Origin of the sequence: Sulfitobacter sp. G21635-S1 (genome assembly GCF_027213915.1) — a bacterium.
Classification (GTDB): domain Bacteria; phylum Pseudomonadota; class Alphaproteobacteria; order Rhodobacterales; family Rhodobacteraceae; genus Sulfitobacter.
In genome coordinates this window covers 1-55,903 of the sequence record NZ_JAPWGV010000001.1, presented here as the reverse complement: position 1 = coordinate 55,903, position 55,903 = coordinate 1, and the positions used below count along the sequence as shown (strand labels likewise).

Here is a 55,903-nt window from a genome sequence, read left to right as displayed (position 1 = left end):
ACTCTTCCACCAGAACCCCGTTCTCGTTGGCGGCTTCATGATGGAAATGCTGCTGACCTCGGTCCTGATCTTCGCCCTCGGCGGCGCCGTCGCGACCCGCGTCTTTGCGCAGTTCCAGCGCCTGCCCGGCGTGCTCCTCGTGCCCTCGATCCTGATCCTGATGTGCGTGGGCGTCTACGTCATCAATGGCCGGCCGGTCGATCTCTGGGTGATGCTCGTCGCCGGTCTCGCGGGATATATCCTGGAGAAAGTGAACGTGCCGCTGGCGCCAATCATCCTCGGCATGATCCTCGGCCCCATGGCCGAACAAAGCGTCCGCCGCGCCCTGCTGATAAGCCGGGGTGACGCGACCGAACTTCTGACCCGCCCGATCTCCGCGGCACTCGCCATCGCGACCCTGCTCGTGATCGTCTGGCCCATCTTAAGGGCCATGCGCCGCCGGCGGAACACAACGAAGGCTTAAGTCCGCCAACGCCTCCTTCTGCGGTCGCTGATCCTGAGCCGAGTGATACCGGAATTGGTGTTGTCGCGTGGAGAATACCTGCGCAAATGCTCAGGTACTCGCGCGCCGATAGAACGCCAAGGAACCGGCGAGCATCAACAGCGCGCCGCCGCAAATCCGGTCAAGCCAGACCGCGCCGGATTTCCGAAGCATCCTGACCGCCCGCGAGCCGAGCAGGGCGTAGCCGAACATGACCATGAAATCCACGCTCGCAAAGACCAGGGCGAGCAGTGCATATTGCTGAGTCTGCGGGGCTGCGGGGTCGATGAACTGCGGCAGGAAAGCTGAAAAGAACAGATAGCCCTTCGGATTTGTCACCGCCACGAGGAAGCTTTTCAGGAAGATCGACCGCGCCGATCCCGAACCGCCACCGCTCGCGGATCGAAGCGATTCATCAAGGGTTCCCTTGGAACGCAGGAGCATGACGCCAAGAAAGGCGAGATAGCCGACGCCGATCCATTTGACGACACTGAACCAGAATTCCGATGCGGCCAGCAGCGCGCCCAGCCCAAGGGCAACGGCACCGATCAGGACAAAATCGGAGAGTACCGCACCGATCATACCGACAGATGCGCGCCGTGTTCCGAACTTCGAACCGTTCGTCAAAGCAAGCAAAACAGTCGGCCCGGGTGTTGCAATCCCAATGAAGGCTACAAGCGCGAATGCAAGAGTTGTGGTTTCCGTCATATCATCCTCCGCGGTGGTCCAGACAATCAAAACTGCACCCCCTTGCAAAAAAGTCAGCAGCCGATCCCGTTGTCAACAGCGGCAGGTCGTGATCGACAATGCCGGTACTGGTGGATTGCGGATTGCAGCGACAGGCAAGACACCGCTGGCCTTGCTGCGACACGCCGGGCTGACCGAACTTGTAACCAGCCGGGGGTTCGAAGGGACGCGAAATTCGCAATACAACAAACCCGGCAGATTTGCCGACTACCTGCTCATCAATCGCGCGGCTGACGTGATCCGCTTTGAAGTGATCCATGAGCCGGAAGTATCCGACAATTGCCCGATCATTCTTGAGATCTGACGCTTTCCGGCCAGTCCGGGCAAGGGTGCCGCGCGTGGCGAAGTGGCACCCGGCCCCGATCATGGGTCACAGGTGGGATGGAATAACCAGGCAGAGAACAGCGACCGAAAAAGCGCGAAGGGTTCAGCGCCGCTAATCCTCAGACCTCCGCCACCGCGTGACAGGAGACTTTTGCATGTCCTGCGGCATGCAGCAATTCGGGCATCACCTTGCTGCACTTTTCCATCGCGATGGGGCAGCGTGGATGAAATGCGCATCCGCTTGGCGGATTCAACGGGCTGGGCGGTTCGCCTGCCTGCGCCTCCACCCGACGCTTGGGGTTCTGGATGTCGGGGATCGTCGCAAGCAGCAGCTTTGAATAGGGGTGCTGCGGTGCCGTGAAAAGCTGCTCGACCGGTGCCTGTTCGACAATGCGGCCAAGATACATGACCGCAATATGGTCGGACATGTGGCGTACCACGCTCAGGTCGTGACTGATGAAGAGATAGGTCAGCCCCAGTTCATCCTGCAGCCGTCGCATCAGGTTCAGAATTTGCGCCTGCACCGACACGTCCAGCGCCGAAGTGGGTTCGTCGCAGACCAGCAATTCCGGTTCCGACGCAAGAGCCCGCGCGATGGAAATGCGCTGCCGCTGGCCGCCGGAAAACTCATGCGGGAATTTCTGCGCATCATCGGCACCCAGCCCCACCGTTTCCAGCAGCTCGCGCACCCGCGCCATGGTTTCCTTCTCGGTATCCCGCAATTTCATCTCGCGAATTGGTTCGGCGATGATATCGCCGACGCGCCAGCGCGGGTTCACGCTGGAATGCGGGTCCTGAAAGATCATCTGGACCCGGATCGGACGTCCCGTCGCCCCGGTGCCAAAGGAAATGTCACCGCGCGTGGTCTTGTAGAGCCCGGTGACCAGTCGGGCGACCGTGGATTTACCGCATCCCGATTCTCCGACGATGCTGAAGCAGGTGCCCTTCTCGACCGTGAAGGAAACCTCCGACACCGCCTCGACGAACAGTTTCGGACGCCGTTCGATCACGCGGTTCAGCCAGGGGGCGGAAACGTCAAAGACCTTGCTGACGCCATCGACGGTCAGCGCGGGAACATGAGCAGTCATTGTGTGCCTCCCTGTTGCAGCCAGCATGCAGAACGCGTCACGCCCACCGAGACCAGCGGCGGCGTCGCAGCACTGCATTTCGGACCGGCATGGGGGCAACGCGGATGAAAGGCGCAGCCAGTCGGACGCGCATTCAGGCGTGGCATCGACCCGTCGATCTGCGCCAGAGTCTCAACCCGGTCATGCAGGCTGGGGATCGCTGCCATCAGCCCCTTGGTATAGGGGTGTTGCGGATTGTGGATCACTTCCGCAACAGGGCCGCTTTCGACCACCCGACCGGAATACATCACACAGACCCGGTCGGCGGTTTCGGCGATCACGCCCATGTCATGGGTCACCAGCATGATCCCCACGCCTGTCTCGTCGCATAATTTGCGCAGCAGCGCGGTAATCTGCGCTTGGATGGACACGTCGAGAGCGGTTGTCGGCTCGTCCGCAATGATCAGACGCGGGCCAGCTGCAAGCGCCAATGCGATCACGACCCTCTGGCGCATCCCGCCGGAGAACTGATGCGGATACTGGCGCAGGCGTTCCCTGGGTGCCGGAATACCGACGCTTTGCAAAAGCGCCAGGGCGCGGTCATTTGCCGCCTCCTTTGACATGCCGCTGTGCAGCCGGATGGTTTCAACCAGCTGTTTGCCCACCGTGAACAGCGGGTTGAGCGCGGTCAGCGGGTCCTGAAAAATCGCCCCCATTTCGCGGCCGCGCACCTTGGTCAGTTCCTTTTCCGACAGGGTATCCACGCGCCTGCCACCGACGTGAATCGCGCCGCCGGATATGCGGCCCGGACTTTCCAGCAACCCGAGAACCGCCAATCCGGTGATGGATTTGCCCGCGCCGGATTCACCCACGACACCCAGGATCTCGCCCGGTGCGATCTGCATGGAAACATCGTCGATGGCCAAAAGCGTGCCGCGCCGGGACGGGAATTCAACACTTAACCCCGACACATCCAGCGCAGGGGTTGCCGCCTCGGGCACTTTGCTTGCCGCAATGGGTTGCGCCATCATTTCAGTCTCCGATCATAAGGGGAAAGGTGGGCGGAAAGATCTCTTCGACAGGCGGGTGGCCCAGGGTCCTTTCGGGATATTTCGCGATCAGCCCGTCGAATTGTTCCTGCACCTGCCGGCGCGCCGCCTTAATGTCGATCCCGGCCACGTCGCCATCCCGCATGGAAAGACGGCCATCCACGATCGTGGCGCGGGTGACCCGGCCCGTCGCCCCTAGGATCAGGGTCTGAACCGGATCAATGCGCGGGGCCATATAGCTGTCGGCCATGTCGAAAACCGCGACATCCGCCTTGGCTCCGGCGCGCAGCACGCCAATGTCGTCGCGCTTCAGGCCCTTCGCCCCACCCAAGGTCGCCGCATCGAACATCTGGCCCGAGCGGACAGACTCCAGCCCGTCGTTCAGGCGGCAGGCCATCATGCCCACGGCCATGTTCAGCACCATATCGGGCGGCGCGGTATCGGTGCCCATGGCCACGTTGATGCCCATCTGACGCAATTTGGCAAAGGACCGCAGCGCGCCACCGTGCCGGGCCGACACCAGCGGGCAATGCACCACCGTCACGCCATTGTCGCAATAGCGGTCGAGGTCCTCTGCGGTGGCGACGGTCGCATGCGGCGCCAGCAGCCGCGGCGTCAGGCAGCCCAGCCCGTCCAGCCATTCCGGCGCGGTCCTGCCGTGCAGCGCCTGCACCGTCTGCAATTCCATCTGCCCCTGCGCCATGTGCAGGCGCACCGGACAATCCAGGTCATCCGCCGCCGCCATGGTACGTTTCAACAGTTCTTCGGTGCAGGTCTCAACCCGGTCCGGCGCCAGCATTGGCGAAACCAGGTCCCTGCCCTGCATCGCTTCGGCAAAGGCAATTGCGTCCTGCAACCCCTGCAACCCGCGCGCCTCGTCAAAGACAGCGCTCAACCGGCCCTGCTGATCCACCGCCATGCCACCTGACCGATAGGCCGGGCCAAGCCAGACCCGAAGGCCCATCTGTTCTGCCGCATCTGCGGCGGCAGTGAATTCGTCGACCGTTTCGCCCCATGCGCGATAGAACAGCGAGGCAATCGGCGCGGCAGAGGTAATCCCGTTCAGCAGCAATTGCCCGAAGGCAAACCGTTTCTGCGCAACCAATGTGTCGGGTGTGTACATTTCATAGGGGCCACGATCCATGTAGGACAGCGGCCAGACACGGCCCTTGCGCTCACTGGGCCAGTTGTCATGTGCCAGCAGCGTCGTATCCAGATCGCTCAATGCGTCGAGATCGACAAACCCCGGAGCGATCAGCGCCGCCCCCATGTCGAACCGCGCCTGCAGCTCGCCCCCGAACCGGCCGCCTGCATGCAGCACCCGGTCGCCCTCGATCACGACCTCGCCGCCCTGCACCAGCCGCCGCCCCGCCGGGGTGTCCACAACCACCCAATCGGCAGTCAGGCTCCACCGGCCTTCAGGCCGCTTGCCAAGGGGAAGGTCGCCGAACCGCATCACGGCGCAGCCATCAGCGTGGCACCGTCGCGGGCGGTGACCTTGCCCGCCTTCACCACCAGCTTGCGCGGAGCGTGGCGGACGATGGCATGGGCCACAGCAACCCCTTCGACGATGACCAGATCACCCGGCGCGCCAACTTTCAACGCGCGCCGTTCCATCCCCATCGCCTCGGCCCCGCCACCCGCGCAGACGTCAAGCGCCATGTACATCTCGGCGTCCGAGCGCAGGTTGCTGCGCAGGCCAACGAACTTGGCCCGTTCCAGCATGTCGCCATTGCCATAAGGCCCCCAGGTATCCTGAATTCCGTCATTGCCCGCGCCAAAGCGAATGCCATATTCCGCCATCTGCCGGACCAGCGGTGCCGGGCTGGACGCCGGCGCCGTTGTCATGATGCTCGCTTCCAGCGCCCCAAGGCGTTCCAGCAGCGGATTGACCCGCGCAGGGTCCGCCATCCCGAGACAGAAGGCATGGCTGACGGTCAGCATCCCCTTCATCCCCAGCGCCTCGGCCCGGTCGAGGATCTGTTCCATCGAAAACGCACCCAACTCGCCACGCTCATGCAGGTGAATGTCGATGCCCTTGCCGTGCTTTTCCGCCAGCCCGAAGATCGTATCCAGATGCCCCTTGGGGTCGTGATCGACGCCGCAAGGGTCAAGCCCGCCCATCAGGTCGGCACCCATCGTCATTGCCTCGTCCAGCAGTTCCGCGGTGCCGGGTGCAATCATCAGGCCCGACTGCGGGAAGGCGACAGTCTGAATCTCCACCACATCTGCCAGTTTTTCGGCCGTCTCCATCACCCCTTCCAGCGCCCGCAGACCGCCGGTCGTGTCGATATCCACATGGCTGCGGATCAACGTCGCACCAAAGCTCGCTGTCTGGAGCGCGTGGCGCATCGACTGCACATGCGGATCCAGGTCAAGGCGCTGCTTCATCTGGCGCTCGTTGTCGATCATCGCCATCAGGTTCCCGCCGCCGACATCGTTGTGATACCAGGGATAGCCAAGCAGCGACTTGTCGAGATGGGTATGCGCCTCGGTCAGGCCGGGCAGCGCAATGCGCCCGCCCGCGTCCTCGACTGCGGCTCCGGCACCGTCCAGATCGGCACCGATCCCGGCGATGCGCCCGTCCCGGATCAGGATTTCGGTAGGTTGTCCGTCCAGCACACGGACGTTTTTGATCAGCAGATCGCTCATGGTCTTGTTCCTTCAACGTAATTTCGGGTTCAGCGCATCGCGCAGCCAGTCGCCCAGCATGTTGACAGCAACCACAAGGATGCAAAGCTGGATCGACGGGAAGAGCACAATCCACCAGGAGCCGGAGAACAGGTACTGATTGCCAACCCGGATCAGCGTGCCCAGCGACGGCTGGTTCGGCGGCATGCCGACGCCGAGGAACGACAGCGTTGCCTCGATCAGGATGGCGAGGCCAAAGTTCAGCGTGGCGGCAACGAATATCGGTGTCAGGGTGTTGGGCAGGATGTGCTTCAGCATCAGTCGCCGCGCGGGTGTGCCGACCAGCCGCGAGGCCATGACATATTCCTTGCGGCGCTCCACCATGGTCTGCGCCCGCACCACGCGGGCATATTGCACCCAGGAATACATCGCGATGGCCATCACCAGAACCGCAGCCACGCCAGCCTCGCGCCAGGCCGGTGACAGGAACTGCTGCGCCACGGAACTGACAAGGATTGCCACCAGCACGATCGGAATTGACAGCAACACGTCGCCGATCCGCATCAGCACATTGTCAATCCAGCCGCCGTAATACCCCGCCATCAATCCCAGGCCGATGCCAACCACCAGCGATACCGCCACCGAGGCGATGCCGATGATGATGGAAATGCGCGTGCCGTAAAGAATGCCGGACAGGATGTCGCGCCCTTGCACATCCGTTCCCAACAAATACGGCATTTGCCCGCCCTCCATCCAGATCGGAGGCAGCTCGGCGTTCCACAGCTCAAGTGCCGCCAGATCATAGGGGTTCTGCGGCGACAGCAGCGGTGCCAGAAACGCGGTCAGGATCACCAGTGCCAGCACAATGGCGGCACCAACGGCGGATTTATGCGACTTGAACGACCACCATAGATCGCTGTCAAAGAACCGTTCGGCGCGCGAGGGCACCTTGGTATCGGTCTGATCGGTCATGCGTCGGCTCCTTTCAGGCGCGGGTCGATCACGGCATAGGTCATGTCGACGATGGCATTCAGCGCGACAAAGATCAGGGCGACGATGCAGAGGTACGCCGCCATGATCGGCACATCGACGAAAGTGACAGCCTGGATGAACAGCAGGCCCATGCCCGGCCACTGGAAGACCGTCTCGGTTACCAGCGCAAAGGCGATCAGCCCACCGATCTGCATGGCTGTCATCGTGACAACCGGCATCAGGCAGTTGCGCAGCGCGTGGCGAAAGTGGATCGACCGGGCGGGTATGCCGCGCGACCGCGCGAACTTGATGAAATCGGATCGCAACACTTCCAGCATCTCGGCGCGCACAAGCCGCATCACCAGGGTGATCTGGAACAGCGAAAGCGACAATGCGGGCAAGATGATGGACATGCGCCCCGACGGCGTTAGCAGGCCGGTGGTCCACCAGCCCAGATCAACCGTTTCGCCCCGGCCAAATGCCGGAAACCAGCCCAGCCAGACCGAAAACACCAGGATCAGCCCGATCCCCACCACGAAGCTGGGCAGCGACACGCCGATGATCGAGGTGAACTGCATCGCTTCGGCGTACCAGGTCTGTCGCCTGATCGCCGTAATCACGCCCATCGGCACGCCGACAACCAGCGAAATCAAGGTCGCCACCAGCACCAGTTCGAAGGTGGCCGGAAAGCGTTCGCCGATCATGGCCAGAACGTCCTGCTGATTGCGAAAGGAGATGCCGAAATCGCCCTGCGCCGCGCGCCCGACGAACTTGGCATATTGCACGAGGAACGGGTCATCCAGCCCAAGCCTTTCGCGCAGATCGTCGCGTTGCGCCTGGGTCGCCTGTTCGTTCAGCATCTGGTCGACCGGATCACCGACGGCGGTGAAAATGACAAAGGCCAGAAACGTGACGGACAGCATGACAAAGACGGCATTGGCGAGGCGTTTGATGATGAATGCCAGCATTGTGATGGTCTCCGGTTCAGGTGCAAAAACGGGGCGACGACGATGCGCCGCCCCAGTCAGGGAGATTACTTGGTGACGTACCACATCCGTGGTTTGTTGTCGGGGAACTGCGGGAAATCGCTGAAGCCCTTTGACACCGCCCAGGCCATCGGCTGCTGGTGCATCGGCATCATGATGATCTCGTCCTTGGCGATTTTCAGCGCATCGGTTTCCATCTGGAGCCGGGTGTCACGGTCCAGTTCCACCGCTGCGGATTGGGTCAGCTTGTCCAGTTCGGGATAGGACCAGTCGCCCCAGTTGAACACGCCCGAGTTGCCGTCCTTTGAATGCAGCATCTGAACGAGGATCGAATAGGTATCCAGCATCGGCAATGTCGCCCAGCCGATGGTATAGACATCTGCCTTGCCGTTCGCGCGCTTCGGCGTCTGCTTGGCGGTCGGCCCGATATCAAGCTTGGGCGTGAGCCCGATGCGAGACCACATCGAGGCAATCGCCTGGCAGAACTGCTCTTCGTTCACATAGCTTTCATTGGTGCAGACAAAGTCGAACTCGAACCCCTCGGCAAAACCCGCCTCGGCCAGCAGCGCCCTGGCCTTTTCGGGGTCATAGGCGACGGGGACGTCCAGCGCCTCGGAATAGCCGGGGATAGAGGGTGCAACCAGCGTACCGGCATTGCGTGACTTGCCTCGCATGACCTTGTCACGGATCAGCTCCATGTCCACGGCCATCTGCATCGCCTGGCGCACCCGCAGATCGTTCATCGGGTTTGTGCCGCCGGTCACCAGCGCGTCGCGCCGGTTGAAGCCCAGCATCACGGTGCGCAGGTCGGTGCGCTCAAGCACCGTCAGATTGTCCGCCTGCTCAAGGCGTGGCAGATCCTGCACCGGGGCGCTGTCGACAAAATCGACTTCGCCTGACAACAGCGCCGCAACCCGGGTCGCCGCGGAAGAGATCGGCTGGAACTCGATCCGTGTCAGGTTATGCGCGGGATCGTCCCACCAATTCCCGTTGACGGTCAGCACGGTCTGGGCCTCCGGAGTGCGGGATTCCAGCTGGAACGGGCCGGTGCCATTGGTGTTGAAAGTGGCATAACCTTCGACGCCCGCGCTCACATCGGTGGGCTTTTCGGCGTTGTTGGCAACCAGCCAGCCTTTGTCAAAGATGTGGATGTTTGTCAGGTCGTTCAGCAACAGCGGATAGGCGCCGGTCAACTCGATGTCGATGGTGTGGTCATCGACCACCGTGGCGCTCTTGTAGGCCGGCAGGTTCCCCTTGAGCGGCGATGTCTCGTCACTCACCCGCTCCAACGAGGCCAGAACATCTTCGGCGGTGAAATCGGCACCGTCGTGGAATTTGACACCCTGGCGCAGGGTAAAGCGCCAGGTGGTGGGTGAAACGATTTCCCATTCGGTTGCCAGTGCCGGTTCGATCTCCAGATCCCGGTTATAGCGCACCAGGCCTTCGTAAATGTGGTTCAGGAAGTTGATCGTATAGCTGTCGCCGTAGGAATACGGATCAAGCGAGACGATATCGCGGGGTGCGCCCCAGCGGATCGTTTCGGCGCTGGCAGCACCGGCCAGCAAGGCTGCGGCGGCCCCGCAGATGGCCGCGCGCCGGATGGTTTGAAGTCGTTTCATCGTGTTTCTCCCAGTTTTTTGCATACGGTCACTTGATAAATTGTATACATTTTATGTCGGAACTTTCTGAAGTGACGTCGAATTTCCCTTGGAAAGCTGGGAGATTCTCCGCCATGCAGCCATTTATTTCCTGAAAGCTAGCGAGAAAATTCCGTTATGACTACAAAAAAGTTAGTTATTGTATTCAATCATTGTATCCAATAGGATGAATGCACTAACCGCTGACTTCCGAAAGCGATATGGTATAGGTCCGACATGTATAAATCCGCGACACGCAGCTTTCCGGTCTATGATTCGCTCCGGCAGGCAATCATCGAACAGGCGCTCAAGCCCGGCGTGAAACTGCCCGAGGATTCGATTGGCGAAACCTTCGGCGTCAGCCGCACAACCGTGCGCAATGCGCTGGTCCGGCTCGATGCCGAGGGGCTGGTCGATCTGCAGCCCAATCGGGGCGCCTCGGTCGCGGTGCCTACCATCGAAGAAGCACACGACATTTTCGAAATGCGGCAATGCCTTGAACGCGAAGTGATGCAGCGGCTCTGCGCGATGGACCCAAAGCCCATCGTCAAGGCGCTCAGGGCGCATCTGGCCGAGGAAAACAAATATCTCCACGTGGACACCACACGGTCGATCCGGCTGGCAGGTGAATTCCACATCCTGCTGGCAGAGCTGACCGGCTCCAAGATCCTCGCGAACTACGTCAACGAGATCGTATCGCGCTGTTCGCTGATAATGGCGCGTTTCGCCCAGGCGCATTCAGCGAAATGCGGGCTGGATGAACACACAGAGATCATCGCCGCCATAGCGGACAGGGATGCCGAACGTGCCATAGCCCGGATGCACCGGCACCTGCACGGCGTACAGGACCGCGCCCTGCTCAAACCCGATGACGCGGAAAAGAACAACGTGAGCGATATCCTCGCCCGCTATGTCACCCCGAACGACTGAGCTGCCGCGCGCCTCTTGCCGTTTTCAACATTCGAGATGCCCATGAACCGCACTGCCCCAGTCTCCGACCGTTTCGATTTTGCCGAACTCGGTGCCCGCGACCGCTACAAGCTGCTGATCGGATCGGTGGTGCCGCGCCCCATCGCATGGGTGACGACGGTGGATGAACAGGGCCGCCCCAACGCCGCACCCTTCAGCTTTTTCAACTGCCTGTCGTCGGATCCGGCGATCCTCGCGCTTGGCGTGGAAAACCACTCCGACATGCGGTTCAAGGATACCGGTCACAACATCCGCGTCACTGAGGAATTCACCGTCAATATCGTCGGCTTCGACAACCTGGATGCAATGAATGTGACCGCCGTGCCCTTCGGCGCAGGCGTGAACGAGCTGGAGATGGCGGGGCTGACAATGATCCCGGGCGAATTCGTCTCCTCTCCGCAGATCGCCGAAGCGCCGGTGCGGTTCGAATGCAAACGCCATGTGACGCTCAACATCGGCAAATCGCGGGAAATCATTCTGGGCGAAGTGCTGGCGATGCACGCAAGGCCCGGTCTCGTGAATGACCGTTTTCACGTCGATGCAGCGGCCCTCGACGCTTTGGGGCGCATGGGCGGTCATGGCTATTGCCGTTCCAATGCGACCTTCGATCTTCCGACCATGTCCGAGACGGAATGGAACAGCCGTCAGCACCAGAAAACCGCTGGCAGGTAAGCGCGAAGCTGCGACAGAAAAGCTGATCCCGGGCGGACGTGCTGTTCAAATGCAGGACGCCATCGGGCTGGCTTCCGCCGAATACGCAACTTCGGCCCTGAACGGATACCCACGGGACACGAAACTCTCCTAGGGAACCGCGGAACCAGACCTGCGCACCACAGCTGGGCGCGGCAAAGGCAATAGGCAGGGCCACTGTCACGCATCACCCTTCAAGGGACTTTCCCGCTCCTTTTCAGGCCGGGCATCCCGGGTTTCCCTTTCTCCGCCTCCTGTGTTGCATAGTGGCAGGATGTGCGGTTGAGTTTATACAGGTCGCAGGTGCTCATCCCCCTGACAGAACTTTCAAAAGCCACAACAGCGCGTCCGATGAGCCCCTGACCGCAAAAGATGAACGGACAGATAGTTTGCCAGACTGGGAACCAGACATTCGTACGTTGAGGTGTTTCATTACCGTCGCTGAAGAGCGGAACATCACGCGCGCCGCCCGACGCCTCAACATTGCGCAACCGGCGCTCAGCCGGAAGATCGCCAATCTCGAACACGATCTGAATCTCGCGCTTTTCGAACGTTCGGTCAGGGGGGTCGAGGTGACACCGGCAGGGAAAATCCTGCTGGATCGTGCCTATACGCTCTTCGGGCAGCTCGCCCAGACCTATCACGACGTCACCGCCAGTTCCGAACGGCCGGTCGGCACGGTCGTCATCGGCATGCCCCCGACCCCGGGCGAATTCATCGCGCCGCCCTTGCTGCGCCGCGTCACAGCGCGTTTTCCGGACATTGAACTGCGATTCAAGGAAGGCTTCAGCCGCGATCTGGAGGATTGGCTGCTCACCGGTCAGATCAGTCTGGCTGTCATGCACAACCCGCCGGACCGCGCGGATATCACCGCCCAGGAATTGCTGATCGAAAAGCTTCACCTGATCGGGCAGACGGGATCGCTCGACAAACCCTTTTATACGCTTGCAGAAGCCGCATCATTGCCGCTGATCATGCCATCTCGTTCCAACTATCTGCGATTGCTGGCCGATCAACACGCGGAAAAGATCGGTCGCAAGCTGAACGTCACCCAAAGGGTCGATGGCGTCTGGCATCTGAAAGCACTGGTCCGGGATGGGCATGGCTTCACGCTTCTGACGTTCGGCGGTGTTCTTACCGAATTCCACCTGGGGACGTTGATTGCCGTTCCGATTGTCGAACCGGAAGTTCAATGGCGGCTTTGCACCGCGATCAAGTCAGACCAGCGGCAGAATATGGCGATCAAGGCAGTTGAAACCGTCATCGCCGAAATCGTCGGGGAACTGGTGGAACGCAATATCTGGCACTAGCCATACCCTGACAGCATGAAAGTCATGTTTATCTAGCATTTTTCGCATGCCTTCCGTTCTGGCAGTCATTTACCTGCACAGCGATTGGAGGAATCGCTGAAATGGGAGGAGACTGCATGAGAACCCTGATTTCCGCGACAATTGTGGCGACTGCTCTGGCCAGCGCCGCATGTGCCGACACTTTCAAGTGGATCACCTACAAGCCGCAAGGCGCGGGTGATGCACAGGCGATCACAACACAATGGTTTGCCGATCAGTTCGCAGAGCGGACCGGCGGCAAGCATCAAATCGACATCTTCTGGGGCGGTTCCGTTGCAAAGGCCCGCGAGATCCCCGAGGCGCTGGCCGCAGGCGTGGGCGACTTCGGCGATGTGATCACGCCCTATTTTCCGGACCTTCTGCCGCTGAACAACGCCGTCGGCTTCTACATCCCGCAGCCGATGAAGACCCAGGGCGTGGGTGAAGCGATGGCGTCCTGGCACAAGGACTATCCACAATTCGGTCAGGAGCTTGCACAGCAAAATCTTCACGCTGTCGGCTTTCGGCCCCTTGAGAACTACGGCCTGCTCTGCACCAAACCGGTCCGTTCGATTGACGATATGGCCGGTCTGCGGATCCGCTCTTACGGCTTTGCCTACCCCGCGCTGATCGAGGCGATGGGGGCGACGCCGGTGTCGATCTCGACCTCCGATTCCTATGAGGCCCTGCAGCGTTCCGTGATCGACTGCACGCCCATCGGACCCGCCCTGGCGCGCGGCTGGAAATATGACGAGGTGGCCAAATATTACATCGAAGTGCCCTTCGGTGCCTCGTTCGGCCATATCATCGCGATGAACCTCGACAGCTACAACGCGCTGGACGCGGAAACCCGCGCCGTGGTCGATCAGCTCGGGCATGATTACCTGATGGAATACAGCCGCATGCTCGATGAGGACGATGCGCGGGTGCGCGAACTCTGGCAGGGCGATCTGGGCGTGGAAGTGATCGACTTCCCGGCGGGCGAGCTTGAAGCGCTGGTTGCCGACGACAAGGTCCAGGCGGTGCGCAACGAATGGATCGAAAAGGCCAGGGCCCTGGACCTTCCGGTCGATGACATCGTCGCCAAGCTGACATTCTGAACGTCGCATATTGGCGCGGGCCGCGCCCGCGCCAATGTCGCAGGAGAATTCCGATGCAATATACAATGAAACTGCGCGCCGGTTTCGGCCGTGTGCTGAACCTCTGTGGACTGCTGGCCGGCATCACGCTTATGGCGGTGATGGTTCTGGTCGTTGCGAATGCGCTGCTGCGGTACCTGTTCAATACGCCTGTTGCGGGCACGCTGGAACTGACCGAGGGCGCGCTTCCGATCATCGTGTTCCTGTCGCTTGCCATGACGCAATACGAGGGCGGGCACATCAAGGTCGTGCTGCTGACCCGAACCCTGCCACAAGGCCTGCGCCGCGCCGCCGTCGTTCTGGCAATGCTGGCCGGGGCCGGATTGTTTGCCTGGGCAACCTATGCGGGCTGGAAGCTGGCTGCGAAATCCTTTGCCATCGGCGAAATCGAGCGTGGTTCGATCCGTTACCCGCTCTGGCCGGTCAAGGGCGCAATCGCCTTTGGCATGGCGCTTCTCACCATCCAATTCTTGATTGACGCGGTTCTGGCCGCGCTTGGCGGGGCGCTGCCCGATGCCGAACCGGAGGAAATCGAATGAGCAATCTGGCAATCGGCCTTATCGGGACGCTGGGCCTTTTTGCCGGCATTCTGCTCGGCATCAATGTGATGGTGGTCCTCGGCCTTGTCGGGGCGCTTGGCCTCGCCGCGCTGGTCGGGTTCCACGCCGCCACGGCGTTGCTCTCGACGGTATTCTTCGACACCACACACTCGTTCCATTTCTCGGTGATCCCGCTGTTCCTGCTGATGGGCTTTTTCGCCATGCGGGCGGGGCTGGGCGAAGACCTGTTCGAAGCCGCGTCGAAATGGCTGGGCGGGCTGCGCGGCGGGCTGGCAATTTCGACAACGCTGGGCGCCGCCGCTTTCGGTGCGGCCTCGGGCTCCTCGGTCGGCACCGCGACCGTCTTTACCAAACTTGCACTGCCGCAGATGCTGAATCGCGGATATGACAAAAGCCTTGCCTCGGCGTCGATTGCCATTGCCGGCACGCTTGCGGTGATGATCCCGCCCTCCGCGCTGGTTGTCGTTTACGGCATCCTCACCGACAGTTCCATCGGCGCGCTGCTGATTGCGGGTTTCATCCCGGGCATTCTCTTTGCCCTGATCCTTTGCGTGGCGATCTGGGTGCGGGTGCGGATGAACCCCGAACTTGCCCCGATGGAAACCACGACCTATTCGCTGCGCGAAAAAGTCCTGTCGCTGCGCATGGCAGGCCCGCTGGTGCTGATCATCGCGGCCATCGTCTCGGGCCTTTACCTTGGCATCTTCACACCGACCGAAGCGGGCGGGATCGGCGCGATGCTGACGCTGGTTCTGGCGCTCATCCGGCATCGCGGGTTCAAGGGCATCGCCCTGAAGGACACGCTGATGGAGACAATGCGGACAACCGCGATGATCTTTGCCATCCTGATGTGTGCGCTGGTCTTTTCAAAGTTCCTCGCGCTCTCGGGTGTCACCAACAGTGTCGGCGGCTTCCTGACCGAGCTTGAGGTCAATCGCTGGATCATCGTCGCGCTGGTCGCGCTGATCTATCTCGCCCTGGGCATGCTGATGGATGCGCCGGCGCTGCTGGCGATCACATTGCCGATCACCCATCCGGTCATGATGAACCTGGGTTTCGATCCGGTCTGGTTCGGCATCTTCGTGGTGCTGCTGGTGGAAATCGGCGCGGTCACGCCACCGGTGGGCATCAACTGCTTCGTGGTGCAATCTGCCTCGAATGGCCGGGTCCAGCTTGAAGACGTGTTCCGCGGCCTGCTGCCCTTCGTGATCGCCGGCCTGGTGATGCTGGTGCTGCTCTGCGCCTTTCCGCAAATCGCGCTCTTCCTGCCGGAGCGTATGCAATGACGGAGCTGCGCAGCTTCTGGGAGGACCCGGCGGTTGCCGTCGTTCTGCGCAGCACCGAAACCTCGCCCTTCGGACGCAAGGTCCGCATGGCGCTGATCGCCCTCGGGCTGGACGCGCGGATCCGGCTGGAGCCTGCCGACACGCTGGCCGAAACCGATGGTCTGCGCCTGCAGAATCCACTGGGTAAAATGCCCTGTCTCCTGATCGGAGAGGAGGCTTTTTTCGACAGCCATGTCATCCTTGAGATGCTCGATGCGCTCACAGGCGGCGGTCGGCTGATGCCCCGTGAGGGGCCCGAACGGTTTCGCGTTCTGACCCGGGCGCGGCTGGCGGACGGGATCACCGACGCGGCACTTCTGGTCACCTATGAAGGCCGCTTTCGCGGGCCGGATCAGGCCTCCGAACGCTGGCTGGCCCATCAGAAGGGCAAGATGACCCGCGCCCTTGCCGCTTTTGAAAACGATCTGCCGGATCCGGCCCGTGCGGAGCTGGTCCAGATCACCCTTGCCGCCGCGCTTGGCTACCTGAACTGGCGGCGGCCCCTCGCCTGGCAGGATGCCCACCCAAAACTCGACAAATGGTTGCAGGAGTTCGCCCGCAACCACCCGTGCTGGACAAGAACCGAAAGGAAACAGGAATGAGCCTCTGGCCCGACCAACGTCTGCCCGCACCAGACCCCGCAACCTACAACGCCCGGCAGCAGGAAATTCACGATGCCATCGCCAGCGGCCCGCGCGGCGGGGTCCGCGGTCCGCTGGCCGTTTGGCTGCACCGCCCCGAACTGGCAGCCAGGGCGCAGGATCTCGGTCGCTACTGCCGTTACGACACGGTGCTCGACCCCAGGCTTTCCGAACTCGCGATCCTTGTGACGGGTCGGGTGTTCGGCTCGGAGTATGAATGGCAGATCCACAAGGGGCATGCGCTGCAAGCCGGCCTTTCCCCCCGGATCATCGAGGATATCCGGCAAAACCGCCGCCCCGATTTCGACGATCCGGCAGAGGCCGTGGTCTATGACGTCTCGCGGGCCGCGCATGAAACACGCAATGTCGATGACGCGCTCTATGCCCGCGCGACAGAGGTTCTGGGCACGCAGGCGCTCGTCGATCTCGTGGGGATGCTTGGCTATTACACGCTGATTTCGCTGACCATCAACATCTTCAAAGTGCCCCCGATGGGGGACAACCCGGCCCCGGAGCTTTCCAATGAATGAACGTCCCCTGACCTGGAAACGCTATCCACGCACGACCCGCGCAGAATTGCCCGGGGGCGCGACGGATTGCCATTGCCACGTCTTCGGCCCCCGCGACCATTTCCCCTATTGCGAGGTCAACAGCTACAAACCTGCCGACGCGCCGAAGGAAGCCCTGTTCGCGCTGCACGACCAGATGGGGATCGACCGCTGCGTGATTGTGCAATCTGCGGTGCACGGGAATGACAACACGGTGGTCGTGGATGCCATGCAGGCCCGCCCCGGCCGCTATCTGGGCATCGCGCTGGCACCTCCGGATGTCAGCGACGCGGCATTGGACAAGCTGGCAGACCAGGGCTTTCGCGGCATGCGGTTCAACTACATGGCGCATCTCGCGCCGGGCGCCAGCCCCGAGGAGCTGCGCGCACTTGCGCCGCGTCTTGCCGATCGTGGCATGCATCTTCAGGTGCATATGGGCCCCGGCCTGATCGAAACCCTGTCGCCGCTGCTGGCCGATCTGCCCGTGACTGTCGTCGTCGATCACTTCGGCCGGGTGGATGCCGCGCTCGGTGTCAACCAGCCGCCGTTCCAGGCGTTGCTGCGCCTGCTCGATCACGACAACCTTTGGTGCAAGGTATCGGGCTGCGAACGCGCCTCGCGTCAGGATCCGCCCTATGCGGATGCGGTGGCGTTTGCCCGCACCATCGTCGAACGCTTTGGCGACAGGGTGGTCTGGGGCACGGACTGGCCGCACCCCAATTACCGCAGCGACCCGCCGGATGACGGAGACCTGTTCGACCTGCTGCCGCAGATCGCACCCAATGCCCGCGCGCTTCAGGCGCTGCTGGTCGATAACCCGACAAAACTTTACCGCTTTGAGGAGAGCTGACATGACCGGACGTCTGGAAGGCAAAATCGCAATCGTGACCGGGGCCGGCTGTGTCGGGCCGGGCTGGGGCAACGGCCGCGCCACCTGCGTGCGCTTTGCCGAAGAAGGTGCCAGGATATTTGCCGTCGATCTGCGCGCCGACACGATGGAAGAAACGCTTGAGCGGGTGCGCGCCGCCGGGGGCGAGTTTGAACCCTACCTCTGCGATGTAACCGACAGCGCGGCGGTCGAGGCGATGGTTGCCGCCTGCATCGAAAGGTTCGGCACCGTCGACATCCTCGTCAACAACGTCGGCGGCTCGGCCAAGGGTGGCGCGACCGATCTGGACGAGGCCGGCTGGGACCGTCAGATGGATTTCAATCTCAAGAGCGTCTACCTGACCTGCCGCGCGGTGCTGCCGCATATGGCAGAGAAAGGCGCCGGGTCCATCGTCAACACCTCCTCGACCTCGGGCACCCGCTTTACCGGCTCGCCGCAGATCGCCTATGCCTCGGCCAAGGCCGCGATCATCCATTTCTCCAAGGTGACAGCGGTGGAATTCGCGCCCAAGGGCGTGCGGGTCAACACCGTGGTACCCGGTCAGCTGCACACACCGATGGTCGAGACACGGCTGGCGGGGCAGCGCACGGGGGGCAACGTCGACGCATTGCTGCAATCGCGCGTCCGGCGGATTCCGCTGGGCTGGATGGGTGATGGCCGCGACACCGCGAATGCCGCGCTTTTCCTCTGCTCGGAAGAGGCACGCTTCGTCACCGGCACCGAGATCGTGGTCGACGGCGGCATGAGCGCACGCTGCGACTGACAAGGGGCCTGTCGCAAACTCCGTCCCCAACTGTCAGATCAAACGCTGTTCTGGTTGCGCGTGCTGGCAGATGACAGGAGCAAACCGTGTCAATTTCATTTTAGGGCGCGCATTTTCCGAAAGACGTGAACTTGCAACGCGGTTTTCTTCTACTTGCGCAACGGAGTTTCATATCGGGATCTGGAGGAAATCCTAGCCGAAGGCCTGGGCGGTCGGCAAGAGCGGCGCCGGGATCGGCAGCGCATTGGCCGCCCGCAGTATGGAAAGCCACAATGATTTGCTGACTGAGAGGCCCAGCGTGTGCTTCATCGCGTTCGAGCGTCCTCCACGGCAAAGAACAGGGACCCTCGGAGCCTATAAGTAATTAGCATAACGGCCTGCCACGGCTTGGCAGTACCAATATGAAATCACGCAGAAACTGGCCCAACCGGGAGGGAGACCGGAACGGACCCGCTCGAAGAAAGCGTGTAAAAGGGAGGAATTTCCATGCGAGTTTTCGTATCTATTGCTGCTGCCCTCGGGATGTCCGTGCTGGCCACGTCAGTGGTCGCAGGTGAATGGCCCGAACGCCCCGTCACTTTGATTGTTCCCTATGGCGCCGGTGGGGCGACCGACAGGATCGCGCGTCTTGCGGCTGACCGCCTGTCGACGGAATACGGACAGCCCGTCATTGTCGAAAACAAACCTGGCGCAGGCGGGTCCCTTGGGACCATGCTTGCAGCAAACGCGGAGAATGACGGATACACGCTGCTTTTCGCCAACAATTCCACACATGTCATCCAGCCGCTGATCAACCCCAACCTGCAATACGACCCCGTCGCGGATTTCGAGCCGGTCGCCAGCCTGACCGATGCGTCGGTCTTCGTCGGCACCTCGAAGGGCCTCGGGTTCGAAAACCTCGGCGATCTGGTCGACCATCTACGCGAGACGGGAGGCACCACCTACGGTTCTACCGGGATCGGGTCGATGGCCCAGTTCACCACACTTCTGTTTCTGGATGCGGTCAAAGGTCAGGGCAAGCATATCCCCTACAACGACACGAACGAGGCGATGGCGGCGGTCATGTCGGGTGAGATCGAAATGCTGATGGCGCCCAATATCCTGCAACAATACGGTCAGGATACGCTCGATGTTCTTGCCGTCCTGTCAGCAGAGCGCCATCCCAAGGCCCCCGATGTCCCGACCGCGGCGGAAGCCGGTTTCGACGTGGAAGTTGTGGGCTGGTTCGGCGTTTTCGCGCCCGATGGGACGCCCGATGACATCGTGCAAAAGCTCTCTGCCTCGATGGAGCAGGTCGTTGCAGATGCGCAATTCCGCGAAACCGCCCTGCTGACCGGGCTGTTCCCCAAATACCGGGACAATGCGACACTCAGGCAGACCATCCAGGACCATTCCAAGCTGTTCCGCAACATCGGGGAAAGCGCCGGTATCGAACTGCAGTGAACCGTCACGGGCTGCCCGCCACAAGGCGGCCCGATTTCGTTTCATACCTCTTCACCGGAGACTGTCGTGGCTCAATTCTTTACCCGAACCCGCTTTCTGTACAGGCTGACATCGCGCGGCAGCCTGAGCGGCCTGACCCTGATCGCCATGTCCGCTGTCGTCATCCTCGAAGCGTCCCGTATGCCCTTTGGCAGCACCAGCCAGATGGGGCCGGGCTATTTCCCCACCGCCCTCGGCGTCATCCTGGCCGTCTTCGGCCTCGTCCTCCTGGTCGAGGGCTGGCGGACACCCGAAGCCCGCGTGACATCAGGCCCGCTCGGCCCTCCTGCCCTTCTGCTGACGGCTATCGTCGCCTTCGCGGTCCTCTATGAAATCGTCGGCGGTTTCATTGCTATCATAGTCGTGACCCTGATCGCAGCCATGGCAGAGCCTGAGCGGAAAATGGTCGAATGGGTGCTGTTGCCCCTGGCGATCTGTTTCGGGATATGGCTGATCTTTGGCCTGGCTCTTGATTTGCAGTTCAAGTTCCTGCCGCCGGGATTGATGCGATGATCGACAACCTGATCCTCGGCGCGCAGGTTGCCCTTTCAACGCAGACCTTCCTGTTTTGCCTGCTGGGCGTTTCGGTCGGTATGTTCATCGGTGTTCTGCCGGGCATCGGCCCGATGGCGGCGATTTCGATGCTGTTGCCGCTGACCTATTATGTCTCCCCGACAGATGCGATCGTCATGCTCGCGGGCATTTACTACGGGGCGCAATATGGCGGTTCCGTGGCCTCGATTCTGCTGCGGATGCCGGGGACAGCATCCTCGGCCGTTGTCTGTCTGGACGGCTACGAGATGACCCGCAACGGCCGTGCCGGCGTAGCCCTGTTCATTTCCGCTGTGGCCTCCTTCATCGGTGGCAGCATCGGCATCCTGATCATGACCGGGTTCGCGCCACAGATTTCCCAGATCGCGCTGCGCTTCGGCTCGCCGGAATTCTTCATGCTGATGGCCCTGGGGTTGATCGCGGCGGCAACATTGTCAGAAGGATCCGCGATCCGCAGCCTCGCCATGGTGGTTGTCGGGATCGTCATCGGGATTGTCGGGCTTGACCTGACCTCGGGCACCATGCGTTTCACCTACGGCCAGATGGAGCTGATGGATGGCGTGAGCCTTGTCGCCTCGGCCATGGGTCTGTTCGGCCTGTCGGAAGTGCTGTCCAATATCGGCCGCAAGGAAAACCGCATCGCAACGGCCAAAGTGTCATTCCGCTCGATGATCCCGACACGGACGGAATTCCGGGACGCGTTTCCGGCGATCCTGCGCGGCTCTGCCATCGGCAGCTTCTTCGGTGCCCTGCCCGGCACCGGATCGACCATCGCGTCGTTCTTTTCCTACGCGGTCGAGAACAAATCCGCCCGCAACCGGAAAAACATGGGCAAGGGCGCGGTCGAGGGCGTCGCCGGGCCGGAAGCGGCCAACAACTCGGCCGCGCAGACCGCCTTTATCCCGACCCTGACCCTGGGCGTGCCCGGCGATGCGGTCATGGCGCTTTTGCTGGGCGCAATGATTGTCCATGGCGTCGCACCCGGTCCGCGCATGATCACCACCGAGCCCGAGATGTTCTGGGGTCTTGTCATGAGCTTCTGGCTTGGCAACTTCATCCTGCTGATCTTCAACATCCCGCTGATCGGCTTGTGGGTGTCGATGCTGCGCATACCCTACCGTCTGCTCTATCCGATGATCATCGTTCTCATCCTCATCGGAACCTATTCCATACGGAACTCGGTTTTCGACGTATATCAATTGCTGGCCTTCGGCGTGGTCGGCTGGGTGATGCGTCTGCTGGCCCTGCCCGCACCGCCGCTGGTGCTGGGCCTGGTGCTGGGGCCGATGGTGGAGGAAAACTTCCGGCGTTCCCTTTCCCTGTCGGACGGCAGTTTCGCCATCTTTGTCGAGCGTCCGATCAGCCTGACACTGTTGCTGCTGATTATCGGAGTGGTGCTGCTGCAATCGGGCATGGCATTGATCCAGGCACGGCAAGCTTTGAAACGGGACCGTTCATGAACCGCCGTCAGTCTCGAACTGTGGCTTTGAAAGGATCTTCCATGCGGGGCAAACAGCCTTTCAAACGCCATCATTTCCCTTCTGTCATCATCCTGTGTGCGGTCTGAAGACACCGCGCGGCACCCCATGCTGCGCATACCAGACCTCCTCGGGCTGAACATCCACCACGCGCTCAGCCCCTGCGAAGGCGACAGCACGGGCCGGGGACCAATCGACGCTCGCCCTGCCGGTCAGAAAGATCGCCTCGCCACTGGCAAAATCCGGGATCAACAGCCCTGCGCGGCCCGAAACCTCGATGTTGCCCAGCGTGTTGTAGTAGCGGTTGCCGGCATAATCCGGAAAAGAAAGCGAGCCGTCTGCATTCTGGCGCAGGACGCCGGGCGCCCCGCCCCGATGGGACACATCCGCCCCGTCTGTTGCATGGGTCGCGATGAAGAATGTATCCGCTTGCGAGATGATCCGTTGCGCGCGTGCGTCGCCAATGGCAACAGGCTTGCCTTCGGCAAGCGGCACTGGCGCGGCGGGCGGGCGGATGTCGCGCGTCCGGATGTGTTGCGGACAATTGCCGTAGCATTGTTCGACCGCGATCGACAGAATATCCTCTGTCGCTGAGACGACAGTGCCATTCACGCGGTTGCGCCGTCGTGTCGCGAAGTCCAGCCCAAGCACCGCCGCCTTGCTGCCGGACCGCAGATCAAGGCCGAGCAGTTCGGCAAGCACCGGGCGGCCGCGGGCCGTCAGCCGGTCGCGCGTCACCTGTGCTCCCGCTGGCAGCGGGCAGACCGTGGCCCACGGCCTTCCCCGCATGTCCTGCAGACCGACAAACAGCACAGGCAGGCTTTCGAAAAAGGGCTGAAGCAGCAGGGGTATCTCCGGCCGGATCGCGCGGGCGGCGCGTTGGCGCCAACCCGCCGGAACACCAGCGCGATCCTGCACCGCGCGCTCGCCAGCGTGAAAAACGGAACCGGTCATGGCTCAAAGACCAAGATCGGACAGGCCCGGGTGATCGTCAGGCCGGCGGCCCAGCGGCCAATGAAATTTACGCTCATCCTCACGGATCGGTTGCTCGTTGATGCTGGCATGACGCTGCGCCATCAGGCCATCCGCCGCGAACGCCCAGTTCTCGTTGCCATAGGCCCGGAACCATTGCCCGCTGTCGTCGCGGTATTCATAGGCGTAGCGCACGGCGATGCGGTTGCCCGCGAAAGCCCAGAGTTCCTTGATCAGGCGATACTCCAGTTCGCGCGCCCATTTACGGGTCAGGAAAGCCTCGATCTCGGCGCGGCCCACCGGGAATTCGACGCGGTTGCGCCAGCGGCTGCCCTGCGTATAGGCCAGCGCCACCCTGGCCGGATCGCGGGAATTCCAGCCATCCTCGGCCAGGCGGATCTTTTCACTGGCGCTGTCTTCGGTGAATGGGGGAAGCGGGGGACGGGTCATCGGTGCATCCTTTGCGGTCAGCGGCGGGTATCAAGGGCGGGCGGCCGGGAAGCCGGGACAGGGCCCGGCCGCCACGCCAGGTCATGCGGCGAGAACGCCAGCATCGACCACGGGGAAGTCGATCTCGGTCTGGGCCAGTTCGTTGAGATAGTTGGTCCAGATATTCAGCGCGACATGCTGCACGATCTCGATGATCTGGCCGTCGTCGTAACCGGCATCGCGAACCTCGCGAAGATCTTCTGTCGCAACGCGACCCCGCGCATTGAGCACCTTGACGGCGAATTGCACGGCAGCGTCCGCCTTGGCGTCGGTAGACCGCCCGGCCCGGTTTGCCGCGATCTCGGCGTCATCCAGCTTGGCAAGGTTCTTGCCGAGATAGCTATGGGCCGAAAGGCAATAGTTGCAGCCATTCGCTTGTGCCACGGCCAGGGCCACGCGTTCGCGGGTGGCGGCCGGCAAGCGACCCTTGGCAAGCGCCCCGGACAGGCCGAGATAGCCCTGCAACGCGGTGGGGCTGACACTGGCGAGACGGAACAGGTTGGGGACGGAACCCAGCTGCTTCTCGACGGCTTGCAACAGCGGCTGCGATGCCTCGGGCGCTGCTGCTATGGTGGCGGGAAATGTGATACGGGACATGTGAAAGCTCCTCTGCTTGCTGTGTGAGGCAGACTTAGGGGCTTCCAAAAATTGGCGGTAGACCACATTAATGGAATGATGATTCCCAATTTATGAAAACAACATGACCGACCGTCTGGAGACCATGTCCATATTTGTGCGCGTCGTGGACGAAGGCAGCCTGACTGCCGGTGCCCGGGCGTTGGCGATGCCCATCGCCACGGTCAGCCGCCGGATTTCCGAACTGGAGGACAAGCTCAGCGCCGAATTATTGCTGCGCTCTCCCCGGGGGCTGACGCTCACCGATACCGGGCAGACCTACCTCGCGGCCTGCCGCCGGATCATCGAAGAGGTTGCCGAAGCCGAGCGCAACGCCGGAGGTGAATTCACGGCACCGCGCGGAACGCTGACGATGACCGCCCCCATCGTCTTTGGCCGCTTGCATGTATTGCCTGCGGTCACCGCCTTTCTGCGCGCCTATCCGGAGGTCGACATACGGATGGAACTGACGGACCGGCCGGTGAACCTCCACGAAGAACACCTCGATCTGGCGGTGCGCATTGGCCCGCTGTCCGACAGCATGTTCATTGCGCGCAAGGTTGGCGAGGTGCGCCGCGTCGTCTGCGCCAGCCCCTCCTATCTCGAAACTCACCAAATGCCCGAGAGCCCCGGCGATCTCGCGAAGCTGGAAGCCATTACCTTCGAGAGCCTGATGTCGCCGCCGAACTGGCAGTTCGGATCGGAGCGGCCACAGAAGGTCGGGCCGATGCGGTCGCGCCTGATCGTCAACACCGCCGAGGCGGCGATCGACGCGGCCATTGACGGGCTGGGGTTCACGCGTGTTCTGTCCTACCAGGTTGCCGCTGCGATCAGGGCGGGGCAACTCGTGCCGCTCTTGCAGCGTTTTGAGCCTGCCCCCTGGCCCGTTCATCTGGTCTATGAGCCCCGCGCCCTGATCCCGCAGAAGCTCCGTGCGTTCCTCGATTTTGCCGCGCCGAGAATTGCAACCAGTATGGCCTGATCCACCCCACCCTGCCCATTAAGCTTCAGCCAGTAACGCCTGTACCGGCGTTCGCCGCCACGCGTCAGGGCACCCATCCCGACAGGTTCTTGCAGTTCCCTTGTCGCGGTCGCGCGTGATGTGCCGGTGATCGCGGCCCATAAGGTCGCTATTGCCGATCCGGCCTTCTGAAGCGCAATGTTCATCCGGTTCAGATCAACCGTTTTCGCGCCGCTTTAGACGATAGCGCTGGCGTTCAGGGCGCGAGCAAATCCGCGATGCGGATCGGGAAATGGCGCACGCGTTTGCCGGTTGCATGCCAGATTGCGTTGCCAATGGCCCCGACCGTCCCGACGATGCCAATCTCGCCCACACCCTTGATCCCAAGGGCGTTCACGTAAGGATCGTCTTCGTGCACCGTGATCACCTCAAGCCCGCTCACATCCGCGTTCACCGGCACATGGTAGCCCGCGAAATCCGCGTTCACGATGCGCCCGCTGCGCGGATCGTGCCGGGCGGCCTCATGCAGGGCAAATGACGTGCCCCAGATCATGCCCCCCATAAGCTGGCTTTCGGTCAGCCGCGGGTTGATGATCCGCCCGGCGGCAAAGGCCCCCACCAGCCGGGTCACCCGAACCTGGCACAGATCCGGATCCACCTTCACCTCGGCAAAGACAGCACCATGGGAGTTCATCGCATGGCGACCGGCGGCCTCTGGCGCGCGCCCGCCGTGGCCGGTTCCGGTCATCTCTGTCTGTCCGGCACGTATCAGGATGTCAGCAAAGCGTTCCCGGCGACTCTCGTCCTCCTCCAACAGTAACCACCCGTCCCGCGCCACAAGGCTTGAATTACCTGCGCCATAAAGCGGCGACTGCGGATCCGCAGTGGCAAGTTCGCCAAGCTGGCGCAGGACATCCCCACCCGCGGCATGCAGCGCACCGCCTGCCGTGGCGGTATGCCCTGACCCACCCGCGACGCCGCCGTCAGGCAACGCTGAATGTCCGGCGCGGAACTCGACCTGATCCAGCGTCAGGCCAAGGCTGTCGGCAGCAATCTGGGCCAACACGGTCCAGGCCCCCTGCCCCATATCAACGGCAGAGGTCTCGAACAGGGCCGTGCCGTCGGGCCGCAGCGTCGCCCGCGCTTCGGCAGCAAACATCGGGCAGGGAAACAGCGCCGTTCCCATGCCCCAGCCGGTCAACAGGCCATCGGCGTCCCGCATTTGCCGGGGTTCCATCGGCCGCCCCTCCCAGCCAAACCGCGCCGCGCCTTCTGCGTAACACTCCCGCAACGCCTTGGAGGAATAGGGAAGCCCGGTGCCGGGTTGGGTTTCGGCATAGTTGCGCAGGCGGAATTCAAGCGGGTCCATCCCCGCCGCTTCCGCCATCTCGTCCATCGCGCATTCCAGGGCAGCGGACCCGGAAGCCTCGCCCGGTGCGCGCATGGGTCCGGGCGTGCCGACATCAAGCCGCACCAGCCGGTGGCTGGCCCGCAATGCACCGGCTGCATAAAGGCCCTGCGAAGCATTCGCCGCCGGTTCCACGAAATCATCAAAGGTCGAGGTTTCCGCCAGCCCGTCATGGTCGATCACCGTAAGTGCCGCAGTTTCGTCCACACCCATCCGAAGCCGCTGGCGTGTCGCACCGCGGTGACCGACAGGCCCGAACATCTGCTGTCTGGTGAACATCAGCTTGACCGGCCGCTGCGTCATCCGCGCAGCGAGGATCGCCAGCACCTGCGGTCCGGTCGGGATCGCCTTTGATCCGAACCCGCCGCCGATATAGGGGCTGCGCAGTGTCACATTCTCGGGCGGGATTCCAAAGAAATAGGCAAAGCCCGCACAGGAGAGATTCAGCGCCTGACTGGGCGTATCCAGCGTCAGATGGTCCCCGTCCCACTGCGCCACAATCGCATGGGTTTCCATCGCATTGTGATACTGCGCCGCTGTCTCATAGCTGACGTCGATGCTGCGTGTTGCAGCGACATGCCCCGCCTCGACATCGCCGTGGCTTGCCCCGCCCGGCAGGCCAAAGCCGGCCGGCTCAAAGCTGGTGGCCGGGTTGTCATCCAGCGCCACACGCACCGGATCGACCTCGTACTGCGGTGCCAGCAGGCGCGCGCCCTCGGTGGCGGCTTCCAATGTCTCGCCCAGCACCAGTGCAATCGGCTGTCCGGCATAGCGCACTGTGTCGTCCTGCAAAACTTCGGTGCGGAAGGAGAACATCGTCGGCTTGGCCGAAGGGTCGCCCTGCAACTCGGGCCGGTTCTGCGGCGTGATGACATGGGTCACACCGGGGTGCGCCTCTGCCGCGGCAACGTCAAGCTGGCTGACCCGGCCACGCGCGATCTTTGCCGGGGCGTAGACCGCATAAAGCAACCCCTCGGGCGTGTTGTCGGCTGCAAAGGTCGCGACACCGGTGACCTTGGCAAGACCATCCCGCCGCGTGGCAGGCTGACCCGAGTTGGAGCCGAAACGGATTTGCGGTGAAAGCGTGTCAGACATGGGCGAGGTCTCCGTTCTGTTGGCCAAAGGCGGATGCGGGCAGCGCCGGCATCTGTGCCGGTGTTCCGGCCGCAGCCATGGCAAGTGCGCGCGCAGCGGTGCGGCGGGCAAGGTCGATCTTCCATTCCAGATGCGCCGGGGCCTCTGCCCCCGCCAGGGCCGCCTCGGCGGCGCGCGCAAACAGCGCCGCATCCGGGGCCTGCCCGACCAGCAGCGCCTCGGCCTCGGCAACCCGCCAGGGCCTGGCCGCAACCGCCCCAAGCGCCAGTCGTCCCGCCACGATGATGCCATCCTCCATCCGCAGCGCAGCGGCGGCTGCCGTGGTGGCAAAGGCAAAGGACGTGCGGTCGCGCACCTTCAGATACCGCGCATGTCCGGCAAAGCCTGCCGCCTCGGCGGACAGGTGCAGGGCGACGATCAACTCGCCCTCCTCCAGCGCCGTCTCACGCGCCGGATGGTCGCCCGGAAGCAGGTGGAACTCTGCAAAGGGGATCAGGCGCGTTCCATTCACGCCGCGCACCTCGACCTGCGCTTCCAGCGCCGCAAGCGGCACGCAGAAGTCCGACGGGTTTGTCGCCACACAAGCCGGGCTGGCTCCCAGCAGCGCGCGTGCCTCTTCATCACTGGCGACGGCATCACAGCCCGCACCGGGGGTGCGCCGGTTGCAGGCGGCCGTTTCCTCCTGGAAATAGGCACAACGGGTGCGCTGCATCAGGTTGCCCGCGACTGTCGCCATATTGCGAAGCTGCCCCGAGGCCCCCGAAAGCAGCGCCTCGGCCACCATCGGAAAGTGTTGCGCGAAACCCGCGTGGCGGGCCAGGGCCGCATTGCTGACCATTGCCCCGATCCGCACCGATCCATCCTGTTGAAAGGTGATCTCGCCCAGGTCGGGAATCCGGGTCAGGTCGATCACCCGCTGCGGCTGGGTCACGCCCAGCTTCATCAGGTCAACCAGATTGGTCCCCCCGCCAAGCCAGGCCGCACCCGGCTCCCAGCTCGCCAGCGCCTCATCCATGGTTTTTGGCTGCAAATAATCAAAATGCTTCATGCCGCGTCCCCCTCTTCCTTGGCAGCCATCCGGCCGCTCGCTTCCTGCACGGCTAGGGTGATCCCGTGATAGGCCCCGCAGCGGCAGATGTTACCGCTCATGCCCTCGCGGATACGCTCCGGATCGCTCCCGGCATCCCCTTCGGCGATCAGCCCGACGGCGCTCATGATCTGGCCCGGCGTACAATAACCGCACTGGAACCCGTCATGTTCGATAAAGGCGGCCTGCACCGGGTGCAGGTCCCCGCCCCTTGCAAGGCCTTCAATTGTTGTGATCTCTGCACCGTCGAGACCCGCCGCAAGCATCAGGCAGGCGTTCGCACGCTGACCGTTCACCAGCACCGTGCAGGCACCACACTGGCCACGGTCGCAGCCTTTCTTGGTGCCGGGCAGCGCCAGACGTTCGCGAAGCAGATCAAGCAGTGTCACGCGCGGGTCATCAATGGAGACGTCACGCGCCTCCCCGTTGAGGGTCAGGCTGATGAAGAGTGACATATGTCCTCCCTGTTATGCTATTTTCTAGGTGTGGTCACTCGCAGGCGAGGTCCGGTATAAGAAATCAAGCGGCGCGGTGCCGCCGTCTGAAGCAGAATATACGGAGGCATCCTCCGTTTTCAAGATGAAAGGCAGATTTTGGCAGAAGTTCGCAAAAGAAAGCCGCGCGCCGACGCACAAAAGAACCGCGAGTTGCTGCTCGAAGCGGCCAAGGAAATTCTGGGGCGCGGCGGGCCAAATGCGAGTCTGGAGGCCGTCGCACGGCGCGCCGGCGTTGGCATCGGCACGCTTTACCGGCACTTTCCCACCCGTGAAGAACTGTTCATGGCGGTCTTCAGCCGCGAATTGGACCAGCTCATTGTCACCGCCGAAGACCTGGTTGAAAGGGATGCCCCGCTTGAGGCCATCCGCAGCTGGCTGCACGCCAATGTCGACCTGGTGGAAACCAAGCGCGGCATGCTGGGCGCAATGAGTCTGGTCATGACGGAGGACCTGAAACAGGGTTATACCGAACGCTCCAGCCTTGTGCGCGCCGCGGTTGACCAGCTTCTGGACAAGGGCCGCAATGTCGGAGAAATCCGCGAAGGGGTCAGCGCCGAAGACCTCATGCAAACCCTCTATGCCATCTGCTATGCGCGCCAGCCCGGCCCTGACTGGCGCGAAAATGTCCTGCGCATCCTCGACATCTTTGTCGACGGGCTGAAAAAATGAGGCTCTGTGCATTGGTTGAAATATGCGCGATCTGCGCACCAAACGAGGCTTACAAGCGTTTGGCTTAAAATGATCCAGCTGGTGCACTTGAGGCGTAAAAGGCACGGGGCCAATCGGCAAAAGATCTAGCTCATCAAGCGCCCACCTCCTGCCGGAGATTGCAAAATATGATGGAAACCAACCGATCAATGCCGGGATGTCGGGAGTCAGGATTGGCGTCGCGATCGCCAATCTTTCATCAGATCGGCGCGCCGTTTTGAGATCCTGTCGTGCAGCAGCTCGCGGTCCCGTATCCGGTCCGTTCTGAAATGCCGGAAGCCGCGACTAGTCTCGCACCAACCGACAAGGACGCGTCCGCTGGCAAAGTAACCAATGGCTATCGGCCAGATGATCCGTTCCGAAACCGTCTGGTCCGGCTTTTCATAGATGATCCGCAGTTTTCGTTCTCGCCGGATGGCATCCCGAAGGTCGCTCAGGTCTTCCTCGGCGCGCCTGTCCGAATGCGCCTCACCAATTCCAAAGGGTATTGCCGAGGCCGCGTCCAGAGCAGCCTCGGGCACCACGCGCTCGACTTTGGCGAGCACCTGCTTCGAGGCCTGGGAGAGCGGCTTGTCGCCGTAGCCCGAAACCCATTTCATACCCAGCATGAGGGCGAGCATCTCCTCTTCGGAAAACATCAGGGGAGGCAAGAAGAAGCCCTTGTTCAGAACATAGCCGACGCCCGGTGATCCCTCGATATCCGCGCCTTCTGCCTGAAGCGTGGCGATGTCCCGGTAGAGAGTGCGAATGCTTGTCCCCAGTTCCCGCGCAAGATCATGGCCGCTGACCGGCGTTCGGGACTGTCGGAGAATCTGAAGCAGATTAGGCTCTGGACCCATTAATTCTATATACTCAGTTTGACAGATTTTTTCGCAGACAAGAAGCATCTGCGCAAGAATAGTGGTTCTATTTCAAGCAGATGCGCCGCAGGCTGCGGGAAAATCCGTCAAACCCGGAGGGCGGCGATTTCACTTCATTTCAACGTCTTGGGTCGCTTGCAAATAGAACCACTATTGGCTGCACGCCCCAAACCATTGAAATTTCGTGAAATCGCCGCTGAGCATATAGAATCAATGGGTCCAGAGCCTAAGGAGCCGGGCCGTTCGCATGACCTGCACATACTGCCATTTTCTGTCACAGGCAACGATTAGGAAAGACTGGTCAACAACCAACGAGGTCAATGCCATGATTACGCCGAACCTGATCATCCTCTATGTTTCCGACCCGCTCGAAAGCGCGAAATTCTATGAAGGGATTCTTGGAAAGCCTGCCAAAGGTTTTCCGACATACCAGTGCTTCGAATTCGATGACGGCTTCATTCTTGGCCTTTGGTCGACAAGCGCCAGCAATTTCGTCTCGGGCGGCAACGGACACAGATCGGAACTGGCCTTTCAGGTGCAGTCCGCCGACATCGTCCGCCAACTCTACAACACCTGGAAGGCCGATGGCGTCGTGATCGAGCAGGACCTGGCAGAAGCGGTTTTCGGACTCACCTTCGTTGCGCTGGATCCGGACGGCCATCGCATCCGCGTCAACCTTCCTGACGGATGAGTACAAGGTGACGCGGCCTATCTGGCGGCACTGGCCGAGTGGTGGGGAACAGCCCGTCCGCCCAACCGCGGCATAAATCTTAAAAAAATTGTCCCACGATGTCGGGATGCCGGTTGGCCGGACGTCTTCAAGATAGATGAACAAGAAAGGATAACATCATGACCAACACCGTTCGCCTGCACCGAGTCATCGCCGCGAAACCCGAAAAGGTCTATCGGGCGTTTCTCGAATCCGACGCCGTGGCCAGCTGGCTGCCACCATACGGTTTTCTCTGCACCGTCCACGAGCTGGAGCCCGTGGTCGGCGGCAAGCACCGGATGTCGTTCCGTAACTTCACGACCGGTAACAGCCATTCGTTCGGCGGAGAGTACAAGGAACTCGTCCCCGGTGAACGGCTGGTCTACACCGACCGCTTCGACGACCCCAACCTGCCCGGCGAGATGAAAGTGACCGTCGAGCTGAAAGCCGTTTCGGTCGGCACGGAAATGTCCGTCGTGCAGGACGGCGTTCCGGAGGTGATCCCGCTCGAAGCCTGCTATCTGGGCTGGCAGGACAGCCTGCGGAAACTGGCAAAGCTCGTCGAGCCGGAGATCAACCAGTAAGGCGGCACCCCGCCTCATTGCCCCGCAATTCAATCAAAGGACTTCATCATGACAACTCAACCGATCACCATCGAAACCACCGTCGCGGCACCCGTCGAGGTGGTCTGGGACTCCTACACCACGCCTGAGAACATCATGCAGTGGAACACGCCATCTGATGACTGGCATACCCCTGCTGCCACTGTCGATCTTCGGGAAGGCGGCGCCTTTTCCTCGCGGATGGAAGCGAAGGACGGCAGCATGGGCTTCGACTTTGCCGGCACATACACGAAGATCGTGGAACTTGAGCGCATCGAATATGATTTCGGCGACCGCCATGCCAGCGTGGAGTTCATTCCCGAAGACGGTGGCGTGCGCGTCAGCGTGACGTTCGATCCGGAAACGGAGAACCCCGTCGAGCAGCAGCGCGACGGCTGGCAGTCCATCCTCGACAGTTTCAAACACCACGTGGAGTCGTAAGACAGGCGCCGCCAGCCGAAACCACCGGAGCGGTCAGGGCCGAACTCTTGGATCACGGTCCTTGCCGCACCAAAACGATACCGTGAATGTGCCTGATGTTCTCGTTTCATGTCGGTTCATGCAATGTAGCGCGGTCCTTTGAATGGAGATTCGGAAAAATGCGCTACACGATACTTTGCTACCACAACGAGGATATCACCTCTTCCTGGACCGAGGCAGAGGACACCGAGGTCATCGAGAACCTCAAGGCGGTCAACCGCAAATGGGCGAAGAATTTCGAACCCATCGTCCGGCTGATGCCGACAACGGCGGCGACCACCCTGCGCAAATCCGAGAACATCGTCACCGACGGGCCGTTCGCGGAGACCAAGGAGCAACTGCTCGGCTTTTATGTCGTCGACGTGGACAGCTACGAAGTGGCGGTTCAGATCGCGCGCGAGATGGCCGAGGCCAATCCCGGCGGTGCCTATGAGCTCCGGCCGATCGCGCTCTACTACCCGAATGGAGAGGCCATAGAAGATGCCCCAACCCCCTGACCCGGACTGGATCGAGGCGCGTCTTGTCGGCGCGCGGCCACAGGCCGTGGCGGCATTGCTGCGCTATTTCCGGGACCTTGATCTGGCCGAGGAAGCGTTCCAGGAGGCCTGCCTGCGGGCCGTGAAGTCCTGGCCGAAGAACGGCCCGCCGCGTGACGCGGCAAGCTGGCTGATCATGGTCGGTCGCAACGCCGCCATCGATCACAAGCGCAAACAGGCGCGCCTGACCGGACTGCCCGACGAAGCGGTGATTTCTGATCGCGAGGACACCGAACCGGACATGGTGGAGCGGCTGGATGCCGCCGATTACCGCGACGACATCCTGCGGCTTCTTTTCGTTTGCTGCCATCCCGACTTGCCTGCCACCCAGCAGATCGCGCTGGCGCTCAGGATCGTTTCCGGCCTCCCCATGCCGCGCATCGCGGCGGCGTTTCTGGTTGGCGAGCGGGCGATGGAGCAGCGGATTACCCGCGCCAAGGCCCGCATCGCCAAGGCCGATATTCCGTTCGAGACGCCGGGACCGGTCGCGCGGGCGGAACGTTTCGCGGTGGTTGCCGCGATGATCTATCTCGTCTTCAACGAGGGCTATACGGACGCCAATCCGACAAGCGAGCGGGCAAAACTCTGCGACGAGGCGATCCGGCTGGCGCGGCTCATGCTGCGGCTGTTTCCCGCCGAACCGGAGATGATGGGGCTGCTGGCACTGATGTTGCTGCAGCACTCGCGGCAGAAAGCGCGCTTCGACGCGGCAGGCGCGCCGGTCCTGCTCGACGATCAGGACCGGTCGCTGTGGAACCGGCACCAGATCGCCGAAGCTCTGGCGATGATCGACAAGGCCATGCTGCACCGCCAGCCCGGCCCCTATCAGATCCAGGCGGCAATCGCCGCGCTGCACGCACGGGCAGAACGGCAGGAAGATACGGACTGGGCAGGTATCAACGAACTCTACGAAGCTCTCGAGCGTCATGCCCCGTCGCCCGTTGTCACGCTCAACCGGTCGGTGGCCATCTGGAAACTGCACGGCGCCGCGGCGGCGCTGGAGATGATCGCGCCGCTGGCCGAACCACTGGACGGCTATTTCTATTTTCATGGGGTGCGCGGCAACCTGCTGGAACGATTGGGGCGCAACAGTGAAGCCCGCGACGCTTTCACCCGCGCAATCGCCCTTGCGAACACACCCGCCGAGTCAGTGCATATCCGCCAGCACCTTGATCAATTGGAAGGCGAACGCACGACTGGCAAGCCTTAGGCATTCCCTCTGGTGTGCTATCGGTTCATCGCAATGTCCGGCCCATCATTACTTCTGTCCGCCTGCCGTCTGGACCAACTGGATGAGATTACCGCAACTGTCATTGAAGACGGCCATACGCACGGGCCCGGCGTCCAGAGGGTCCCGGGTGAAAGAGACGCCGTTGGCCGTCAGTTTCCCGAACTCTGCAACCAGATCGTCGACCTGGAAAGACGCGGCCGGGATGCCGTCGGCGACAAGGGCTTCCTGTAGGGTTTGACGGCAGGGTGGTCGCTCGGGTCGAGCAGCAATTCGGTCCCGTCTGGCTGCTCCTTCGAGACCACCGTCAGCGCCCGGTTTCGGAAAAAAAATTTTGCCGGAATGTCGGGAGAGAGTTCGGCCGAACGTCTTCAATGTATGGAACACCGGACAGGACGCACAACAAAGGAGATGACGATGTTACGCACCACCGTTCTTGCAGGAGTTTTGCTGATGACTGCCGCCGCACATGCCCAGACAGAGCCAACTGGAGCTTACGTGGACGTCAATGGCATGCAGATGTATTACGAGGTTTCCGGCGAAGGTGACCCGCTGGTTATTCTCCACGGCGCCTATATGAACATCCCGTCGATGGGCGAGATCATTCCGCGACTGGCCGAGACCCACAAGATTTACGCGATAGAATTCCAGGGGCACGGTCGCACCGAGGATATTGATCGTCCCATCACCTATCCCAATCTTGCGGACGATGCCGCCGCCTTCATGGATGCCGTCGGCATCGAGAAAGCGGATGTATTTGGCTATTCGATGGGCGCTGCTGCCGGGCTCCAATTGGCCATACGCCATCCGGAAAAGGTCGATCAACTCATCGGTGCCTCGATTGCCTATGATGTGACCGGCTGGCAGCCAGCATTTCGGGAGTTCATCCCCACCATGTCTGCGGAGATGTTCGCTGGCGGCCCGATGGAAGCGGAATGGCAAAAGCTCGCGCCAAACAAGGATGGGTTCAACGATCTGGTCGAGAAACTGATCGCCCTGGAAAAGGAACCGATGGCCTGGGAGAACGATGTCAGGGCACTTCAAGCGCCGGTGCTCATCATCGCGGGCGATGCCGATGTCTCAACGCTCGAACATAGCGTATCGATGTTCCGGCTTCTGGGTGGCGGCGTGATGGGCGACATGGGCCAGCCGCTGCCGGAGTCGCGCCTTGCCATCCTGCCGGCGACCTCGCACACGGCGGTGATCAATCAGGTCGACCTCCTGTACGGTTTTATCGAGCCTTACCTTCAGGGCAAAACGCCGGCCGGTTTCATGGGGCAATAGGCAGCCGGGGGAGTGCGCCGTCAAAGCCCGGCGTGCATCTCCCGGAACAGCCTCGGTGCAACGCCAAAGCGGCGTTCGAAGGACTCGGAAAGACGCAGAGTGGGGAACAGGCCGACCTGCGCGGCCGCGGATTTGAACGAGACGCCGCGTGACAGCAACAGGCGCGCAGCGTCGAGCCTGTTCACATCCTGCCGGACCGAATTGATGTCAACTGGCCGACAGACCGCCAGGTGTCGATCTTCCCTGACGAACCGCTCATCCCGGTGCTGGATCAGCCTCTTGCCGCGATCTCCGAGCATTATGGCGAGCCGACGACGAATGTCGTCGCCATGCAAGCGAATATCCGCGTTCAAACTGACCCTGGTGCTCTGCCAGCAGATCTTTAACGTCTCGCAAGCCCAGGGTGAGACGGTCGTAGACCCAAACGAAACAGCCAATAACCGAGCGCGGTAAACAATGGCACTACAGGGCCCGGGGAGAACAATTGATATCATCTCCTTGTCTCAATCTCACAGATCAAGCAGCCACCTGACTATGTCGGCAAAGACGGCTTCAGCAAACGGGGCCAGTATGTTCGGAAATGCAAAAGTGGCCGCTGCGCCACTCAACCCCCACACACATCGTTACCACATTCTGTAGAACCAATGAAAAGGACGCAGCTGTCCGCCTCCGTCAATACTTTGGTCAGATGTCGAATGCCGTGGGCAAAATGATCATATCCCGGATTGTCACGTTGCGTCCACGCGTTAGCGCATATATCAGTGCGTCCGACACCTCGGTCGGTTCGATGATCGAACCGCTGTCCTTGGCCTTTTGCAACCGGTCTGCGGGCCAGTCGGCCAACAGCGCGGACACCACAGGTCCGGGCGAAACCTGACCCACGCGAATGCCATATTCACGTAGCTGGCGGCGCATGGTCTGCACGAAACAAGTGATGGCCCATTTGGACCCCGAGTAGACTGGCTCCCACGGGATGGCGGCATGACCGGCAACCGAACAGGTCACCCAAATGTCACCGGTGCCGCGTTGCTTCATATGCGGGATGACCGCGTGTACGTTCTTCATCACGGCATTGACGTTCAGGTTCAGCATCCGGTCGATGGTGTCTGGATCGGTCTGGTCAAGATCACCGCCGATATAGGTGCCGGCGTTGCAGTAAAGGATATCAATGTGATCCACCTTTTCCAGGATCGACGGGACCATTGCCTTGCAGCAGTCTGCATCCAGCAGGTCAGCGACCTGTGCAATGGCCCTGTCGCCCAGCCGGTCAATGCAGGCTTTCAAGGCGTTTTCGTCCCGGTCCACCATGACCACAGTCGCGCCCTCGGCCAGCAGCGCCTCGGTGGCGGCCAAACCGATACCAGAGGCGGCGCCGGTGACAACTGCGATTTTTCCGTTAAGAGATTCGGCCATGTCAGCCTCCTTTGTTCTGGTTGAAACGTTCAGACGGCGAGGAAACCACCGTCGACAGGAAGAACGGCGCCGGTCACCATGGGCGCATCGTCGGAAAGCAGCATGACGATGGATTTGGCCACGTCATTGACCTCGGCAAAGCGGCCGACGGGGTGGCGTGCCATCATCGGATCCTTCTTGGCGGGATCGGACCATGCGGCGGCGGCCAGCTCTGTCATTGTTACGGTGGGCGCAACGGCATTGACGCGGATACCATGGGCACCCAGTTCCCTGGCCATGACACGGGTCGCCCCTTCGAGACCGGCCTTTGAGGCGGCGTAGCACAGGTGTTCGTCAAACCCGCGATGCCCGGCAATCGACGTCACGTTCAGGATGGCCCCGCCGCCACCCGCTGCCACACGCGCCCGTGCGAAAACCTGCGCACAGATCAGGGCCGCACGTAGGTTGATCCCCATCACGGTCTCATATCCCTCGTCCGTCATCTCCAGCACTGTTTCAAGGACATTGGTGCCAGCGCAATTGATCAGGAAATCGCAGGTGCCAGCCTCTTTCATCGCGGCGCGTGCGGCTTTGTTGTCCATCAGATCGACGATGATGGGACAGCAACCGGTTTCCCGGCTGAGACTGTCCAGATCGGATCTGGTTCTCGCCATGGCGAAAACGGATGCGCCGCGTTTGGCCATTTCCACCGCGCAGGCCCGTCCAATGCCTTTTCCGGCGCCTGTGATGATGACCGATTTTCCTGCGAATTGTGTGCTCATCGCTGTGTTCCATAATCTGTGATGTATCTGCCATGGGGTGAAGTTCGATCCACTCGAAGGTCAGACCTCTTTGGGTATGCAGGCGGCGTGATATGCGGTCAGCGTATCGCAGACGCGCTGGATCAAAAGCGTTTCGGGGTCGAGCGGTCGGCCAGCGGCATGGGCTGCGCGGGGCATATGTTGCCACATCAGAGGCAGGGGTACGGTCTGCCCGTCTAGGGCCGCCAGAAGGTTTGCGACGGCTGTCTGCGCCTTTTTTTCTGTCCAGTAATATCGAATGCGATCCGATAGTGAGTAGTGGCGCATGACGCGTTGTTCTGCGTCCGTGCCAGAATAGTGACGTGCCCAATTCTCCTTATGGGTCTGCATCAACTCTTCCATTGCATGATAAAGAGGGCGGTCACCATAGTCGGGCAACATGTCACTTGCGATAAGGTCGAGCGCGTAAAGCGCCTCGCGAAGCACGAAGGTCAACTCAGGACCAACTTTAAGGATCGAGAAGCCGTCTCTGACCATTTCCGACAGCGGACCCCTGCCCTGATAATCCGTGCTGTGTGCCTCAAACACGAGACCGTCATGCGCCTCCAAAACGCTGAGCAGGTCGCGTGCCTTCGATGCGTCATAAGGGATGACATTCTGGTTTCCGAATTCCACGCCGGGCTGGACCACCAACCCGATGACGCGGCCCCGCATTCCCGAAAGACCATGTTCCGCGAAAATCCTGTTATGGACCTCGATTGTCGCACGGGCCGCATCTGGTTTTGTCGGCGTAATCGTTTCCAGAGCGTGATCCGCGCCACCGGGCGGAGGAACCTCGGTACCAATGATGTAAAGTGGCAAGGGCAAATCCGAGTGCTCGGCGGTTTGTTCGGCGCGGACGACAAGCTGTGCGGCCCGCAGGGCTGTCGTCTCGTCATCCAGCGTTGCGGCTTCGTTTGCACAGCCCATCGACGTATCAAGGTGAATTTTGCGGAAACCGGCGCTGATATACGCCGCGATCATGTCGCTGGCCTGCTCCATCGCGGCCGCGGCCGGAAGGTGCCGCCACGGATTGGGCCCAAGGTGGTCGCCTCCAAGCACGATCAATTCGCGTGGGCAATCTTCTTCCTCAGCAAGGTCACGGACCAGTTCGGCAAAATCAGACGGGGTCATGCCTGTGTAGCCGCCAGTATGGTTGACCTGATTACAGGTAGCTTCGATCAGGATAGTGCTGCCATATTCGCGCCCATGGCGTAGTGCTGCGCGCAGGACAATTGGGTGGGCAGAGCAAACAGAGGTGATCCCCCGTACCTGTCCCGCACGATAGAGCCCCGCAAGGTCCGTCAACTGGATTGCAGTCACAACGAAAGCTCCGTTTCCTGAATGAATCTGTCTAGTTCCCGCCGCGTCCCGATCCCTTCCATGGGGCCGCGGAACGTTACGTTGCGCGCCCCGGCGGCATTTGCGTAGGTCAGGCATTGTCGGGTGCTCATGCCCAGTCGGCGCGCCGCAACATACGCTCCACCAAAGCAGTCTCCGGCGCCGGTGGGGTCTGTTTCTTTGACCCGGAACGCCGGAACACGTGTCAGGGTGCCATCGGCCTCGTGACAGCTGGACCCGTGCCTGCCGCGCTTAATTGCGATTTCCGAGACGCCGAGACGGAACAGATGTTTGGATGCCGTTTCTTCGCCCTCATCCGGGGACAGGCCGGCAGCAACAAACATCTCGTCTCCGGACGGCAACAAAAGGTCCGACATAGCGATCATTGTTGCGACGCGCGCGCTGGTCGTGGGATCGGCCCGCAATTCCTTGCGCATGTTGGGGTCGAGCGAAATGCTCCCGCCGCGGTTCGATATGATCTCAGCCGCGCATTCAATCATCGGCCAGACGGTCGCGTTACCCAACAGGGTACCCATAACGTGTAGGTGCCCGGCGCGCGCAACGATCGCGTCGACTGCATCGGTCCAAGCCAGACTTCCGGCGGCGGATGTCCACATGTTGAATACGAAGTCACGATCTCCGTCAGGTCGATATCGAACGAATGCTGTCCCGGTGGGTAACTCCGGATTGATACCTATCCCGGAGACATCGACATTGTCCCGCCGCAGCCGCTCAATGTTCATGCGTCCGAATTCATCATCCCCGACCGCGCCGATCATCGCAGCCGATCCGCCAAAGCGCGCGCACTGATCTATGAAGATTGCTGGGGCACCGCTGGGATAAGGCCCCATCAAGGGAATCGGCTCGCCAAAGCCTGAACCGATGGTTGTAGCGACGAATTCGGTAAGAATTTCGCCGATGCACACAGTTGGACCAAGACTGTCTGCAGCCAATGTCATTGCGTCACCCGTGTTTTGATAGTGCGGCAAAACCCGATGCCGACGGGTGTTATCACAGCAAATTCCAGTCGTGACCAGGTCCGACTGCTGGTCCAGACAAAAGAGTGAGTTCCCAACCTTCGCATCCGGTGCCTCTCAAGTTACTCAGCTTCACTGGCTTGCACCGGCGCGTCCGCAAGCAGAAGGCGCGCAGTCACGTCATCGGTGACCAATGTATCAACCAGGTTGCGTTTGCAGGCCGCCCTGATGATTTCGACTTTGTGGGGGCCCGCGGCAGCCATGATCTTTTCCGGCACATCCAGAACCTGGCTAAGCGGCATTCCGACGGTGCGATTGTCCACCGCCTCGGACACGGAGGCGCCATTACGGTCGAGAAACTGCCCCAGCACATCGCCGATGGCCCCAGCATCGATCAGGACCTGTGGCGTAAGTCCATGCGGCAACCCGTGTTCAACCAGAAAGGATTTTTCCGAGACGTTCGAACAGGTCAAAAGAACCGCATCAAGGGTTTTGAATTTTTCGAAATGTTCCTTAAGCGCGTATTGCGAAAGGAAAAGTTCGCGGTCGATCCCCTCTGACAGATAGATTGGCGCGGTCAGAACCGAAAAGCGCGCGCCCAGAACGTTGGCAAAGCCCGAAGCGATCCCGAACGAGTTTAGCGTCGACCCCTTTGCCGTGCCGCCCAGAATGGACACAACCTCAAGGTCCGGGTGCGATTGCCGCGTGAGCTTTCTGATCGCGGCGTCCAGGGTCAAACCCCAGGACACCCCCAGGGAGGTCCAGCCCCCTGTCGCCAGGCGTTCCGCAAGCAATGCCGCGAGCGCCGCGCCGACAGGTTTGTGATAGTCGTAATCCGCCTCGTTTGCGGAACCGACGACAACGCGCCGAAGCCCCAGCGCCGCTTTCAGATTCTCCTGCAACTCAACACGCGGCAGAAACGGCGATTCAATCTGGATTTTCACGAAACCCAGCGATTTCGCCCGTTGAATCGCCTGATTTACACGCAGCCTTGTGACGCCCATCTGACGCGCTACATCGGCCTGGGTCATTTCGTTCACATAATAGTGCCAACAGACCTCGGTAACGAAGGCATCACTGTCTTCAATTGCTTCGCGCCCCAATTTGAACTCCCCCAAGACATGCCGACGTCATGCGCGACAACTGCGCAACAAGGTGGCACATATACATATGACTGGCAATACTTACATATGAAAATTTACACTTGAATTACATCTGATGCAATTGCATTGTCACGGCGGGAGGTGGCGTGTAACGATTCGCTTAGTGTGCTCAACAGCCTGCGCTGCGCCCTTAAAAATGGGAGGAAAACCGTGAGTTTTACATTCAAGATAGGCGCATCTGCGCTTGCACTGACCGTCGCCGCGACCTCGGCATTTGCCGAAATCGACGAGGCCTGGTGGAAAGCAGCCGCCGAACCGTATCAGGGCGTCACCATCCGTGGCGTGACGGAATCGTCGCCGCCGTCACTGTACATCCGCGAAGTTCTCGCGCCCGAATTCGAGGCGTTGACCGGCATTCGGGTCGACGTCGAAACAACGTCCTGGGACCAGATGTTCGACAAGGCCATCAAGGACATGGAAGCCGGCACCGGCATCTATGACATGGCCTATATCGAACAGGACATCATCTATTCGTATCTGTCCCGCGACTTTCTGACCGATCTGACCCAGTTCCTGGCCGACAATCCGGATCTAAAGGCGACAACCTACGACGAAAGCAATTTCACCACCTTCGCAAACTACTTCAAGGACGATGCAGGCCATCTGTACGGTGTGCCAATGGAAGCTTTCCTGAAGGTCTATCTTTACCGGACCGACCTTTTTAACGATCCTGAGATTCAAGCGGCGTTCAAGGAAAAGACAGGTCGTGACCTTGCCCCCGCGACGACCCATGCAGAATATGCCGAGATCGCGCAATTCTTTACTGCATACGGCGAAGAAAACGGCCTGGATCTGTGGGGCACAACCGCACAAGCCCACACCGGACACGTGGCGTCCTGGTATGAATATTTCGAGTCAGTCGCACCGACCTTCGGCGTCTACAACTGGGGAATCGACGCGGACAACAACTATGGCGCTTCGGTTGAAAACGGCGGCGAAATGAACAGCCCCGAAGCAGTCGAAGCAATGGAATGGTGGCTGTCCATGCGTGACATCGCGCCGCCCGAAAGCCCTGCATCGACCTGGACCGAGGTCGGCACCACCTTTGGCGCGGGTCGCGCAGCGCAAGGTCTGGTTTACGGCGAAAACGCAGGTTGGATCGCCGCGGACGAAACCAAATCGCTGGTTGTCGGCAAGGTTGGCGTGGCGCTGCCGCCGCTGAAAGATGGCATTCTGGAAGAAGTTGAAGGCGGCACTGGCTATATCGGCTATTATGATGGCGGCGCATTCGGCATGCCGCATTCGTCAAAGAACAAGGAAGCCACCGCGCTGTTCTTGCAGTATATCGGCCAGAACGAAGTTCAGCCCGATTGGGCGGTTGCCGCACCGCGTGTGACCAACACCGCGACCTATGACGATCCCAAGGTTCAGGAGATGAACGACAAGCTGAGCGGCTATTATGACCTGATCAAGGACAAGGGCTACCTGTTCGCAGGGGCCCCGGCCTATCCGTTCCACGCGCAGGTCCGCGAAGCAACAGCGCCGGTCTTTTACCAGATCCTGACCGGCGATCTGGGTGTTCAGGAAGGTCTGGATCAGATGGCCGCGACGGCAGAATCCACTTTGACCGAACTGGGCTACCGCAAGTAACCTGATCTCCTCTCAGGTTGCCGACAGGGTCGCCGCCGCTGGCTTCACGCGGCGACCCACATCGAAACCAAGTCACATTCATTCAAGGCACAGCCGATGTCATCGTCGGGCATCGACAACAGCAAAGGTGCGTCATGCAATCCAAAACACTTGGCTGGATCCTTCTGGCACCGACACTGTTGATCCTGTTCTTCTTTGGTGTCTTGCCCTTCATCTACGTCGTCTTTGTTTCTTTCCATCAATGGAACCCTTTTGCGGTCAATCCAGAGATGGTGTTCAACGGCGCGAATAACTTTCGCCAGATCGTCTTTGACCCCGCGTTCCTGAGTTCGATAGGCGTCACAGTTATGTTCGTCCTGTTCGCCGTCCTGTCCGAACTGATCCTTGGCTATGTGCTGGCGCAGGCGTTCATGCGCGATTTCCCGGGCAAGGCGATCTTTCGCACGATCCACACGCTGCCGTTGATCATGGCACCGATTATCGTCGGGTCGGTCTGGAAGCTGATGACGACGCCCTCGATCGGGATCATTCCGAAGTTCCTCGACGATTGGTTCGGGATCACGATGAACATCGCCACATCCGCCCCTGCCGCCTTTGTCACGGTGGTCATCATGGATATCTGGCACTGGACGCCGCTGGTGACCCTGACGCTGATTGCCGCGTTGGTTTCGTTGCCGTCGGACCCATTTGAACAGGCGCAGATCGACGGCGCGAACAAGCGTCAGATCTTTTGGCACATCACGCTGCCGATGATTGCCCCCGCCGTTGTCGCAACCGTTTTCATCCGTCTCATGGACGCCCTCAGAACGGTTGACGAGGTCTGGATGCTGACCGGCGGCGGGCCCGGCTCTGCCACCCGATTTGTCGGGGTGCACATCTTCAAGGAAGTGTTCCCGAAAACGAACTACGGTTACGGATCGACCATTTCGGTCGTCGTTCTCTACCTCACGATCGTCGCCTGCTGGTTGCTGTACGTGACCATGCTTGCACCCCGCAGCAAGAAGGACTGAGGTTATGAAAAAGCAAAGCCCGATCATCGGTATTGTCTTCTGGAGCCTTGTCAGCGTGCTGACCCTGTTCCCGATCTACTGGCTGTTCGTCATTTCGGTAAAGCCTGCGGTTCAACTGTTTTCGACACCCGAGCTGATCTTGTCGGACCCCTTCTGGGGGAACTATACCAAGGTCTGGGGCGACCGGCTCTTACGCAGCTACATGCTGAACTCGGTCATCATCTCGACCGGAAATGCGGTGCTGTGCACGGTGCTTGGGTTTTTTGCCTGCTACGCGCTGTCGCGGTTCAACATGAGCGGCAAGGAGTCAATCTTCTTCTGGACCATCACCAACCGCATGGCGCCGCCGGCGGTGTTCTTGCTGCCGCTGTTTTTGCTGATGACACAGGTCTATGCGGTGGGTGACTGGAACCTGCTGGACACGCGGATCGGCATGATCCTGGTCTATTGCACCTTCAACCTACCTTTTGCGATCTGGACCCTGCGGCCGACCGTGGACGGCATTCCGAAGGAACTGGACGAAGCGGCATATGTCGACGGTGCCAGCGCATGGAAGGTCATTACCGAGATCGTTTTTCCACTGTGCCGTCCCGGCCTGGCCGTGACCCTGATCCTGACCTGGGTCTTTGCCTGGAACGAATACCTGCTGGCTGCGACCCTGACCAATTTCAACGCACGCACCCTGACCACGGGTCTTTCCGAATACGTGACGTCGACCGGCACCGAATGGGGCATCATGGCGACAATCTCGGTCTTTACGCTGATCCCCGCCCTGATCGTCTTTGGCCTTGTGCAAAAACACATCGTCGCGGGGCTGACCTTTGGCGCGGTGAAAGGATAACGACATGAGCGACCCACACCACACGCCACTTGCCACGACACAGCAAGAGGACGAAAACGCGCCACCCGAGGAGACTGCAGGCTTTCTGCCCATCGAGACGAACTGGTTCGACCGGCTTTTCATTTCGGTCGTCCTGTGGATCGCGCTGTCGCTGTTCTGGTTCCGGTTTCTGGAACCCGCCGGCCTGTCCATCTGGATCGCCAACGCTATCGCCGTGGTGATGGCATTTATCATCATCAGAAAAGGCTGAGACATGAAAGCGCTCGTTCTTGAAAAGAAAGACGAACTCAACCTGCGGGACTTCCCCACCATTGACCGGGTCGAGGAAACACTGGGGCCGCGCGATGTGCGTATCAAGCTGCACACCGTGGGCATTTGCGGGTCGGACGTCCACTATTACACGCACGGGCGCATCGGGCCGTTCGTGGTGAACGAACCGATGATCCTGGGCCACGAGGCATCGGGCACCGTGATCGAGGTCGGCGCCGACGTGCAAACGCTGAAGACCGGGGATCGTGTCTGTATGGAGCCGGGCATTCCCGATCCCAACAGCCGAGCGACGCAACTGGGCATGTATAACATCGACCCGGCGGTGCGGTTTTGGGCGACGCCGCCAGTACACGGGATCCTGCGTCCGACATGCGTGCATCCCGAGGCCTTTACCTTCAAACTGCCGGACAATGTGAGCTTTGCCGAGGCGGCGATGGTCGAACCCTTGGCTGTCGGTGTCCACGCCGCCACCAAGGCGCGGGTCAAGCCCGGCGACAACGCGGTTGTCATGGGGGCGGGGCCCATCGGCCTGGTGACGGCGCTGGCGGCATTGGCGGCGGGCTGTGCGCGGGTTTATGTGACCGATCTGGCCGAGAAAAAGCTGGAGATTGCTGGATCGCTCAGCGATGCCATCGCGCCGGTGAACGTCAGTTCAGAGAATATCGTCGATATCGTCAAACGCGACACGGACGGTTGGGGTGTGGACCTTGTCTTTGAGGCGACCGGATCGCCCCATGCGGCAAGAACCGTGTTCGAACCGCTTTGCCCCGGCGGCTGTGTCGTCATGATCGGCGGTCAACCCGATCCGATCCAATATGATGCGGGTGCCGCCATGGTCCGCGAGGCGCGGGTCGAGAATATCTTTCGCTACGCCCACGTGTTTCCGCGCTGCGTCGGCATGCTGAGTTCGGGAGCCATCGACGTCAAACCGCTGATCACCAGAACATTCGACTTTTCGGACAGCGTGCGCGCGTTCGAAATCGCCGCGTCTGCCCCTCCGGCGGATGTGAAGATGCAAATCGTACTTCCGCAATAGGGGACAGCGACATGGCCACCGTAACAATAAATGACGTCATCAAGCGCTACGGCAACGTGCAGGTCATGCATGGCGTCAGCGTCGATATCGAGGATGGCGAATTCGTCGTGCTGGTCGGCCCTTCGGGCTGTGGCAAGTCCACGCTTTTGCGGATGCTTGCCGGTTTGGAAGAGGTCAGCGAGGGCACGATCTCGATCGGCGAACGTGTCGTGAATGACATACCGCCCAAGGAGCGAGACATCGCGATGGTGTTTCAGAGCTATGCGCTGTACCCGCACAAAACCGTCTATGACAACATAGGTTTCCCGCTAAAGATGGCGAAACGCCCCGCCGCCGAGATAGACGAAAAGGTCACCAAGGCCGCCGATATCCTTGACCTGACCAAATACCTCAAACGCTATCCCAAGGAACTGTCGGGGGGTCAACGCCAGCGCGTCGCCATGGGGCGGGCCATCGTGCGTGATCCTCAGGTTTTCCTGTTCGATGAACCGCTGTCGAACCTGGATGCCAAGCTGCGCGTGACCATGCGCGTTGAGATCAAGGAACTGCATCAGCGTCTGGGCACCACCATCGTCTATGTGACGCACGATCAAATCGAAGCCATGACCATGGCCGACAAGATCGTCGTCATGCGTGACGGACGTGTGGAACAAATCGGCTCGCCGCTGGACCTGTACGACAATCCGCAAAACACCTTTGTCGCCAGCTTTATCGGGTCGCCGTCGATGAATTTCGTGCACGGTAAGGTCGCTTCCGAAGACGGCTGCAAGGTCTTTGTTTCGGACAGTGGACTGAAACTGCCCCTGCCTCAGACATCGGCACAGGACGGGCAGGGCGTGACATACGGCATCCGTCCCGAGCACATTCAGATCGGCGCAACGGGCATTCCCATGGACGTGGTTGTAGTCGAACCCACCGGATCAGAAACGCAAATTTTTGCCAAATCCGGCAAGGACCTGATCGACGCGCTGGTCAAGGACCGAATCAACGCGCGCCCTGGTTCGCAACTTGGCTTTGTCATCAATCCGGATGACGTGCACCTTTTTGACCGCAAGTCCGAGCATCGCATTTGAAGACCCCTCTTACGAACTGCCCAGACAAGAGGGGACGCGCCATGCCCAGAACACGGGCCGTGATATTCGATCTGGACGGGTGTCTGGTTGACAGCGAACCGCTGTCGCTTGAGGCCATCGCCGTCGAGATGCGCAATCTTGGCATTCAGGACGCCAGTGCCCGTGAAGTCGGCGAACGGTTTCTCGGGGTCGCGATGCCGGTGATTGTGGACTACGTATCCAAACGGCTTGGCCGCCCCGTCCCTGCGGATTTCGCACAGCGGGTCGAGGACCGGTTGCTGGCCTCCTACGCGACCAAACTGGTCAAGATCGCGGGCGCGGATGCGTTGCTGTCGGGTCTGCAGAGACAAGGCACCGCCATGGCAATCGCGACTGGCGGGTCATTGCGTCGCATGGCTGCAACGCTGGAACTCGCGAGGCTTGCACAGTGCTTTGCAGATACAGCTTGCAGCGCGGAAGAGGTCGCAAACGGAAAGCCCGCGCCTGACCTGTTCGAGCTGGCGCTTGAGCGGCTGGGCCTGAAGGCCGCCGAGTGCCTCGTGCTGGAGGATTCTCCGCACGGTATCCGGGGTGCGCGTGCGGCCGGCATTCCCGCCATTGGCTTTGTCGGCGGAGAGCATCTGGACGGAAAACGGGACCAGCATGCTGCCGTGCTGCGCGATGCCGGTGCAATCGCGGTCTTCACAGAACTTTCAGAGGTCACGGAGTTCATCCAGGGGCACACGCAAAGGACCACAAAATGATCGCCCTCTCAGACGACACGCTGAATGCCCTGCCTGCAGGCATCGACGTGCCCCGCTATGACCGCAGAACGCTGAAAGCCGGGATTGTCCACATCGGATTGGGCAACTTTCACCGGGCGCATCAGTCCTGGTATCTGCACCGGCTGATGCAGCAAGGACTAGCTCTGGATTGGGCCATTGTCGGCGCGGGCGTGCGCCCTTACGACAACGAGATGCGTAACCGGCTGGAGAAACAGGATTTTCTGACAACCCTGATCGCATTGGATCCTGCTGGTGTCGTTGGCGAAGTCACCGGCTCAATGATTGGCTATGTCCCCGTCCAAAAGTGCAACCGCCAGCTGATCGACGCGTTGGCGGCGCCCGATATTCGCATCGTCTCTCTGACCGTGACCGAGGGCGGCTATTACATTGATCCCGTTTCAAAAGGTTTTGATGTGTCCCATGCGGACATCCGACACGACGCGGCGCATCCCGATACCCCGCGCACCGCCTTTGGTGCCATAGTCGCCGCACTGAAACTGCGTCGCGATGGAGGCGTCGGCCCCTTTACCGTGCAAAGTTGCGACAACCTGCAAGGCAACGGCACCGTCTTGCGGCAGACGGTGGTTTCGCTTGCGCGGTTGAGTGATCCGGATCTGGCGGATTGGATTGAGAGCAACTGCTCCTTTCCCAATTCCATGGTCGATTGCATCGTTCCCGCCACGGGACCAGGGGAAATCACATTGGTCCGCAACATGGGGATCGACGACAGAGCACCCGTCACCCATGAAGATTTCCGGCAATGGGTGATCGAAGACGATTTTTGTGCCGGTCGCCCGGACTGGGACAAGGTCGGTGCGCAGTTTTCGAACGACGTACATGGGTACGAGGCGCAAAAGATCCGCATTCTGAACGGCGGCCACCAATTGATCGCCAACGTGGCCGAGGTTCTGGGGATTGAAACCGTGTCGCAGGCAATGCAGCACCCTTTGGTTGCGGGTTTTTTCCGAAAGGTCGAGATCGAAGAGATCGTGCCCCACGTCACACCGGTGCCGGGAATGACGCCCGCCGCCTATGTGGATCTGATCGAAACTCGTTTTTCCAACCCCCGGATCGTCGATACCATCCGGCGTATCGCCTTTGACGGATCATCCCGCCACACCGGAATGATCCTGCCCACTGTCCGTGACGCTCGCGCCGCCAACGCCCCGCTGGACGGTCTGGCGCTGGCCGAGGCCGCCTGGGCGCGCATGTGCGAGGGAACCCGTGACGACGGGTCCGAAATCGCGCCAAACGACCCGCTTTGGGCTCAGCTGAACGCTACGGCGCAGAAGGCAAAATCATCGCCGGTCGCGTGGCTGGAACAACGGCAACTTTACGGTGACCTTGTCGATTGCCCGCGCTTTGCCACCAGCTTTTCACGCTGGTTGAACATGATGTATCACGACGGCATGAATGCCGCGCTGCTAACCTATCTGAAGGGCGCCTGAATGACATTTCTTGGCATTGACCTTGGCACTTCCGGCCTACGCGTATTGCTTGTGGACGGCGACGGAACCCCCATCGGCGCGATCGAGCGGCACTATAACGCCACCCATCCGCACTCCGGTTGGTCCGAACAGGATCCGGCCGACTGGATCGCGGGCCTCGAGGCCGCCATTGACGAAATGCGCGCAACCTACCCCACCTTTGCGGACCTGCGCGGCATCGGCGTGGCGGGTCATATGCACGGTGCGACGCTGCTGGATGCGTCGGGGGCGGTTCTAAGGCCCTGCATCCTGTGGAACGATAGCCGATCCTATGCCGAGGCCGCACATCTGGACGCCAGCGAAGGGGTGCGCGCGCTGTCGGGCAACATCGTCTTTCCCGGCTTTACCGCGCCCAAGCTGGAATGGGTCCGCAAGCATGAACCCGAGATATTCAGCAAGGTCGCGAAGGTGCTGCTTCCGGCGGCCTATCTGAACTATTACCTGACCGGCGACTATGTTGCAGACATGTCCGACAGCGCAGGCACCTCGTGGCTGGATGTCGGCGGGCGATCGTGGTCACCCCGTCTGCTGGAGGCCAGCCACATGCGTGCCGATCAGATGCCGCGTCTGGTGGAAGGGTCCGAAGCCGCCGGGGAACTTCGCACAGAATTGGCCGCACGATGGGGGATCGCCGGACCGGTGACGGTCGCGGGCGGTGCGGGTGACAATGCCGCCGCCGCATGCGGCATCGGCGCACTGGACGAGGGACAGGGGTTTGTGTCGCTCGGCACCTCGGGCGTTTTGCTGGCGGCCCGTGACGGTTACCGGCCTGCGCCGGAGACCGCTGTTCACACCTTTTGCCACGCCCTTCCCGGTCGATGGTATCAGATGGGCGTCATGCTCTCGGCCACCGACAGTCTCAACTGGCTGGCCCGGATCGCGGGCAAAAGGCCGTCGGAATTGACCGGCGCACTGGGCGATACCCTGCTGCCGCCGTCGTCGGTCAGATTTTTGCCCTATCTTTCGGGGGAACGCACCCCGCACAACGATGCCGAGATCAGGGGCGCCTTTACCGGGCTCTCAACCGGCACGACGCTCGAAGAGCTGACGCGCGCGGTGCTGGAGGGAGTGGCTTTCGGACTGCGCGACAGCTTTGATGCGTTGCAGGCGACGGACGCCAAGATGGAAAGCCTTATCGCGATTGGCGGTGGCAGCGCGTCGCGATACTGGCTCCGGGTGATCGCGACCGCGCTGGACATCCCGCTGCGGCTACCGGCCTCGGGTGAATTCGGTGCTGCACTTGGCGCGGCGCGACTGGGCATGATTGCCGCGTTTGACGGCCCGCCGGAAAACGTCATCTTGCCACCGGAAATCAAAGAGGAAATCCTGCCGAACCAAAGCTGCAGCGTTGCCTTTTCAGACGCCTATGCGGCGTTTCGGGATGCCTATCCCGGACTTAAGGCCATCCAGTGATGCGGCTGCAGCCCATTTTACGTGGCAATGCAGCTCGGCCTCTTTCTGGCCTGGGCATTTGCGGCGAGAACTTCACCACCCGGCAGTTCAACGTGGGAAGATCGATTTCGACGCCGCATTCAGCCATGATCTCCTCAAGATCCCGATACGAGACACCGTAGCGGACATAGAAAAACACAGCGTAAAGGATCGCGCTCTTGGGGAAATGGTTCCCTTTGAAATCAACCGCCCCGCTTAGGTGTTCGCTTTCAAACACAAAACGCACACTTGCCACTCGCGATCCAGTCCCGCCAACCGCTAAAACCTTGCGTCAGAACCGTTTCTTTTGCGATGCCCACCAATTTCAGCCTAAGGACCTAGGCGGCATTGCGCAGCGGCGCCAATGTTTCGACCTCAAGGACAGCTTTCACCATGTGTGGTTTTCGCAGGCGGGCATTTCGGGCGCAGAACCGTGCCACAGGTCGAAGGCATCGGACCTTGCGTGGAGATATGAGCCGATAGCGGCGGGGCGTGAATATCGAGTTGATTTGATCGTGGGCGGTGAGGAAGGGAACTTTGCGACCGTCTACTTTCGGCCTCGGGTGCCTTCAATCGCGAGCGAAGTCTCAGCCTTGCCAACGCTCGGACATTGATCTTGACACTTGGGACGCGCGCCGGCATTTATTATTATACATTGTATAAATAAAGGTGTGAAATGATCACTGGACATGCCTTCATCGCTACGAGTTTGGACGGCTTCATCGCGCGAAGCGACGGTGATATCGCTTGGCTTCTGGAGCGCGATAATCCCGACGAAGACCATGGCTACGATGCCTTTATTGCGGACATCGACATCATTCTGATGGGCCGTGGAACGTTCGATAAAATGCGAGCCACCAGGCCCTGGGTCTACAGTCGGCCAGTTGTTGTCATGTCATCAACCATGACGCAGTCCGACCTGCCGGACGACCTGGTCGAGAAGGTCCGGGTTGCGAACAATACACCTGAAGAGGCGATGCACATGCTGGAAATCGAAGGACATCGGAAGGTCTATGTCGATGGTGGTCTTCTCATTCAGTCCTTCATTAGGGCCGGATTGATCACCGAGATGGTAATCACGAGCGTTCCGGTGCTCCTTGGTGAAGGACGCAGATTGTTCGGAAAGGTCGCCGCAGACATTTCGCTTCGCCACGAAGGGACGAAGAGCTTTCCCTCCGGACTTGTCCAGTCCCACTACCGGATTGAAGCATGAAGCGACCACGGGGGCGGCCGCCGCAGGCGGAAGCTCCTGTCTCGCGCGACGATATGGTCCTAGCCGCCCTCGAACTTCTGGACCGCGAGGGCGTAGACGCCTTCACCATGAGGGCGCTGGCGAAGCGACTCGGTATAAACCCGATGACGATCTATCATCACTTCGGCGGTCGTGATGGCTTGATCGGCGCGATGTCGGACGCAGTCTACGCGCAAGTAAAGGCGCCAGTGGACGGCACGCCATTCGATCGGATTGAAGGTCTGCTGAAGGCCTACCAAGCGCAGGTGCTCCGCCATCCGGCATTGACCCTGCTGATCTTCAGCCGACCGATGGTTTTTCCGCAGCAGGCGGAACGGATCACCAACATGATCTCTGCCTTTCTGGCCGAAGGCGGCCTTCCAGATCACAAGGCGCGGCTGTGGCGCGACATACTCGTGGACTTCACCCATGGCGCTGCGTTGGCGACTGCGATGAGTGGACGACGCTTGGACTGTGCTCCTCCCGAAGATCAGGGGTTCACCATGGCACTGAGCGAACTTTTGGTAGGCCTAAATCAATGAGATACCGGGGCGGTAAGGGCTCGAAGCAGACCTCTGCGCGACACTTGATTTACGATGCGCGAACAATCTCCGCCGGGCGCCTATCCGCGCAGGAATAGTGGTTCTATTCCAAGCAGATGTGACGCCTCCTCTCGGGACATTGCTGCGCAATGACCTGCCGGGCAATGGGCTGCGGGAAAATCCGTCAAACCCGTCACGCCAAAGGCGTGCCAACTTGGCATAGAACTAATGGCGACAGAACCCGGCGAGCTTTTACAGAACGCTTTTTTGAGTGACTTGTCTTTATCCAGGCGTCGGCCTCTCTAAGGCTGAATGACATAGCGAACGTCGCTGGATCGTTTCCAGACGCTTTCGACGTCGCTCAGCGGTCGGACCTCGTGAGGGGGCGCGAAACCCTCGCGCTGCGCGACAGCCAGCAGCTCGCCCACGGAGGACAGATAGTCGGCCACGGCAGCCGAACCGATGCCTGAACCCAGGATTTCCAGCCCGGAGCTTTGCAGCCCGTAGCCGGAAATCGGCACTGTGGCACCGCCAAGCGTTCCAAGAACCAGATAGCGGCGGCTTGGTTCCCCGGCGGGAGATCCTCGCCCCGCGGTGGCGGCGGCAAGGAGGCGTTCGGCCACCGACCCCCAGACGAAATCGAGAACGATGTCGACGCCGTCGTCGAAAACGGCCTTCAGTCGATCATCTGCATCCGGAGCGTCGAGCGCAATTCCGGTATCCGCGGGCAGTCCCTTCAGCTTCTCATGGGTGCGCACCACAGCGATGGTGCGACCTGCACCCAGATGCCGCGCGACCTTCAGGGCCATCCCGCCGGCCGAACCATTCGCGCCGGTAACGAGCACTGTCTGTCCGGTTTGGATCGGTGTGCGGCGGGTCAGTGCGACCCAGGAAGCCAGACCGGCGGTGGCGACAGCGGCGGCACAGGCATCGCTCAACCCGTCAGGAACGGGTACGGTCAATGCTTCCGGAACAAGCGTGCGCTGCGCCAGCGCCCCGAACGGCGCTTTCGGGAACAGGAAATAGACTCTACGTCCTGTGGCATCGGTCCCCACCCCATCGACGCCGGCGACAAAGCCGTCACCTTCCGCCGATATGGGTTGCGCCGAGGCACGGGTGCGAACAACCGGGCTGATAGGCGCCGCAGTGACCGCGATAACGACCTCACCTTCGTTCGCTTCGGGTTCGTGGAATTCGCCGTATCGGGGGCCATCCCCGGGCGACGTGATAATAGCGGCTTTCATAACGAGATCTCCATATTTTCGGACAGTGTGGGAGTTGGCCATCTGTGCCGGGTCCGGGCACATGGGCAGCTCGGTAAAGGGTCAGAGCCCTTCGAAATAGGCTTGCATGTCTTCGATGTCGCGCTGGTAGATGCTCCGGACCCAGGCCCTGACCTCTTCCGGTGCGCCTTCACGGATCGTGAAGCTGCCGCACCAGTGAACCAGCGCCCGGTTGCCATCCGTGATCGGAATGACCTGGACTTTCCCACTGTAATCCTGGATCGGCAGGGACGTCGGCGGCAGCAGGGCATAGCGGAAGTAGCGTTCCCGATCCGACAGAGCAATCAGGCGTTCGCACAGCTCGTTGCCGCTGTCGAATACCAGTCGGCGGATTGCTCCGACCTGATCGACCGCATCCTCTCCCTCGATATCGCTCGTGACGATATTGCGCACCCAGCGTGCGGGGCCCGAGAAATCTCTCAAACCCATCCAGACAGTATCGGCATCTGCGTCGATGACACCGCTCGCAACAACTTCAGTCATGTTTGGTCCTTTCCTTTCCTGTTCGGCGATGCCCGGCGGAATCGGGATCGACGAGGGAACAACATGACCGCTAGATAGACAGCAGGCTCCGGACGGGCTATGTGAGATAGTTCTAGCCTTTTACGCGATCGTACGGATCTGCCATGGACCCATTGTCTGACCTTCTGTCTCTGCTCAAGCCGCAGAGCTACATCACAGCCGGGTTTGACGCCGGGGGCTCCTGGGCGCTCGCTCTCGACGATCTTGCGGGGCGCATCAAATGTTATGCTGTGATCCGCGGTACCTGCTGGCTAAAGGCGGAAGGAACAGTAACATCGGTGCGGCTCGACGAAGGCGAATGCTTCGTGCTGCCGAGCGGCCGGGACGTCATCATCTCCAGCGGCCCTGACGTTGCGCCGCGTCCCGCCAGCGAAGTGCTCGATCCCGGGAGCAGCGGCAATACAATTACTGTCAACGGCGGCGGCGATTGCTATCTGGTCGGCAGCCGTTTCGAAGTCAACGGACGCCATGCCGCGCTCCTTCTGCGGTCCCTTCCGCCCCTCATCCGGGTCAAGACCACCGACGGCAGAGCGCGATTGCGTGGGTCCATCGAGATGATGATGGAGGAGATGCGGGAAGCGCGCGCCGGGTCTTCGCTCATGGCTCAGCAACTGTCGCACATGATGCTGGTCCAGGCTCTTAGATTGCACGTGGAAGACCAGGGGCAAGACACGACCGGCTGGCTCGCCGCGCTCGCTGATCCGCATGTCGGCCCGGCGATCCGCGCGATGCATGCGGACGCTGGCCGCGCCTGGACAGTGGAGGCGCTGGCGCGGCAGGTTGGTCTGTCACGCACGGTTTTCGCGCAACGGTTCAGACTGAAAGTCGGCACGACTCCGATTGCCTATCTCACGCGCTGGCGGATGATGCTCGCCGGTGAAAGACTGGTCGGGACCGGTGACAGTATCGCGGAAATCGCGGCATCACTTGGATATGCCTCCGAGTTTGCTTTCTCGGCCGCTTTCAAGCGGGAAATGGGCCGCCCGCCGCGCCGTTACCTGCGGGAAGCGGAGCGTGAACCCGAAACGGACAGAAACCATTCATTTCGAGCATCGACTGGGGCGCCCACACCTTCAGCTTAAGGCCTATCCCGGGAATCAACTCGTGTGGAATCCGTCCCGGAGACCAGCCGGACCCCGACCAGACACCCAGAGGGGCGGAATCGATATTCGCTCCGCAGACAAACACGTCAAGCGCCGCGCCAAACCCGGGGGCCAGCGCCGTGCCGAGCGATCCCAGGCGGAAGAGCACCACCGAAGGCAAAAGCACCCGCCGTCGGCCAACCCGGTCGAACGTCGCGCTGCGGCGGGCTTTGGGATCACCGATCAGGCGGTCGATCTGGGCAAGCTTATGCCGCAGAT

Annotated in this window: 59 protein-coding genes and 1 pseudogene (1 of these 60 cut by a window edge); 35 read left to right on the top strand and 25 right to left on the bottom strand. The window is 61.0% G+C overall.

Translation table 11 applies throughout. From position 1 onward, the window contains the following. Positions 1-463 carry the final stretch of a tripartite tricarboxylate transporter permease gene (locus O4H53_RS00305; RefSeq protein WP_269360469.1) on the top strand. 1,034 nt of this gene lie to the left of the window's left edge, so 463 of the gene's 1,497 nt are visible here — the last part of the coding sequence; the start codon falls outside the window, past its left edge; its stop codon occupies positions 461-463. Positions 464-553: 90 nt separating this feature from the next. On the opposite strand, the gene O4H53_RS00300 is transcribed toward O4H53_RS00305, so the two are convergent. Further along, on the bottom strand, positions 554-1,189 hold the full coding sequence (locus O4H53_RS00300; protein WP_269360468.1) for a LysE family translocator: 636 nt from the start codon (positions 1,187-1,189) through the stop codon (positions 554-556). An 88-nt stretch (positions 1,190-1,277) separates the two neighbouring features. Here O4H53_RS00300 and O4H53_RS00295 point away from each other — a divergent pair, with 88 nt between their 5' ends. Then, positions 1,278-1,532, top strand: a complete 255-nt coding sequence (locus tag O4H53_RS00295) for a hypothetical protein (protein ID WP_269360467.1) — start codon at positions 1,278-1,280, stop codon at positions 1,530-1,532. Between the two features lie 139 nt (positions 1,533-1,671). Here the strand turns inward: O4H53_RS00295 and O4H53_RS00290 are convergent, their stop codons facing one another. From O4H53_RS00290 to O4H53_RS00260, 7 genes are all read right to left on the bottom strand, one after another. Next, positions 1,672-2,640, bottom strand: a complete 969-nt coding sequence (locus O4H53_RS00290) for an ABC transporter ATP-binding protein (protein ID WP_269360466.1) — start codon at positions 2,638-2,640, stop codon at positions 1,672-1,674. After that, complete coding sequence (locus tag O4H53_RS00285) at positions 2,637-3,650, bottom strand: ABC transporter ATP-binding protein (RefSeq protein WP_269360465.1); 1,014 nt, start codon at positions 3,648-3,650, stop codon at positions 2,637-2,639. The genes O4H53_RS00290 and O4H53_RS00285 overlap by 4 nt, the downstream gene beginning before the upstream one ends. A gap of 1 nt (position 3,651) precedes the next feature. Then, the gene (locus tag O4H53_RS00280; RefSeq protein WP_269360464.1) at positions 3,652-5,124 is read right to left on the bottom strand and encodes an amidohydrolase family protein; all 1,473 of its coding nucleotides are present in this window, start codon (positions 5,122-5,124) and stop codon (positions 3,652-3,654) included. Beyond that, the gene (locus tag O4H53_RS00275; RefSeq protein ID WP_269360463.1) at positions 5,124-6,320 is read right to left on the bottom strand and encodes an amidohydrolase family protein; all 1,197 of its coding nucleotides are present in this window, start codon (positions 6,318-6,320) and stop codon (positions 5,124-5,126) included. Before O4H53_RS00275 ends, O4H53_RS00280 begins: the two co-directional genes overlap by 1 nt. A gap of 12 nt (positions 6,321-6,332) precedes the next feature. Beyond that, entirely contained in the window at positions 6,333-7,271 is a 939-nt protein-coding gene (locus O4H53_RS00270; protein ID WP_114276930.1) for an ABC transporter permease, read from the bottom strand. Then, on the bottom strand, positions 7,268-8,239 hold the full coding sequence (locus tag O4H53_RS00265; protein WP_269360462.1) for an ABC transporter permease: 972 nt from the start codon (positions 8,237-8,239) through the stop codon (positions 7,268-7,270). The genes O4H53_RS00270 and O4H53_RS00265 overlap by 4 nt, the downstream gene beginning before the upstream one ends. 65 nt (positions 8,240-8,304) lie before the next feature. Next, positions 8,305-9,876 carry an ABC transporter substrate-binding protein gene (locus O4H53_RS00260; protein WP_269360461.1) on the bottom strand — a complete coding sequence of 524 codons (1,572 nt, stop codon included), beginning with the start codon at positions 9,874-9,876 and terminating at the stop codon, positions 8,305-8,307. A gap of 255 nt (positions 9,877-10,131) precedes the next feature. Here O4H53_RS00260 and O4H53_RS00255 point away from each other — a divergent pair, with 255 nt between their 5' ends. From O4H53_RS00255 to O4H53_RS00190, 13 genes are all read left to right on the top strand, one after another. Next, positions 10,132-10,824 (top strand): GntR family transcriptional regulator, encoded by a 693-nt coding sequence (locus tag O4H53_RS00255; protein WP_114276932.1) that lies wholly within the window; start codon positions 10,132-10,134, stop codon positions 10,822-10,824. Positions 10,825-10,866: 42 nt separating this feature from the next. Next, positions 10,867-11,535 (top strand): flavin reductase family protein, encoded by a 669-nt coding sequence (locus tag O4H53_RS00250; protein WP_269360460.1) that lies wholly within the window; start codon positions 10,867-10,869, stop codon positions 11,533-11,535. 284 nt (positions 11,536-11,819) lie between these two features. Beyond that, on the top strand, positions 11,820-12,863 hold the full coding sequence (locus O4H53_RS00245) for a LysR family transcriptional regulator (protein WP_269360459.1): 1,044 nt from the start codon (positions 11,820-11,822) through the stop codon (positions 12,861-12,863). 116 nt (positions 12,864-12,979) lie between these two features. Next, the gene (dctP, locus tag O4H53_RS00240) at positions 12,980-13,981 is read left to right on the top strand and encodes a TRAP transporter substrate-binding protein DctP (RefSeq protein WP_269360458.1); all 1,002 of its coding nucleotides are present in this window, start codon (positions 12,980-12,982) and stop codon (positions 13,979-13,981) included. Between the two features lie 53 nt (positions 13,982-14,034). Next, positions 14,035-14,559: a TRAP transporter small permease subunit gene (locus O4H53_RS00235; RefSeq protein WP_269360457.1), complete on the top strand. Its 525-nt coding sequence runs from the start codon at positions 14,035-14,037 to the stop codon at positions 14,557-14,559. After that, entirely contained in the window at positions 14,556-15,866 is a 1,311-nt protein-coding gene (locus tag O4H53_RS00230) for a TRAP transporter large permease (RefSeq protein ID WP_269360456.1), read from the top strand. Before O4H53_RS00235 ends, O4H53_RS00230 begins: the two co-directional genes overlap by 4 nt. Continuing rightward, positions 15,863-16,507: a glutathione S-transferase family protein gene (locus O4H53_RS00225; RefSeq protein WP_269360455.1), complete on the top strand. Its 645-nt coding sequence runs from the start codon at positions 15,863-15,865 to the stop codon at positions 16,505-16,507. The genes O4H53_RS00230 and O4H53_RS00225 overlap by 4 nt, the downstream gene beginning before the upstream one ends. After that, complete coding sequence (locus tag O4H53_RS00220; RefSeq protein WP_269360454.1) at positions 16,504-17,076, top strand: carboxymuconolactone decarboxylase family protein; 573 nt, start codon at positions 16,504-16,506, stop codon at positions 17,074-17,076. Before O4H53_RS00225 ends, O4H53_RS00220 begins: the two co-directional genes overlap by 4 nt. Then, the gene (locus O4H53_RS00215) at positions 17,069-17,944 is read left to right on the top strand and encodes an amidohydrolase family protein (protein ID WP_269360453.1); all 876 of its coding nucleotides are present in this window, start codon (positions 17,069-17,071) and stop codon (positions 17,942-17,944) included. The genes O4H53_RS00220 and O4H53_RS00215 overlap by 8 nt, the downstream gene beginning before the upstream one ends. A 1-nt stretch (position 17,945) precedes the next feature. Beyond that, entirely contained in the window at positions 17,946-18,746 is an 801-nt protein-coding gene (locus tag O4H53_RS00210) for an SDR family NAD(P)-dependent oxidoreductase (RefSeq protein ID WP_269360452.1), read from the top strand. Between the two features lie 486 nt (positions 18,747-19,232). After that, positions 19,233-20,189, top strand: coding sequence for a Bug family tripartite tricarboxylate transporter substrate binding protein (locus O4H53_RS00200; protein WP_269360451.1), 957 nt, complete (start codon positions 19,233-19,235; stop codon positions 20,187-20,189). A gap of 66 nt (positions 20,190-20,255) precedes the next feature. After that, positions 20,256-20,741, top strand: a complete 486-nt coding sequence (locus O4H53_RS00195) for a tripartite tricarboxylate transporter TctB family protein (protein WP_269360450.1) — start codon at positions 20,256-20,258, stop codon at positions 20,739-20,741. Beyond that, complete coding sequence (locus O4H53_RS00190) at positions 20,738-22,240, top strand: tripartite tricarboxylate transporter permease (RefSeq protein WP_269360449.1); 1,503 nt, start codon at positions 20,738-20,740, stop codon at positions 22,238-22,240. Before O4H53_RS00195 ends, O4H53_RS00190 begins: the two co-directional genes overlap by 4 nt. Positions 22,241-22,327: 87 nt before the next feature. On the opposite strand, the gene O4H53_RS00185 is transcribed toward O4H53_RS00190, so the two are convergent. The 3 genes from O4H53_RS00185 to O4H53_RS00175 form a co-directional block, all read right to left on the bottom strand. Further along, positions 22,328-23,212, bottom strand: a complete 885-nt coding sequence (locus O4H53_RS00185; RefSeq protein WP_269360448.1) for a pyridoxamine 5'-phosphate oxidase family protein — start codon at positions 23,210-23,212, stop codon at positions 22,328-22,330. Between the two features lie 3 nt (positions 23,213-23,215). Next, a complete protein-coding gene (locus O4H53_RS00180) occupies positions 23,216-23,680 on the bottom strand; it encodes a nuclear transport factor 2 family protein (protein WP_269360447.1) in 465 nt (154 codons plus the stop codon). A gap of 81 nt (positions 23,681-23,761) precedes the next feature. Beyond that, positions 23,762-24,316: a carboxymuconolactone decarboxylase family protein gene (locus O4H53_RS00175; protein ID WP_269360446.1), complete on the bottom strand. Its 555-nt coding sequence runs from the start codon at positions 24,314-24,316 to the stop codon at positions 23,762-23,764. Positions 24,317-24,440: 124 nt separating this feature from the next. On the opposite strand from O4H53_RS00175, the gene O4H53_RS00170 reads away from it, so the two are divergent. Continuing rightward, on the top strand, positions 24,441-25,316 hold the full coding sequence (locus O4H53_RS00170; protein ID WP_269360445.1) for a LysR family transcriptional regulator: 876 nt from the start codon (positions 24,441-24,443) through the stop codon (positions 25,314-25,316). A 235-nt stretch (positions 25,317-25,551) separates the two neighbouring features. Here O4H53_RS00170 and O4H53_RS00160 read toward each other — a convergent pair whose 3' ends face one another. The 3 genes from O4H53_RS00160 to O4H53_RS00150 are packed head-to-tail and all read right to left on the bottom strand — an operon-like array spanning position 25,552 to position 29,340. Next, positions 25,552-27,798 (bottom strand): xanthine dehydrogenase family protein molybdopterin-binding subunit, encoded by a 2,247-nt coding sequence (locus tag O4H53_RS00160; protein ID WP_269360444.1) that lies wholly within the window; start codon positions 27,796-27,798, stop codon positions 25,552-25,554. Further along, the gene (locus O4H53_RS00155) at positions 27,791-28,846 is read right to left on the bottom strand and encodes an FAD binding domain-containing protein (protein ID WP_269360443.1); all 1,056 of its coding nucleotides are present in this window, start codon (positions 28,844-28,846) and stop codon (positions 27,791-27,793) included. Before O4H53_RS00155 ends, O4H53_RS00160 begins: the two co-directional genes overlap by 8 nt. Further along, complete coding sequence (locus O4H53_RS00150) at positions 28,843-29,340, bottom strand: (2Fe-2S)-binding protein (RefSeq protein ID WP_269360442.1); 498 nt, start codon at positions 29,338-29,340, stop codon at positions 28,843-28,845. Before O4H53_RS00150 ends, O4H53_RS00155 begins: the two co-directional genes overlap by 4 nt. A 138-nt stretch (positions 29,341-29,478) precedes the next feature. On the opposite strand from O4H53_RS00150, the gene O4H53_RS00145 reads away from it, so the two are divergent. Further along, positions 29,479-30,051, top strand: a complete 573-nt coding sequence (locus tag O4H53_RS00145; RefSeq protein ID WP_269360441.1) for a TetR/AcrR family transcriptional regulator — start codon at positions 29,479-29,481, stop codon at positions 30,049-30,051. A 206-nt stretch (positions 30,052-30,257) separates the two neighbouring features. On the opposite strand, the gene O4H53_RS00140 is transcribed toward O4H53_RS00145, so the two are convergent. Continuing rightward, positions 30,258-30,977, bottom strand: coding sequence for a helix-turn-helix transcriptional regulator (locus O4H53_RS00140; protein WP_269360440.1), 720 nt, complete (start codon positions 30,975-30,977; stop codon positions 30,258-30,260). 220 nt (positions 30,978-31,197) lie between these two features. On the opposite strand from O4H53_RS00140, the gene O4H53_RS00135 reads away from it, so the two are divergent. The 5 genes from O4H53_RS00135 (at position 31,198) to O4H53_RS00115 (ending at position 34,487) form a co-directional block, all read left to right on the top strand. Further along, positions 31,198-31,641: a VOC family protein gene (locus O4H53_RS00135; RefSeq protein WP_269360439.1), complete on the top strand. Its 444-nt coding sequence runs from the start codon at positions 31,198-31,200 to the stop codon at positions 31,639-31,641. A 158-nt stretch (positions 31,642-31,799) separates the two neighbouring features. After that, positions 31,800-32,243: an SRPBCC family protein gene (locus tag O4H53_RS00130; RefSeq protein ID WP_269360438.1), complete on the top strand. Its 444-nt coding sequence runs from the start codon at positions 31,800-31,802 to the stop codon at positions 32,241-32,243. A gap of 48 nt (positions 32,244-32,291) precedes the next feature. Beyond that, positions 32,292-32,702 (top strand): SRPBCC family protein, encoded by a 411-nt coding sequence (locus O4H53_RS00125; protein ID WP_269360437.1) that lies wholly within the window; start codon positions 32,292-32,294, stop codon positions 32,700-32,702. Positions 32,703-32,860: 158 nt separating this feature from the next. Beyond that, positions 32,861-33,238: a YciI family protein gene (locus tag O4H53_RS00120; RefSeq protein ID WP_269360436.1), complete on the top strand. Its 378-nt coding sequence runs from the start codon at positions 32,861-32,863 to the stop codon at positions 33,236-33,238. Further along, positions 33,222-34,487: an RNA polymerase sigma factor gene (locus O4H53_RS00115; RefSeq protein ID WP_269360435.1), complete on the top strand. Its 1,266-nt coding sequence runs from the start codon at positions 33,222-33,224 to the stop codon at positions 34,485-34,487. The genes O4H53_RS00120 and O4H53_RS00115 overlap by 17 nt, the downstream gene beginning before the upstream one ends. Before the next feature lie 48 nt (positions 34,488-34,535). Here O4H53_RS00115 and O4H53_RS27095 read toward each other — a convergent pair whose 3' ends face one another. Next, entirely contained in the window at positions 34,536-34,892 is a 357-nt protein-coding gene (locus tag O4H53_RS27095) for a VOC family protein (RefSeq protein WP_331284211.1), read from the bottom strand. A 30-nt stretch (positions 34,893-34,922) separates the two neighbouring features. On the opposite strand from O4H53_RS27095, the gene O4H53_RS00110 reads away from it, so the two are divergent. Continuing rightward, positions 34,923-35,789, top strand: coding sequence for an alpha/beta fold hydrolase (locus O4H53_RS00110; RefSeq protein ID WP_269360434.1), 867 nt, complete (start codon positions 34,923-34,925; stop codon positions 35,787-35,789). Positions 35,790-35,809: 20 nt separating this feature from the next. Here the strand turns inward: O4H53_RS00110 and O4H53_RS00105 are convergent, their stop codons facing one another. The 6 genes from O4H53_RS00105 to O4H53_RS00080 all read right to left on the bottom strand — a co-directional run bounded on the left by O4H53_RS00105 (position 35,810) and on the right by O4H53_RS00080 (position 41,402). Further along, positions 35,810-36,124 (bottom strand): hypothetical protein, encoded by a 315-nt coding sequence (locus O4H53_RS00105; protein ID WP_269360433.1) that lies wholly within the window; start codon positions 36,122-36,124, stop codon positions 35,810-35,812. Positions 36,125-36,473: 349 nt separating this feature from the next. After that, positions 36,474-37,202: an SDR family oxidoreductase gene (locus O4H53_RS00100; protein WP_269360432.1), complete on the bottom strand. Its 729-nt coding sequence runs from the start codon at positions 37,200-37,202 to the stop codon at positions 36,474-36,476. Between the two features lie 29 nt (positions 37,203-37,231). After that, positions 37,232-37,963: an SDR family oxidoreductase gene (locus O4H53_RS00095; RefSeq protein WP_269360431.1), complete on the bottom strand. Its 732-nt coding sequence runs from the start codon at positions 37,961-37,963 to the stop codon at positions 37,232-37,234. Positions 37,964-38,023: 60 nt separating this feature from the next. Beyond that, complete coding sequence (locus O4H53_RS00090; RefSeq protein WP_269360430.1) at positions 38,024-39,304, bottom strand: class II D-tagatose-bisphosphate aldolase, non-catalytic subunit; 1,281 nt, start codon at positions 39,302-39,304, stop codon at positions 38,024-38,026. After that, positions 39,301-40,281 (bottom strand): tagatose kinase, encoded by a 981-nt coding sequence (locus tag O4H53_RS00085; RefSeq protein ID WP_269360429.1) that lies wholly within the window; start codon positions 40,279-40,281, stop codon positions 39,301-39,303. The genes O4H53_RS00090 and O4H53_RS00085 overlap by 4 nt, the downstream gene beginning before the upstream one ends. A gap of 140 nt (positions 40,282-40,421) precedes the next feature. Further along, positions 40,422-41,402 carry a sugar-binding transcriptional regulator gene (locus tag O4H53_RS00080; RefSeq protein WP_269360428.1) on the bottom strand — a complete coding sequence of 327 codons (981 nt, stop codon included), beginning with the start codon at positions 41,400-41,402 and terminating at the stop codon, positions 40,422-40,424. Between the two features lie 210 nt (positions 41,403-41,612). Between O4H53_RS00080 and O4H53_RS00075 the strand changes: the two genes are divergently transcribed. The 9 genes from O4H53_RS00075 to xylB all read left to right on the top strand — a co-directional run bounded on the left by O4H53_RS00075 (position 41,613) and on the right by xylB (position 50,946). Beyond that, positions 41,613-43,052 (top strand): extracellular solute-binding protein, encoded by a 1,440-nt coding sequence (locus O4H53_RS00075; protein WP_269360427.1) that lies wholly within the window; start codon positions 41,613-41,615, stop codon positions 43,050-43,052. A gap of 134 nt (positions 43,053-43,186) precedes the next feature. Further along, the gene (locus tag O4H53_RS00070; protein WP_269360426.1) at positions 43,187-44,062 is read left to right on the top strand and encodes a carbohydrate ABC transporter permease; all 876 of its coding nucleotides are present in this window, start codon (positions 43,187-43,189) and stop codon (positions 44,060-44,062) included. A 4-nt stretch (positions 44,063-44,066) separates the two neighbouring features. Further along, complete coding sequence (locus O4H53_RS00065; protein ID WP_269360425.1) at positions 44,067-44,903, top strand: carbohydrate ABC transporter permease; 837 nt, start codon at positions 44,067-44,069, stop codon at positions 44,901-44,903. A gap of 4 nt (positions 44,904-44,907) precedes the next feature. Continuing rightward, positions 44,908-45,153 (top strand): DUF2160 family membrane protein, encoded by a 246-nt coding sequence (locus tag O4H53_RS00060; RefSeq protein WP_269360424.1) that lies wholly within the window; start codon positions 44,908-44,910, stop codon positions 45,151-45,153. Positions 45,154-45,156: 3 nt separating this feature from the next. Next, complete coding sequence (locus O4H53_RS00055; RefSeq protein WP_269360423.1) at positions 45,157-46,209, top strand: NAD(P)-dependent alcohol dehydrogenase; 1,053 nt, start codon at positions 45,157-45,159, stop codon at positions 46,207-46,209. Between the two features lie 11 nt (positions 46,210-46,220). After that, complete coding sequence (locus tag O4H53_RS00050; RefSeq protein WP_269360422.1) at positions 46,221-47,282, top strand: ABC transporter ATP-binding protein; 1,062 nt, start codon at positions 46,221-46,223, stop codon at positions 47,280-47,282. Between the two features lie 41 nt (positions 47,283-47,323). Beyond that, positions 47,324-48,025 carry an HAD family hydrolase gene (locus O4H53_RS00045; RefSeq protein WP_269360421.1) on the top strand — a complete coding sequence of 234 codons (702 nt, stop codon included), beginning with the start codon at positions 47,324-47,326 and terminating at the stop codon, positions 48,023-48,025. Further along, positions 48,022-49,494 carry a mannitol dehydrogenase family protein gene (locus O4H53_RS00040; protein ID WP_269360420.1) on the top strand — a complete coding sequence of 491 codons (1,473 nt, stop codon included), beginning with the start codon at positions 48,022-48,024 and terminating at the stop codon, positions 49,492-49,494. The genes O4H53_RS00045 and O4H53_RS00040 overlap by 4 nt, the downstream gene beginning before the upstream one ends. Beyond that, on the top strand, positions 49,495-50,946 hold the full coding sequence (gene xylB, locus O4H53_RS00035) for a xylulokinase (protein WP_269360419.1): 1,452 nt from the start codon (positions 49,495-49,497) through the stop codon (positions 50,944-50,946). 61 nt (positions 50,947-51,007) lie between these two features. Here the strand turns inward: xylB and O4H53_RS00030 are convergent. Beyond that, positions 51,008-51,202 (bottom strand): annotated as a pseudogene (locus tag O4H53_RS00030) (hypothetical protein); the annotation flags it as partial. Between the two features lie 438 nt (positions 51,203-51,640). Between O4H53_RS00030 and O4H53_RS00025 the strand changes: the two are divergent. Next, positions 51,641-52,177: a dihydrofolate reductase family protein gene (locus O4H53_RS00025; protein WP_269360418.1), complete on the top strand. Its 537-nt coding sequence runs from the start codon at positions 51,641-51,643 to the stop codon at positions 52,175-52,177. Beyond that, complete coding sequence (locus O4H53_RS00020) at positions 52,174-52,737, top strand: TetR/AcrR family transcriptional regulator (protein ID WP_269360417.1); 564 nt, start codon at positions 52,174-52,176, stop codon at positions 52,735-52,737. The genes O4H53_RS00025 and O4H53_RS00020 overlap by 4 nt, the downstream gene beginning before the upstream one ends. Before the next feature lie 302 nt (positions 52,738-53,039). On the opposite strand, the gene O4H53_RS00015 is transcribed toward O4H53_RS00020, so the two are convergent. Next, complete coding sequence (locus tag O4H53_RS00015) at positions 53,040-53,981, bottom strand: quinone oxidoreductase family protein (RefSeq protein ID WP_269360416.1); 942 nt, start codon at positions 53,979-53,981, stop codon at positions 53,040-53,042. Between the two features lie 81 nt (positions 53,982-54,062). Then, the gene (locus O4H53_RS00010; protein WP_269360415.1) at positions 54,063-54,503 is read right to left on the bottom strand and encodes an SRPBCC family protein; all 441 of its coding nucleotides are present in this window, start codon (positions 54,501-54,503) and stop codon (positions 54,063-54,065) included. A 143-nt stretch (positions 54,504-54,646) separates the two neighbouring features. Between O4H53_RS00010 and O4H53_RS00005 the strand changes: the two genes are divergently transcribed. Next, positions 54,647-55,624, top strand: coding sequence for an AraC family transcriptional regulator (locus O4H53_RS00005; RefSeq protein WP_269360414.1), 978 nt, complete (start codon positions 54,647-54,649; stop codon positions 55,622-55,624). The last annotated feature ends 279 nt before the right edge of the window (positions 55,625-55,903 follow it).

Bases quoted from the DNA above. Each gene is read 5' to 3' on its own strand.
- O4H53_RS00300 (WP_269360468.1), bottom strand. From the start codon at position 1,189: ATGACGGAAACCACAACTCTTGCATTCGCGCTTGTAGCCTTCATTGGG.
- O4H53_RS00290 (WP_269360466.1), bottom strand. From the start codon at position 2,640: ATGACTGCTCATGTTCCCGCGCTGACCGTCGATGGCGTCAGCAAGGTC.
- O4H53_RS00285 (WP_269360465.1), bottom strand. From the start codon at position 3,650: ATGATGGCGCAACCCATTGCGGCAAGCAAAGTGCCCGAGGCGGCAACC.
- O4H53_RS00280 (WP_269360464.1), bottom strand. From the start codon at position 5,124: ATGCGGTTCGGCGACCTTCCCCTTGGCAAGCGGCCTGAAGGCCGGTGG.
- O4H53_RS00275 (WP_269360463.1), bottom strand. From the start codon at position 6,320: ATGAGCGATCTGCTGATCAAAAACGTCCGTGTGCTGGACGGACAACCT.
- O4H53_RS00270 (WP_114276930.1), bottom strand. From the start codon at position 7,271: ATGACCGATCAGACCGATACCAAGGTGCCCTCGCGCGCCGAACGGTTC.
- O4H53_RS00265 (WP_269360462.1), bottom strand. From the start codon at position 8,239: ATGCTGGCATTCATCATCAAACGCCTCGCCAATGCCGTCTTTGTCATG.
- O4H53_RS00260 (WP_269360461.1), bottom strand. From the start codon at position 9,876: ATGAAACGACTTCAAACCATCCGGCGCGCGGCCATCTGCGGGGCCGCC.
- O4H53_RS00255 (WP_114276932.1), top strand. From the start codon at position 10,132: ATGTATAAATCCGCGACACGCAGCTTTCCGGTCTATGATTCGCTCCGG.
- O4H53_RS00250 (WP_269360460.1), top strand. From the start codon at position 10,867: ATGAACCGCACTGCCCCAGTCTCCGACCGTTTCGATTTTGCCGAACTC.
- dctP (WP_269360458.1), top strand. From the start codon at position 12,980: ATGAGAACCCTGATTTCCGCGACAATTGTGGCGACTGCTCTGGCCAGC.
- O4H53_RS00235 (WP_269360457.1), top strand. From the start codon at position 14,035: ATGCAATATACAATGAAACTGCGCGCCGGTTTCGGCCGTGTGCTGAAC.
- O4H53_RS00230 (WP_269360456.1), top strand. From the start codon at position 14,556: ATGAGCAATCTGGCAATCGGCCTTATCGGGACGCTGGGCCTTTTTGCC.
- O4H53_RS00225 (WP_269360455.1), top strand. From the start codon at position 15,863: ATGACGGAGCTGCGCAGCTTCTGGGAGGACCCGGCGGTTGCCGTCGTT.
- O4H53_RS00220 (WP_269360454.1), top strand. From the start codon at position 16,504: ATGAGCCTCTGGCCCGACCAACGTCTGCCCGCACCAGACCCCGCAACC.
- O4H53_RS00215 (WP_269360453.1), top strand. From the start codon at position 17,069: ATGAATGAACGTCCCCTGACCTGGAAACGCTATCCACGCACGACCCGC.
- O4H53_RS00210 (WP_269360452.1), top strand. From the start codon at position 17,946: ATGACCGGACGTCTGGAAGGCAAAATCGCAATCGTGACCGGGGCCGGC.
- O4H53_RS00200 (WP_269360451.1), top strand. From the start codon at position 19,233: ATGCGAGTTTTCGTATCTATTGCTGCTGCCCTCGGGATGTCCGTGCTG.
- O4H53_RS00190 (WP_269360449.1), top strand. From the start codon at position 20,738: ATGATCGACAACCTGATCCTCGGCGCGCAGGTTGCCCTTTCAACGCAG.
- O4H53_RS00185 (WP_269360448.1), bottom strand. From the start codon at position 23,212: ATGACCGGTTCCGTTTTTCACGCTGGCGAGCGCGCGGTGCAGGATCGC.
- O4H53_RS00180 (WP_269360447.1), bottom strand. From the start codon at position 23,680: ATGACCCGTCCCCCGCTTCCCCCATTCACCGAAGACAGCGCCAGTGAA.
- O4H53_RS00175 (WP_269360446.1), bottom strand. From the start codon at position 24,316: ATGTCCCGTATCACATTTCCCGCCACCATAGCAGCAGCGCCCGAGGCA.
- O4H53_RS00170 (WP_269360445.1), top strand. From the start codon at position 24,441: ATGTCCATATTTGTGCGCGTCGTGGACGAAGGCAGCCTGACTGCCGGT.
- O4H53_RS00160 (WP_269360444.1), bottom strand. From the start codon at position 27,798: ATGTCTGACACGCTTTCACCGCAAATCCGTTTCGGCTCCAACTCGGGT.
- O4H53_RS00155 (WP_269360443.1), bottom strand. From the start codon at position 28,846: ATGAAGCATTTTGATTATTTGCAGCCAAAAACCATGGATGAGGCGCTG.
- O4H53_RS00150 (WP_269360442.1), bottom strand. From the start codon at position 29,340: ATGTCACTCTTCATCAGCCTGACCCTCAACGGGGAGGCGCGTGACGTC.
- O4H53_RS00140 (WP_269360440.1), bottom strand. From the start codon at position 30,977: ATGCTTCTTGTCTGCGAAAAAATCTGTCAAACTGAGTATATAGAATTA.
- O4H53_RS00135 (WP_269360439.1), top strand. From the start codon at position 31,198: ATGACCTGCACATACTGCCATTTTCTGTCACAGGCAACGATTAGGAAA.
- O4H53_RS00130 (WP_269360438.1), top strand. From the start codon at position 31,800: ATGACCAACACCGTTCGCCTGCACCGAGTCATCGCCGCGAAACCCGAA.
- O4H53_RS00125 (WP_269360437.1), top strand. From the start codon at position 32,292: ATGACAACTCAACCGATCACCATCGAAACCACCGTCGCGGCACCCGTC.
- O4H53_RS00120 (WP_269360436.1), top strand. From the start codon at position 32,861: ATGCGCTACACGATACTTTGCTACCACAACGAGGATATCACCTCTTCC.
- O4H53_RS00115 (WP_269360435.1), top strand. From the start codon at position 33,222: ATGCCCCAACCCCCTGACCCGGACTGGATCGAGGCGCGTCTTGTCGGC.
- O4H53_RS00110 (WP_269360434.1), top strand. From the start codon at position 34,923: ATGTTACGCACCACCGTTCTTGCAGGAGTTTTGCTGATGACTGCCGCC.
- O4H53_RS00100 (WP_269360432.1), bottom strand. From the start codon at position 37,202: ATGGCCGAATCTCTTAACGGAAAAATCGCAGTTGTCACCGGCGCCGCC.
- O4H53_RS00095 (WP_269360431.1), bottom strand. From the start codon at position 37,963: ATGAGCACACAATTCGCAGGAAAATCGGTCATCATCACAGGCGCCGGA.
- O4H53_RS00085 (WP_269360429.1), bottom strand. From the start codon at position 40,281: ATGACATTGGCTGCAGACAGTCTTGGTCCAACTGTGTGCATCGGCGAA.
- O4H53_RS00070 (WP_269360426.1), top strand. From the start codon at position 43,187: ATGCAATCCAAAACACTTGGCTGGATCCTTCTGGCACCGACACTGTTG.
- O4H53_RS00065 (WP_269360425.1), top strand. From the start codon at position 44,067: ATGAAAAAGCAAAGCCCGATCATCGGTATTGTCTTCTGGAGCCTTGTC.
- O4H53_RS00060 (WP_269360424.1), top strand. From the start codon at position 44,908: ATGAGCGACCCACACCACACGCCACTTGCCACGACACAGCAAGAGGAC.
- O4H53_RS00055 (WP_269360423.1), top strand. From the start codon at position 45,157: ATGAAAGCGCTCGTTCTTGAAAAGAAAGACGAACTCAACCTGCGGGAC.
- O4H53_RS00050 (WP_269360422.1), top strand. From the start codon at position 46,221: ATGGCCACCGTAACAATAAATGACGTCATCAAGCGCTACGGCAACGTG.
- O4H53_RS00045 (WP_269360421.1), top strand. From the start codon at position 47,324: ATGCCCAGAACACGGGCCGTGATATTCGATCTGGACGGGTGTCTGGTT.
- O4H53_RS00040 (WP_269360420.1), top strand. From the start codon at position 48,022: ATGATCGCCCTCTCAGACGACACGCTGAATGCCCTGCCTGCAGGCATC.
- xylB (WP_269360419.1), top strand. From the start codon at position 49,495: ATGACATTTCTTGGCATTGACCTTGGCACTTCCGGCCTACGCGTATTG.
- O4H53_RS00025 (WP_269360418.1), top strand. From the start codon at position 51,641: ATGATCACTGGACATGCCTTCATCGCTACGAGTTTGGACGGCTTCATC.
- O4H53_RS00020 (WP_269360417.1), top strand. From the start codon at position 52,174: ATGAAGCGACCACGGGGGCGGCCGCCGCAGGCGGAAGCTCCTGTCTCG.
- O4H53_RS00015 (WP_269360416.1), bottom strand. From the start codon at position 53,981: ATGAAAGCCGCTATTATCACGTCGCCCGGGGATGGCCCCCGATACGGC.
- O4H53_RS00010 (WP_269360415.1), bottom strand. From the start codon at position 54,503: ATGACTGAAGTTGTTGCGAGCGGTGTCATCGACGCAGATGCCGATACT.
- O4H53_RS00005 (WP_269360414.1), top strand. From the start codon at position 54,647: ATGGACCCATTGTCTGACCTTCTGTCTCTGCTCAAGCCGCAGAGCTAC.